General features: G+C 31.4%; 55 protein-coding genes, 1 rRNA gene and 2 riboswitches (1 of these 58 running past the window's edge). Of the genes, 21 read left to right on the plus strand and 35 right to left on the minus strand.

Going from position 1 to position 57671, the window contains the following annotated elements:
* Nucleotides 1–65 precede the first annotated feature (65 nt).
* A 5S ribosomal RNA gene (rrf, locus tag B4A23_RS09860) occupies nucleotides 66–173 on the plus strand.
* Nucleotides 174–401: 228 nt separating this feature from the next.
* Here the strand turns inward: rrf and B4A23_RS09865 are convergent.
* Together B4A23_RS09865 and B4A23_RS09870 are read right to left on the minus strand one after the other, a co-directional pair.
* Nucleotides 402–1106, minus strand: coding sequence for an AcvB/VirJ family lysyl-phosphatidylglycerol hydrolase (locus B4A23_RS09865; protein WP_291119505.1), 705 nt, complete (start codon nucleotides 1104–1106; stop codon nucleotides 402–404).
* Nucleotides 1096–3678: a flippase-like domain-containing protein gene (locus B4A23_RS09870; RefSeq protein ID WP_291119508.1), complete on the minus strand. Its 2583-nt coding sequence runs from the start codon at nucleotides 3676–3678 to the stop codon at nucleotides 1096–1098. Before B4A23_RS09870 ends, B4A23_RS09865 begins: the two co-directional genes overlap by 11 nt.
* A 100-nt stretch (nucleotides 3679–3778) precedes the next feature.
* Between B4A23_RS09870 and B4A23_RS09875 the strand changes: the two genes are divergently transcribed.
* Nucleotides 3779–4303 (plus strand): GNAT family N-acetyltransferase, encoded by a 525-nt coding sequence (locus B4A23_RS09875; protein WP_291119511.1) that lies wholly within the window; start codon nucleotides 3779–3781, stop codon nucleotides 4301–4303.
* A gap of 212 nt (nucleotides 4304–4515) precedes the next feature.
* The gene (locus tag B4A23_RS09880; RefSeq protein WP_291119514.1) at nucleotides 4516–5859 is read left to right on the plus strand and encodes an ammonium transporter; all 1344 of its coding nucleotides are present in this window, start codon (nucleotides 4516–4518) and stop codon (nucleotides 5857–5859) included.
* Nucleotides 5860–5915: 56 nt separating this feature from the next.
* Here the strand turns inward: B4A23_RS09880 and B4A23_RS09885 are convergent, their stop codons facing one another.
* A complete protein-coding gene (locus B4A23_RS09885; RefSeq protein ID WP_291119517.1) occupies nucleotides 5916–7943 on the minus strand; it encodes a M3 family metallopeptidase in 2028 nt (675 codons plus the stop codon).
* A 140-nt stretch (nucleotides 7944–8083) separates the two neighbouring features.
* On the opposite strand from B4A23_RS09885, the gene B4A23_RS09890 reads away from it, so the two are divergent.
* The 3 genes from B4A23_RS09890 (at nucleotide 8084) to B4A23_RS09900 (ending at nucleotide 11180) form a co-directional block, all read left to right on the plus strand.
* Nucleotides 8084–9010 (plus strand): 2-hydroxyacid dehydrogenase, encoded by a 927-nt coding sequence (locus B4A23_RS09890; protein WP_291119520.1) that lies wholly within the window; start codon nucleotides 8084–8086, stop codon nucleotides 9008–9010.
* A 101-nt stretch (nucleotides 9011–9111) separates the two neighbouring features.
* A complete protein-coding gene (locus tag B4A23_RS09895) occupies nucleotides 9112–10005 on the plus strand; it encodes a helix-turn-helix domain-containing protein (protein ID WP_038337196.1) in 894 nt (297 codons plus the stop codon).
* 176 nt (nucleotides 10006–10181) lie between these two features.
* Nucleotides 10182–11180: a beta-ketoacyl-ACP synthase III gene (locus B4A23_RS09900; RefSeq protein WP_115001184.1), complete on the plus strand. Its 999-nt coding sequence runs from the start codon at nucleotides 10182–10184 to the stop codon at nucleotides 11178–11180.
* A gap of 57 nt (nucleotides 11181–11237) precedes the next feature.
* Here B4A23_RS09900 and B4A23_RS09905 read toward each other — a convergent pair whose 3' ends face one another.
* Nucleotides 11238–11654, minus strand: a complete 417-nt coding sequence (locus B4A23_RS09905; protein ID WP_291074655.1) for a DUF2007 domain-containing protein — start codon at nucleotides 11652–11654, stop codon at nucleotides 11238–11240.
* 80 nt (nucleotides 11655–11734) lie between these two features.
* Here B4A23_RS09905 and B4A23_RS09910 point away from each other — a divergent pair, with 80 nt between their 5' ends.
* On the plus strand, nucleotides 11735–12481 hold the full coding sequence (locus B4A23_RS09910; RefSeq protein ID WP_291074654.1) for a dienelactone hydrolase family protein: 747 nt from the start codon (nucleotides 11735–11737) through the stop codon (nucleotides 12479–12481).
* Between the two features lie 115 nt (nucleotides 12482–12596).
* Here the strand turns inward: B4A23_RS09910 and B4A23_RS09915 are convergent, their stop codons facing one another.
* The 5 genes from B4A23_RS09915 to B4A23_RS09935 all read right to left on the minus strand — a co-directional run bounded on the left by B4A23_RS09915 (nucleotide 12597) and on the right by B4A23_RS09935 (nucleotide 15970).
* Nucleotides 12597–13511, minus strand: coding sequence for an AEC family transporter (locus B4A23_RS09915; RefSeq protein WP_038337191.1), 915 nt, complete (start codon nucleotides 13509–13511; stop codon nucleotides 12597–12599).
* Between the two features lie 80 nt (nucleotides 13512–13591).
* A complete protein-coding gene (locus B4A23_RS09920; RefSeq protein WP_291074653.1) occupies nucleotides 13592–14278 on the minus strand; it encodes a VOC family protein in 687 nt (228 codons plus the stop codon).
* Nucleotides 14279–14366: 88 nt separating this feature from the next.
* Nucleotides 14367–14897, minus strand: coding sequence for a DUF4269 domain-containing protein (locus B4A23_RS09925; protein ID WP_291119522.1), 531 nt, complete (start codon nucleotides 14895–14897; stop codon nucleotides 14367–14369).
* The gene (locus B4A23_RS09930; protein ID WP_291119525.1) at nucleotides 14894–15316 is read right to left on the minus strand and encodes a PaaI family thioesterase; all 423 of its coding nucleotides are present in this window, start codon (nucleotides 15314–15316) and stop codon (nucleotides 14894–14896) included. The genes B4A23_RS09925 and B4A23_RS09930 overlap by 4 nt, the downstream gene beginning before the upstream one ends.
* A 48-nt stretch (nucleotides 15317–15364) precedes the next feature.
* A complete protein-coding gene (locus B4A23_RS09935; RefSeq protein WP_291074650.1) occupies nucleotides 15365–15970 on the minus strand; it encodes a hypothetical protein in 606 nt (201 codons plus the stop codon).
* A gap of 48 nt (nucleotides 15971–16018) precedes the next feature.
* Nucleotides 16019–16113: riboswitch (SAM-I-IV-variant riboswitch) on the minus strand.
* Nucleotides 16114–16831: 718 nt separating this feature from the next.
* On the opposite strand from B4A23_RS09935, the gene B4A23_RS09940 reads away from it, so the two are divergent.
* A complete protein-coding gene (locus B4A23_RS09940) occupies nucleotides 16832–17626 on the plus strand; it encodes an alpha/beta fold hydrolase (protein ID WP_180904741.1) in 795 nt (264 codons plus the stop codon).
* A 42-nt stretch (nucleotides 17627–17668) separates the two neighbouring features.
* On the opposite strand, the gene B4A23_RS09945 is transcribed toward B4A23_RS09940, so the two are convergent.
* Entirely contained in the window at nucleotides 17669–18565 is an 897-nt protein-coding gene (locus B4A23_RS09945; protein WP_291119528.1) for a DUF4145 domain-containing protein, read from the minus strand.
* 412 nt (nucleotides 18566–18977) lie between these two features.
* Here B4A23_RS09945 and B4A23_RS09950 point away from each other — a divergent pair, with 412 nt between their 5' ends.
* The 4 genes from B4A23_RS09950 (at nucleotide 18978) to B4A23_RS09965 (ending at nucleotide 21947) form a co-directional block, all read left to right on the plus strand.
* Nucleotides 18978–19619 carry a DUF6266 family protein gene (locus B4A23_RS09950; RefSeq protein ID WP_291119531.1) on the plus strand — a complete coding sequence of 214 codons (642 nt, stop codon included), beginning with the start codon at nucleotides 18978–18980 and terminating at the stop codon, nucleotides 19617–19619.
* 558 nt (nucleotides 19620–20177) lie between these two features.
* Nucleotides 20178–20384, plus strand: a complete 207-nt coding sequence (locus tag B4A23_RS09955; protein WP_291119956.1) for a helix-turn-helix domain-containing protein — start codon at nucleotides 20178–20180, stop codon at nucleotides 20382–20384.
* Nucleotides 20385–20464: 80 nt separating this feature from the next.
* Nucleotides 20465–21298: a hypothetical protein gene (locus B4A23_RS09960; protein WP_291119534.1), complete on the plus strand. Its 834-nt coding sequence runs from the start codon at nucleotides 20465–20467 to the stop codon at nucleotides 21296–21298.
* Between the two features lie 202 nt (nucleotides 21299–21500).
* Entirely contained in the window at nucleotides 21501–21947 is a 447-nt protein-coding gene (locus tag B4A23_RS09965) for a hypothetical protein (RefSeq protein ID WP_180904738.1), read from the plus strand.
* Nucleotides 21948–22104: 157 nt separating this feature from the next.
* Here B4A23_RS09965 and B4A23_RS09970 read toward each other — a convergent pair whose 3' ends face one another.
* Nucleotides 22105–24054, minus strand: coding sequence for an oleate hydratase (locus B4A23_RS09970; RefSeq protein ID WP_180904737.1), 1950 nt, complete (start codon nucleotides 24052–24054; stop codon nucleotides 22105–22107).
* 93 nt (nucleotides 24055–24147) lie between these two features.
* On the minus strand, nucleotides 24148–25023 hold the full coding sequence (locus B4A23_RS09975; protein WP_291119538.1) for an AraC family transcriptional regulator: 876 nt from the start codon (nucleotides 25021–25023) through the stop codon (nucleotides 24148–24150).
* 294 nt (nucleotides 25024–25317) lie between these two features.
* Between B4A23_RS09975 and B4A23_RS09980 the strand changes: the two genes are divergently transcribed.
* The 5 genes from B4A23_RS09980 (at nucleotide 25318) to B4A23_RS10000 (ending at nucleotide 29221) form a co-directional block, all read left to right on the plus strand.
* A complete protein-coding gene (locus B4A23_RS09980; protein WP_135835084.1) occupies nucleotides 25318–26508 on the plus strand; it encodes an MFS transporter in 1191 nt (396 codons plus the stop codon).
* Between the two features lie 9 nt (nucleotides 26509–26517).
* Entirely contained in the window at nucleotides 26518–26955 is a 438-nt protein-coding gene (locus tag B4A23_RS09985; RefSeq protein ID WP_180904735.1) for a hypothetical protein, read from the plus strand.
* 254 nt (nucleotides 26956–27209) lie between these two features.
* Complete coding sequence (locus B4A23_RS09990; RefSeq protein ID WP_291119542.1) at nucleotides 27210–27488, plus strand: hypothetical protein; 279 nt, start codon at nucleotides 27210–27212, stop codon at nucleotides 27486–27488.
* Nucleotides 27478–28701, plus strand: a complete 1224-nt coding sequence (locus B4A23_RS09995) for a cadherin-like domain-containing protein (protein ID WP_291119544.1) — start codon at nucleotides 27478–27480, stop codon at nucleotides 28699–28701. The genes B4A23_RS09990 and B4A23_RS09995 overlap by 11 nt, the downstream gene beginning before the upstream one ends.
* Nucleotides 28702–28708: 7 nt before the next feature.
* Entirely contained in the window at nucleotides 28709–29221 is a 513-nt protein-coding gene (locus B4A23_RS10000; RefSeq protein ID WP_286501256.1) for a hypothetical protein, read from the plus strand.
* 154 nt (nucleotides 29222–29375) lie between these two features.
* On the opposite strand, the gene aceA is transcribed toward B4A23_RS10000, so the two are convergent.
* Together aceA and aceB are read right to left on the minus strand one after the other, a co-directional pair.
* A complete protein-coding gene (gene aceA / locus B4A23_RS10005) occupies nucleotides 29376–30653 on the minus strand; it encodes an isocitrate lyase (protein ID WP_349679964.1) in 1278 nt (425 codons plus the stop codon).
* A 77-nt stretch (nucleotides 30654–30730) separates the two neighbouring features.
* A complete protein-coding gene (aceB, locus tag B4A23_RS10010; protein WP_291119549.1) occupies nucleotides 30731–32317 on the minus strand; it encodes a malate synthase A in 1587 nt (528 codons plus the stop codon).
* Nucleotides 32318–32434: 117 nt separating this feature from the next.
* On the opposite strand from aceB, the gene B4A23_RS10015 reads away from it, so the two are divergent.
* Nucleotides 32435–33922 (plus strand): helix-turn-helix domain-containing protein, encoded by a 1488-nt coding sequence (locus B4A23_RS10015; protein WP_291119552.1) that lies wholly within the window; start codon nucleotides 32435–32437, stop codon nucleotides 33920–33922.
* A gap of 51 nt (nucleotides 33923–33973) precedes the next feature.
* Here the strand turns inward: B4A23_RS10015 and B4A23_RS10020 are convergent, their stop codons facing one another.
* From B4A23_RS10020 to udk, 14 genes are all read right to left on the minus strand, one after another.
* The gene (locus tag B4A23_RS10020; RefSeq protein WP_180904729.1) at nucleotides 33974–34225 is read right to left on the minus strand and encodes a hypothetical protein; all 252 of its coding nucleotides are present in this window, start codon (nucleotides 34223–34225) and stop codon (nucleotides 33974–33976) included.
* A 42-nt stretch (nucleotides 34226–34267) separates the two neighbouring features.
* Nucleotides 34268–34367: riboswitch (SAM-I-IV-variant riboswitch) on the minus strand.
* Nucleotides 34368–34435: 68 nt separating this feature from the next.
* A complete protein-coding gene (locus B4A23_RS10025; protein ID WP_291119556.1) occupies nucleotides 34436–36325 on the minus strand; it encodes an ABC-F family ATP-binding cassette domain-containing protein in 1890 nt (629 codons plus the stop codon).
* Between the two features lie 34 nt (nucleotides 36326–36359).
* On the minus strand, nucleotides 36360–37541 hold the full coding sequence (locus tag B4A23_RS10030; RefSeq protein WP_291119559.1) for an ABC transporter permease: 1182 nt from the start codon (nucleotides 37539–37541) through the stop codon (nucleotides 36360–36362).
* A 6-nt stretch (nucleotides 37542–37547) separates the two neighbouring features.
* On the minus strand, nucleotides 37548–38540 hold the full coding sequence (locus B4A23_RS10035; protein ID WP_280050129.1) for an HlyD family secretion protein: 993 nt from the start codon (nucleotides 38538–38540) through the stop codon (nucleotides 37548–37550).
* 4 nt (nucleotides 38541–38544) lie between these two features.
* Nucleotides 38545–39927, minus strand: a complete 1383-nt coding sequence (locus B4A23_RS10040) for a TolC family protein (RefSeq protein ID WP_291119561.1) — start codon at nucleotides 39925–39927, stop codon at nucleotides 38545–38547.
* A 146-nt stretch (nucleotides 39928–40073) separates the two neighbouring features.
* Nucleotides 40074–40748 (minus strand): hypothetical protein, encoded by a 675-nt coding sequence (locus B4A23_RS10045; RefSeq protein ID WP_291119563.1) that lies wholly within the window; start codon nucleotides 40746–40748, stop codon nucleotides 40074–40076.
* A gap of 60 nt (nucleotides 40749–40808) precedes the next feature.
* On the minus strand, nucleotides 40809–42608 hold the full coding sequence (locus B4A23_RS10050; RefSeq protein ID WP_291119566.1) for an ABC transporter ATP-binding protein: 1800 nt from the start codon (nucleotides 42606–42608) through the stop codon (nucleotides 40809–40811).
* Nucleotides 42609–42611: 3 nt separating this feature from the next.
* Nucleotides 42612–44789, minus strand: a complete 2178-nt coding sequence (locus tag B4A23_RS10055; protein WP_291119569.1) for an FUSC family membrane protein — start codon at nucleotides 44787–44789, stop codon at nucleotides 42612–42614.
* A 62-nt stretch (nucleotides 44790–44851) separates the two neighbouring features.
* Nucleotides 44852–46018: an RsmD family RNA methyltransferase gene (locus B4A23_RS10060; RefSeq protein WP_291119572.1), complete on the minus strand. Its 1167-nt coding sequence runs from the start codon at nucleotides 46016–46018 to the stop codon at nucleotides 44852–44854.
* Between the two features lie 4 nt (nucleotides 46019–46022).
* On the minus strand, nucleotides 46023–46436 hold the full coding sequence (locus B4A23_RS10065) for an RDD family protein (protein ID WP_291119575.1): 414 nt from the start codon (nucleotides 46434–46436) through the stop codon (nucleotides 46023–46025).
* Complete coding sequence (locus B4A23_RS10070; protein ID WP_291119578.1) at nucleotides 46426–46743, minus strand: hypothetical protein; 318 nt, start codon at nucleotides 46741–46743, stop codon at nucleotides 46426–46428. The genes B4A23_RS10065 and B4A23_RS10070 overlap by 11 nt, the downstream gene beginning before the upstream one ends.
* Before the next feature lie 7 nt (nucleotides 46744–46750).
* Nucleotides 46751–48025, minus strand: coding sequence for a methylmalonyl-CoA mutase family protein (locus tag B4A23_RS10075; RefSeq protein WP_291119581.1), 1275 nt, complete (start codon nucleotides 48023–48025; stop codon nucleotides 46751–46753).
* Nucleotides 48018–48407, minus strand: a complete 390-nt coding sequence (locus B4A23_RS10080; protein WP_291119585.1) for an FtsB family cell division protein — start codon at nucleotides 48405–48407, stop codon at nucleotides 48018–48020. Before B4A23_RS10080 ends, B4A23_RS10075 begins: the two co-directional genes overlap by 8 nt.
* On the minus strand, nucleotides 48407–49075 hold the full coding sequence (udk, locus tag B4A23_RS10085; protein WP_280062662.1) for a uridine kinase: 669 nt from the start codon (nucleotides 49073–49075) through the stop codon (nucleotides 48407–48409). The genes B4A23_RS10080 and udk overlap by 1 nt, the downstream gene beginning before the upstream one ends.
* Nucleotides 49076–49414: 339 nt before the next feature.
* On the opposite strand from udk, the gene B4A23_RS10090 reads away from it, so the two are divergent.
* Complete coding sequence (locus B4A23_RS10090; RefSeq protein ID WP_084106959.1) at nucleotides 49415–50020, plus strand: DUF4126 domain-containing protein; 606 nt, start codon at nucleotides 49415–49417, stop codon at nucleotides 50018–50020.
* 52 nt (nucleotides 50021–50072) lie between these two features.
* Here the strand turns inward: B4A23_RS10090 and B4A23_RS10095 are convergent, their stop codons facing one another.
* The 6 genes from B4A23_RS10095 to B4A23_RS10120 all read right to left on the minus strand — a co-directional run bounded on the left by B4A23_RS10095 (nucleotide 50073) and on the right by B4A23_RS10120 (nucleotide 55800).
* A complete protein-coding gene (locus B4A23_RS10095; protein ID WP_286485614.1) occupies nucleotides 50073–50942 on the minus strand; it encodes an acyl-CoA thioesterase in 870 nt (289 codons plus the stop codon).
* Nucleotides 50943–50950: 8 nt separating this feature from the next.
* A complete protein-coding gene (locus tag B4A23_RS10100) occupies nucleotides 50951–51916 on the minus strand; it encodes an NAD(P)H-dependent flavin oxidoreductase (RefSeq protein WP_291119589.1) in 966 nt (321 codons plus the stop codon).
* Nucleotides 51917–52238: 322 nt separating this feature from the next.
* Nucleotides 52239–52835 carry an RNA polymerase sigma factor gene (locus B4A23_RS10105; RefSeq protein WP_286501237.1) on the minus strand — a complete coding sequence of 199 codons (597 nt, stop codon included), beginning with the start codon at nucleotides 52833–52835 and terminating at the stop codon, nucleotides 52239–52241.
* Between the two features lie 219 nt (nucleotides 52836–53054).
* Entirely contained in the window at nucleotides 53055–54059 is a 1005-nt protein-coding gene (gene gap, locus B4A23_RS10110) for a type I glyceraldehyde-3-phosphate dehydrogenase (RefSeq protein WP_180906387.1), read from the minus strand.
* Nucleotides 54060–54090: 31 nt separating this feature from the next.
* Nucleotides 54091–55074: a 6-phosphofructokinase gene (gene pfkA, locus B4A23_RS10115; protein ID WP_280049289.1), complete on the minus strand. Its 984-nt coding sequence runs from the start codon at nucleotides 55072–55074 to the stop codon at nucleotides 54091–54093.
* Between the two features lie 72 nt (nucleotides 55075–55146).
* Nucleotides 55147–55800 carry a DUF4294 domain-containing protein gene (locus tag B4A23_RS10120; RefSeq protein ID WP_115001112.1) on the minus strand — a complete coding sequence of 218 codons (654 nt, stop codon included), beginning with the start codon at nucleotides 55798–55800 and terminating at the stop codon, nucleotides 55147–55149.
* A gap of 61 nt (nucleotides 55801–55861) precedes the next feature.
* On the opposite strand from B4A23_RS10120, the gene B4A23_RS10125 reads away from it, so the two are divergent.
* A complete protein-coding gene (locus B4A23_RS10125) occupies nucleotides 55862–56953 on the plus strand; it encodes a M42 family metallopeptidase (protein ID WP_219034484.1) in 1092 nt (363 codons plus the stop codon).
* Nucleotides 56954–57003: 50 nt separating this feature from the next.
* On the opposite strand, the gene B4A23_RS10130 is transcribed toward B4A23_RS10125, so the two are convergent.
* Nucleotides 57004–57381 (minus strand): VOC family protein, encoded by a 378-nt coding sequence (locus B4A23_RS10130; protein ID WP_291119594.1) that lies wholly within the window; start codon nucleotides 57379–57381, stop codon nucleotides 57004–57006.
* A 124-nt stretch (nucleotides 57382–57505) separates the two neighbouring features.
* Here B4A23_RS10130 and B4A23_RS10135 point away from each other — a divergent pair, with 124 nt between their 5' ends.
* Nucleotides 57506–57671 carry the beginning of an OsmC family protein gene (locus tag B4A23_RS10135; RefSeq protein ID WP_038336062.1) on the plus strand. It continues 251 nt past the right edge of the window, so only the first 166 of its 417 coding nucleotides appear in the window; its start codon is at nucleotides 57506–57508; its stop codon lies beyond the right edge, outside the window.

A 57671-nucleotide genomic window follows, 5' to 3' on the forward strand; every position in this document is an offset into this window, starting at 1 on the left:
TTATTTTCTTGAGGCTTTTTTATCGAATCATTAGGATGTAAACCTAATTAAAAATACAAAAATATTAGGGTGATTATTACGAAAGGGCTCACCTCTTCCCATTCCGAACAGAGAAGTTAAGCCTTTCAGTGCCGATGGTACTGCTATTGCGGGAGAGTAGGTCATCGCCAGTTTTTATTCAAACCTCAAGATTTATTTCTTGAGGTTTTTTATGTTTTAAATTTTTAGTTAACTAGAAAGTATTATGATAATTTTTAAATCATTCAACTAAATATCAGGATTAAGTTTCATTCTTATTCTACGATTAACAAATTAAAAGAGAGCTTGAAGATTTTAAATCAAAAAAATTCCGAACATTTTAAGATGTAATTATGTTAAATGAATATTTTCTTATTTAATGATTAATTACTTAGTTGCTTGATAATAGTCTCAGTTACTTTTTGATAATTTCGGTTAAAGTGATGATTACCACCCAAAGAAATTATATTTTTATTGGTTAAAGTAATTTTATTAAAGGGATAATTTTTTCCATAATCACTTAAAATAATAGATAAATGTAAGTTAGGTAGTTTATTAATTTCTGGAATTGTATTCCATTTTCCGCTTACATTTTCAAAAATTAAATTTTTGTAATGAATCTCAAGATCAGCAGTTTCATACGGATCTAAAAGAATAAGTTGATGAATTCTGTCTTTAGTTTTTGTAGGAAACTGATTGATAATAAATGGAATTGCATCAGCGCCAAAAGAATAGCCAATAAATACAACTTCTTGATTTTTGTGATGTTTGAACTTTTCTTCTAAAAATTGACTTAATATTTCTGCCGTTTTTTTAGGATCTCTCTCGTTCCAAAAATAAACTTTAGAATTTAATGCATAAATATCATAACCTTTCTGATAAAGATTTTTACAAATTGATTTTGAAAAAGGTCCTAATCCAGCATCTCCACTTAAATAAAACAAGATAGGTTTAGTTTCATTTTTATTCTCCCATATTTTAAGCGGTAAAGGATCTTTGATATCTATATCATCTCCTTTTGTACGTATGATATACAAACCAATTGTAGTGATAATCAATCCAAATAATATGAAATATTTAGTTTTCATCTTGAGGTTTCATAACTTTATTTAACGCTTGTGGAAGTTGAAGAAGTTCCACTTCATTAGCATAAATGATGTATTTATTTATCCAATAATTGGCGTATTTTTCTTTGAAATCGCGCATTGTTTGATATTGTTTAAACGTCCCAATTCGTTGATAAGCAAATTTCATTAGTTGTTCTGCAATATTATTTGGTTTATCTAAACCAGCTAATGGAGTTAAACCAATGTTGATGTATTTCTTTTGCTTTTCTTTGGCGTGATTAATTAATGCAATTATTACTGCATCCATACTACCATTTGGCGAATCGACAGTTCTTCGAAACAAATCGTAAGTCATTTCATCTTTTGCATAATCTGGTATCACATTCAGAAATGTTACTACTTTATTTTCTTCATTTCTCAGCGTAATAATAGTCTGATTTTGTAAAATTTCACGTTCAAATTTTCCTTCAGCAAATACAATTTCTTTTTTATCAAATTCCTTTAACCACTCATTTGAAACAAATTCAATTTCATTTAAAAATTCTTCTGTCAAAGGGGGTAGAATAACCTCTGTTTTAAAACCTTTTTTCTCTAAAGTATTCAATGCATTTCGCATCGATTTACGTTCTTTTCCTTGAAGATTAAAGGAATCAACCTCAATAATTCCTTCTTGTCCAATTAATAAATGTTGTTTTTTAAACTTTTTGAAATCAATTAAATCATTTTCCGAAACTCGATAATAAGCAGTTTTCAAACCTTTTGTTTTACAATAATTTTCGAATTCTGAAATTAAATCTGATTTATACTTTGCATCACAAACAACATTATCCAAAACAATAGCAAAATTTAAACCGATTTTATACGCGACAAAACCATCAATGGTTGAAGAAAAATAAAGTGTTTTATCATCTATTAATTTAAAATAATCTAATGCTGAATTTCCATATTTTTCGACAATTTCTTCTGCTTCTTCATAATCCTGAATATCTTTTGTGTTATAATTTTTAGCTCTAAAAAATGCTAGAATCAATAATATCCAAGAACTAAATCCAAAAAAGATATTGATGTCTTTGAAATCTTTGGCAAAGGTTGTTCTCGGAACTAAATTGTTTTCGCTGAATAATAAGAAGTTTTGAAATGTATAATAAAAAGCTTGATTCCAAGAGAAATCTACACCAAAATGTCGTTTATCAATGAAATAAAAACTTAAAACATTGAAAATAAAAATCGCAAAAAATGCCAATAAGAAAATCGAGAATCCTTGTCTTAATCGTTTCAAATTTGTTTTCAATGGGTATTGATTCCTGCTGTAAATTAATAGTACGATGGTCAAAAATGCGAATCCAGCTTCTTCGTAATCCAATGCTTTGAAAATATTTCCGAAAAAGGAAAGTATAGCAAATATTAAAGCAAAAATCCATGCAGATTTTAATCCTTTGATGAGATAAGATGATGTAATCAGTAAAGCGATTCCAACAAATAGAATCATCAATTTTGAAAGATGCATGAATTCGGTTGGTAAATATAATTTTTCGAAATGCAAACGTTCTGCAAGAGGAGGAGTGATGACTGAAATTATATTAATCATTCCTAATGTAAAAATCATAACAGCAGGAAAAATTCGCGCAAATAGTTTTCTTCCACGCCACATAAAACTTAAACATCCAAAACCTAAAGGCAGCCAAAATTCGAAAACGCGATACAATAAAGTTGTAGCTAAACCTTGGTTATGAGAATAACCGAATTGTGTTAAAATATACACCATCGTAAATTCTACAGCGCCCAAACCTCTCAAAAATGGCGAAATAATCATCAATAAAACAGAAATCGTATATGCCAAAGCTGCCGCATCAAAAGTGGGTTGAATGCCTAACGCTAACATTGCGATGTAGACATGTAAAATCCCAGTAATTTCGATGATTGTCGAAATTAGAATCGTGAGATTAATATTTTTTCTGTTCAAAGAAGCTTCAAAAATTGGATTGATTTCTTTCGTAATCTTTGGAAATTTATTTTCTATAATTTGATAGAATTTATTTTTGGTTTTGAATGAGTTATAAATGAAATAAACCAAAATTAAAATTATGCCCAAAATAACTAATGATATCCATGAGTCATTAAAGTATTTGTTGACGTAAATACTATAAATAATGATGGGAACGCCAATGATGAAAACCGTTAATAATCCAATAAAACCATAAATAGAACTTGCCTGAATGATTTTATTTGTTTCAAATTGTTGTTTTTTGATTTGTTTGGGTAAATAAGCCAAAGAACTAATTCCGCCCGCTGGTAAAAAAACACTGATAAAATTTCGTTTGAGAAATAAATTGACAGCGTCCCAAAATTTAAGAGGTAAACCAACTGCTTTGAAACTTGTGATATACATTGCAGCTTGTAGCGAAATATAGAGAAGCGTAATTCCGAAACCGATCAACAGCCAAATAGGTTTTGCGCTTTGGATACTCGGAATAATTTGCATCATTTCTTTGCGTTCGCTTCTAAAAAATACAAATGCGAGTAATAAAATAAGTATTGCTAAAACTTGTTGCCAAGGTATTTTTACATATTTTATAGATTTTGGAAATCTCATGTTGGGATAGTTAGTTTTATTACTTCAATTTATTAAAAAATTAAATATCAAAACTTATGATTTGCTTAAAAATCTCTTATATTGAAAATAAAAATAAGATATGGAGACTGGATTAAATTTACGTCAAGCTATTTTGAATGATGCAGATAGAATTTGGGAAATTTTGCAACAAGCGATTCAGAAAAGAAAGGAGGAAGGAAGTGATCAATGGCAAAATGGTTATCCAAATCTAGATGTTGTGAAAAATGATATCTCAAATGGTTTTGGTTATGTAATTGAAAATGATGATAATCTAATCATTGGTTACGTCGCAATTATTGATGAAATAGAACCAGCTTATACAGCAATTGAAGGAAAATGGCTGAATGATGATCCATATATCGTCATACATCGATTGGCTGTTGCACAAGATGTTAAGATGAAAGGTTTAGGAACTTGGACGATGGATGAGATTGAAAAAATAGCAATTACAAAGAAAATACAGAATATAAAAGTTGATACCAACTTTGATAATATTGGAATGTTGCGTGTTTTTGAAAAGTTAGGTTATCACTATTGTGGCGAAGTTTTTTTTAATGGAAGTCCAAGAAAAGCTTTTCAGAAAATTATTCAGGATTTAACATGATTGAAGATTTCAGATAGAATTTACAAAAACTAAATAATCAAATTGATAAAAAGATTCCAAAAAAGGAATCTTTTTTTATGAATTTACATAGGGTAATTATGTTTAAAATGTAAAATTAATATTTTAACCCCTAATTTTTATAGGGTGTGATTGAAAATAAATGATTTTATTTAAAAATAATCTAATTTTGATAGGGTTAAAATTAAAAACTTATGAAAGTTGGATTAAAATGGAAAGTAGCTTTTGCAATTATAACACTAGTTGCATTAGCTGGATTATTTTGGAAACCAGTTGTAGATATTCCAAATACAGGAGAATTCCTTAGTGAAGAAAATATTGTAAATTCAGATGTCGCCTGGATTTTAGCAGCTGCAGGATTGGTGTTATTGATGACGCCAGGTTTATCTTTTTTTTATGGTGGAATGGTGGGTAAACGAAATGTTATTTCTACCATGTTGCAAAGTTTTATTGCCTTAGGTGTGATTTCGATTTTGTGGGTTGTAGTTGGGTTTTCACTGTCTTTTGGTGAATCAATTGGTTTCACAATAAATGGAGAACATTACGGAATTATTGGTAATCCTTTAAGTTATCCATTTTTTAATCATGTCGGAGCATTTCCACACAAAGACATGGCATCTACAATTCCATTTGTTCTATTTGCATTGTTTCAAATGAAATTTGCAGTCATTACACCAGCGCTTGTAACTGGTTCTTTTGCCGAAAGAGTACGTTTTATTTCGTATTTATTGTTTATGATTTTATTTAGCTTAATCATTTACACACCGCTTTGTCATATGGTTTGGCATCCAGAAGGTTTATTGAATAAATATTTTGGAGTTAAAGATTTTGCTGGAGGAACTGTTGTTCATATGAGTGCAGGATTTGCAGCATTGGCAGGAGCTTTGGTGATAGGTAAACGTAAAAACAGAGAACACAAACCTGCAAATATTCCATTTGTTATGCTTGGAACAGGAATGTTATGGTTCGGATGGTTTGGTTTCAATGCTGGTTCAGCTTTGGGAGCAAATGCCACAGCAGCTTTAGCTTTCGGAACAACAACAATTGCTTCTGCTTCAGGAATGATGACATGGATACTTTTTGATAGAATTAATGGTCGTAGCGTTTCTGCTATGGGAGCTTGTATAGGGGCTGTAGTTGGATTAGTAGCAATCACTCCAGCTTGTGGGTTTGTTACAATTCCTGAAAGTATATTTTTTGGCTTTATAACTGCTATTGTCTCAAATGTAATGGTTCATTGGAAAGTATTAAAAAGAGTTGACGATACTCTAGATGTTTTTGCATGTCATGGAGTCGGGGGAATCATGGGAATGATTTTGACAGCTATTTTTGCACATGGAGAAAATGCGAGTTTGTTACATGGCGGGGTACACGTGTTTGCACATCATATGATTGCTTTGTTGCTCGTTTCGTTATTTACTTTTTTCGGTGCGATTGCTTTATTTTATATTACAGATAAAATGATTCACTTGCGCGTGAGTGATAGAGCGGAGTTCGAAGGGTTAGATTTGTCGCAACACGAGGAAAGTTTGCATTAATTAAACAATAGTATTATAAAAAAATCCGACTACTTTTAAGTAGTCGGATTTTCAGTTTATATTAATCCAGCACGCTTTAATAAAGCATCTGCTGTTGGTTTATGACCTCTAAACTCTTCGTACAGTTTCATCGGTTCTACTGTTCCACCAGATGATAAAAGTTTATAGAATTTTTGAGCTGTTGCTGGATTGAAAATTCCAGTTTCTTGGAAAAATGCAAAGGCATCTGCATCCAAAACTTCGGCCCATTTATATGAATAATAACCAGATGAATATCCACCTTGAAAAATATGTGAGAATGAAGTACTCATCATATTTTTATCAATTTCTGGATACAACTCTGTTTGTTTGAACGTTTCTTTTTCAAATTGTTGTAAATCATTAATTTCAGCCAAATCATTCGCATGATATGCCATATCCAATAATCCAAAACTCAATTGACGAACAGTTTGATAACCTTCCATAAAACTTGAAGAAGCTTTTACTTTTTCAATTAATTCTTGCGGAATAATTTCTCCTGTTTGATAATGTTTTGCAAATAATTTTAAAGCTTCTGGTTCGTAACAGAAGTTTTCGTAAAATTGAGAGGGTAATTCAACAAAATCCCAATAAACATTTGTTCCAGAAAGACTTTCGTACGTTGTATTTGGTAACATTCCGTGTAGCGCATGTCCAAATTCGTGGAACAATGTTGTTACTTCCTGAAATGTCAATAAAGATGGCGTGTCTTTCGTTGGTTTTGTAAAATTACAAACAATCGAAACGTGCGGACGTTTGGTATTTCCATTCACATTAGAAGCTTCTCTATAACTTGTCATCCAAGCACCAGGGCGTTTTCCTGCTCGCGGGAAAAAGTCTGCATACAATAAACTTAAGAACGCTCCATTTTTATCTAGAACTTCATAAGTTGTTACTTCATCGTTGTATTTATCTATGTTGTGAATTTCTTTAAACGTAATTCCATATAATTTTGTTGCTACATCAAAAGCTCCTTCAATCACATTTTCTAACTGAAAATAAGGTTTCAATTCTTCGTCAGAAAGACTGAATTTTTTCTGTTTTAATTTTTCAGCATAATACGCATGATCCCAACGTTGCAATATTTCAATCCCATCAATTTCTTTTGCAAATGCAGTTAATTCTTCAATTTCTTTTTCTGCAAACGGTTTTGCTTTCGTTAATAAATCATTCAAGAAATCTAAAACTGTCGTAGGTGTTTTTGCCATACGTTCTTCCAAAACATAATCAGCATGCGTTTTATAACCTAATATTTTAGAACGTTCGTGACGAAGTTTTACAATGCTTTTGACATTTTCTTCGTTGTTAAATTCATTATTTTGATAAGCTTTTATACCATTTGCTCTAAACAATTTTTCTCTTAATTCACGATTTTCTGCATATTGCATAAACGGAATATAGCTTGGGGCTTGCAACGTAATCAACCAACCTTCGTGATTTTTTTGTTCAGCATTAGCTTTCGCTTGATCAATCGCATATTGAGGTAAACCTTTCAAATCATTTTCATCAGTAATAATCAATTCGTATGCATTAGTTTCTGCCAATACATTTTGTCCAAATTGCAATGATAACATCGAAAGTTGTTTGTCAATTTCGCGTAATTTATTTTTGTCTTCTTCGTTTAGATTTGCACCATTTCTAGAAAAACCTTTGTATTTTTTTTCTAATAAATAAGCTTGTTCATCGGTTAAATTCAACGAATCCTTTTGATTATAAACGACTTTAATTCGTTCAAATAAATCTTGATTTAAGCGAACATCATTCCCAAATTCAGATAATAAAGGCGAAACTTCTTGTGCAATTTCTTGAATTTCATCATTCGTTTCAGCAGAATTAAGGTTGAAGAAAATAGAAGAAATTCGTCCTAATTTTTCACCAGAAAGTTCCATTGCTTCAATTGTATTTGCAAAAGTTGGCGCTTCAGGATTCGCAGTAATTGCATCTATTTCTGCTTTTGCTTCTTCAATTGCTTGGATAAAAGCAGGTTTGTAGTCTTCATTTTTGATTTTAGAAAAAGGAGCACTTTCAAAAGGTGTTTCAAATTTTTCTAATAACGGATTTGCCATTTATAGTGTATTTTTTTAGTTAAAATATATTTGTTTGAACTCTTTCAAATTCTAATCCAAATGTAAGAAATCTGACAAATCGTCAAATTTAATGTGTGATTAATTTAGAGTTATTTACATTTGTTTTAAAGTAATCAATTATGAGTGTAGCGTTAATATTCAATCAAAAACCAACAGAAGAGTGGCAAAGAAATTTACAAGAATTGTTGCCAGATACGAAAGTTGAAGTTTATCCAAATATCTCAAATCCAGATGATGTAGAATTTATTGCAACTTGGAAACCGCACAAAAATTATGTGGCTGAATTTCCAAATCTAAAAGTTGTACAATCTGTTGGAGCAGGAATTGACCATTTATTGCATACCAAAATTCCAGATTCAATAAAAGTGACACGTATTGTTGATCCTGCATTGAAGCAAGAAATGTTTGAACATGTTTTGGCTTGTGTTATGACTTCAATGAAAAATTTGTTGACGTATTATAAAGATCAAGTTCGTACAGAGTGGAAGCCTACTACTTATCAAAATATCAAGGAAACAACTATTACTATTTTAGGATTAGGTAAAATCGGAAAGTTAGTAGCGGAGCAATTTGTTGCTTTAGGTTTTCAAGTCAAAGGTTGGTCGAATTCGCCTAAAAATATAAATGGAGTAGAATCTTTTTCAGGAAAAGAAGGCTTGAATGCTGCGATTTCTAATACTAATTTTATTGTCAATATTTTGCCTTTGACAGATGATACAGAAGGTATTTTGAACAAAGACTTTTTTGCACAATGTTCAGCTCATACAGTTTTGGTTAATGTTGGTCGTGGAGCACATTTGTTCGAAAAGGATTTATTAATTGCAATCGAAGAAAAACAAATAAAAGAGGCGTATTTAGATGTTTTTATAGAAGAACCTTTACTTGAAAATCATCCTTTTTGGACGAATGAAAATGTTTATGTAACACCTCATATTGCGAGTGTTACAAATGCAACAACAGCTCTAAAACAAGTTGCAGATAACTACAATAAAATGAAAAATAACGAGACTTTATTGAATGAAGTTTCATTAGAAAGAGGATATTAGATATACCAAAATGACGTAAGATTTTGTTAAAAAGACGCATTTGTGTTTTTACTTGTCAAAAAAATCTTTTAACATTGTATTCGAAAAAATAAAAGCTAAAAATGAGTGATTATATTCAACTTTATTCAATTGATAATATTTTAAGAACTTACAAAGAAGAAGCAACCGATCGTCGGTTAGCAATCTTTGACGTAGGTCCTGAAAACAATTATTATTTTGTAAAACGAAAACCTTATAAGTTTACGTCGCTTGGGTTGATTTTAATTACTGCAGGAACATGTGAAATCACGGTGAATTTAGAACCAACGTTAATCAAACGTGATGATATTATTGTGGTTCTTCCAGGTCAGTTGTTCGAGATTATAGAGCATTCGGCTGATTTTGCCGTTCAAGCAATCTTCATTGATTCAGATTTGATTATTGAAGCTGGTTTTCACGTGAAATCCAATAATTTAGTAGAATTTTTGTCATCTAAATATCCTAAAATCATTTCTTTAGATAAAAAGATTGTACGTGATATGCGCTACAATTTGAACAAGATTAGTAAATATACTATCAAGAACGAAAATATCTTTGCAAAAGATTTGGTTTTACATCATTTTTCAGTCTTGATGTACGAGATGGGAAATTACTACAACCAAGCTGTAATGGCGAAAAGTACTACGAAAGAAGTCAGAAAGGAGGAATTAGCTAAACAGTTTTTGTATTTAGTTTCAACTCATTTTCGTCGTCAGCGTAATGTACAGTTTTATGCAGATGAAATGTTTATAAGTCGTAAGCATTTAACCAAAATCATCGTTGAAGTCTTTAATAAATCACCCAAACAAATCATTGCCGAAGCCATTGTGCTAGAAGCAAAGGTCTTGCTAAAGAACCCAAAATATAGTGTTTCTGATGTTGTGACAGAATTAAATTTTATAGACACCTCAGTTTTTAGTAAATTTTTCAAAAATTATGCAGGTGTTTCGCCTACAACTTTCATCGCTTCTAACTAATAATTGATGTAAATCAATGCAAATGTGAAAACTTTCTAAAAACGTCTTTTTGACATATTATTACGTTTATTTCGCTAACTAATTTGTTAAATTGGATAGACCTTTGTTGCTCAAATTTTAATTGATGCGTCTTTTAGTAGATAATCGATACATGAAATTTGAATGAAAAGAATTTTATGGTGGTAGATTTTACAAAAAAAATATTTGCACATATTTCAGCAATCGGTGGTTATGTGCCAGAGAATAAACGAACTAATTCCGATTTAGAAAAGATTACAGACACTTCTGATGAATGGATTGTAAAAAGAACGGGAATTAAAGAACGTCGTATTTTAGAGGAAGGTTTAGCGACTTCTGATATGGCGGTTAGTGCAATTCAGAATTTAATTGATACATACAAAAAAGACATCAAAGATGTTGATGCGTTGATTGTTGCGACTTCTACACCAGATATGTTGATGCCTGCTACAGCAAATATTGTATGCGAAAAGTTAGGAATAGAGAATGTTTGGGCATTTGATATGAATGCAGCTTGTTCTGGATTTTTATATGCGTTGGACATGGGCGCTTCGTTGATTGAAAGTAGACGTTACAAAAATGTTTTGGTCATTGGAGCTGATAAAATCAGTGCGTATGTAGACATCAAAGATCGTTCGACAAATATTTTGTTTGGAGACGGAGCAGGAGTGGTTTGGTTAGAGCCTACAAACGAAGAAGGAATTTTAGATGCTTTGTTACAAAGTAACGGAACTGGAAAAGAATTTTTGAATATAGAAGGAGGTGGTTCTTTGTATCCAGCGAGTTCACAGTTGTTGGTTGATGAAAAACGTTACATTAGACAAGATGGAAAAATTGTATTCAAAAATGCAATTCAATCGATGAGTGATACGTGTGTTAATGTTTTGAAACGCAACGATTTTTCTGTAGAAGATGTAAATTGGTTGGTTCCGCATCAAGCAAATAAACGAATTATTGACGCTGTTGGTAATGAAATTAATATTGAAGAAGGTAAAACTTTAATCAATATTGAGAATTACGGAAACACAATTGCAGCGACAATTCCGTTGTGTATTTGGGAAAATACATCAAAATTAAAGAAAGGAGATTTATTGATGTTGACAGCCTTTGGCGCAGGCTTCTCTTGGGGAGCAAGCTTATTGCGTTGGACAATTTAATCAATAAAATCATATATTTTTGTTCATAAAGAACGGCAATTTCTTGTCGTTCTTTTTTTATTGTAAACCATTAAATTCTTCACCGCACTTCTTGCATTTGAACACATTTTTATAGTAAATAGGGTAGACCCAAAATATGATAGAAGATAATAAAGAAAGTAAGCCTTTTCCACCTTTCATTGACTTGTAATTGCTGTAATACTCATTGCTTCCACATTTTGGACAAACAAGAATTTCATCCAAATCATTGGTGTAATTTGAAGCATCAATTTCTTCTAAAACTTTCATGGCGCGATCAGTATCTTCTTTCTTAATTTTTACTTTCACACCACCAATTGCATTCGATAAAAACTGATTCATCCCAACCGAATGTTCATCAAAAACAAAAGCATCAATTTGTTCACTTTCTAATTTTGAACGTAAAATATGTGCTTCAATAGGGTTTTCAAATGTTTTTAATGTAATAAGTTCCATGCTAATTGTGTTAAATATTCAATTCAATATCCGATATAAAATTAGTTCTTTTTATCTTAATGTCTTAAATTTTTTAGTAGATGAAAAATGTAATTCAATGTTTATTTTTAATTGTATTGATGATGAATACGACACATGCGCAAAACCTAAAACAAGTTGCTTATAAAGATGGTTCGCAAAAATTGAACGGTTTAATAACCGATAATATAACAAAGAAAAGTCCAGGAGTTTTGATTTTACCTGCTTGGAAAGGAGCTGATAACGAAGCAAAAAAAGCCGCAATAGATTTAGCAAAAGAAGGTTATATTGCGTTTGTTGCAGATATTTATGGAGAAGGAAACAATCCGAAAGATAATGCGGAAGCGGCTAAAATAGCAGGAAAATATAAGTCTGATCATGCAGCTTATCAAAAACGAATTGATTTGGCGTTGAAAGAGTTAATCAAAGCTGGTGCAGATCCAAGTAAAATTGCTGTAATTGGTTATTGTTTTGGAGGAACAGGCGCATTAGAAGCTGCTCGTGCACAATTAGCTGTTGTTGGCGTTGTTTCTATTCATGGTGGATTAGCAAAAGATTCGGCTCGAAAAAATATTCCTCTTAAAACAAAAGTTTTGATTGAACATCCTGCTGAAGATGAATCTGTAAAACCCGAAGATATTTCGAATTTAGTAATTGAAATGAACGAAGGAAAAACTGATTGGCAAATGATAACTTACGCAAATTCAAAACACACGTTTACCAATCCAGAATCACCTGATTACAATAAATTAATGGCAGATAGAGCTTGGCAACATACATTATTGTTTTTAGAAGAAGTATTGAAATAAAACCGTCAATTCGAGTGAGATTCTTTTTAGAGTTTTGTATCGAGAATAAGGTTTTAGAAGATAAAATTTATCTTAATTCTCGATACAATTTTAATAAAAACCGTAATATGTAAATCTACTGAATAAACAATTGTATCATTTCATACCAAAAAGCAGCTGTAAAAAAGCCTACAATAATACTGATTCCAATAATCAAATTGGTTAGTTTGGTGTTGAGTTTAAATTGTTCCGCAATAATACTCGATGTCACTAAAGTAGGCATAGCAGCTTCAAAAATAGAGATTTTAGCTACATCACCTTTTATTCCAATTACGATGGCTAAAAGCATTACAACTGCAGGTGCAATCATTAATTTGTAAACCATAGACATCGAAATTTGTGACCATAATTTTCTCCAACCATTAAACTTTAATTGCAATCCAACCGAAAATAAAGCCAATGGACCTACGGTTGCAGCTAATTTGTCGAAGAATGGTTCTGCAGGAGATAAGTCGATAAATTGAGATAAAATCAATGCACTAATACAACCTAAAAATGGAGGGAAAGTAAATAATCGTTTCAAGATAAATTTAGAATCTATTGCTCCAGATCCATTGCTTCCTCCTTTTAATGCAGAAACTATTCCGATGGTTGATAAGCACAAAAACATGGTTTGATCACAAATAATCGCAATACTTAAATATTTTTCTCCATAAAATGCTGAGATCAAAGGGAAACCAATAAAAGATGTATTGCTATAGCCGCTTGCCAATTCCAATGTTCTTCTCGAACGCTCCGAATAGCCTTTTGCTTTGCTGTAGAATTTCATGTAAAACAAACTTCCAACGGCAATAATGACAGTCGAAAAGATAGGGAATAGCATCTCTTGCGACCATTCTACTTTTGGTAAATACTTAAACGAGACTGCTGGTAAAGCCAAATATAAGATCCACGTATTGATCCCTTTATGTGCATCAGGATGTATAGATTTTGTTGCTTTAAACACCATTCCGGCGATTATGCAGACTGCGATTAATATAAAGTTTACCATTTTTAGATATTTGGAATGCAAAGTTACAATCCCATTTTTTTTTACCCTTAAGATATCACTTTTTATTCAATGCTTATTTTTTATAAAATGGCAAGATTAGATATATTTAATTTATTATTATTGAAAATTACTTTTGAATAACAATTTTCATTTTCCAAAATAGCTGTAAATGGAGTAGGAGTTATTGTATCAGTTGTAGGAAACCAAGTTGTTTTAATAAAGTAATTTGGTAATAATATTTTCCCTTCATCTGAGCCATTAGTACCAAAAGTTTCAAAATCTCCTTTCCAGAATTTAGATGTTGTTTTCTCTTCTAATACCAGATTGGTAGCTTCAATATCAGTTGTAGGTAAACCAATTTCAGAAATTCCTAAAATAGAATGTTGATCAAATTCTGCATCGTTCTCATAAGCTAAATTATAATGTGTAATCATCTCAGCAAGATTTCTACTTCCGTCATAGAAATAAAAAGATTGTGCATTCCAATTTTCGAAGTTTGCAATATGTTGATCAGTATTGGTGTTTAGGATTTTAGTTTTATTTTGTATCCAATCAAATGCCTTTTCGAATTGATTTTTACAAACTAAAAAACTGAAATGATAAATATATTCTTCGTCCGATTTTATAAAAGTTAATCTTGTCCAACCAACTTGTAAGCTAAACTGATTTTCGGTTTCTTCAATTAAATCAAAAGCTAAAATAGTCGTATAAAATGATTTCGTTTTTTCTAACTCATTTGTAAACAATTGTAATTCTCTTATTTTCATTCTGCGATTTTTTATAAAAGTAAATCAACAAAAAAGAAGAAAGTAACAAGTTGAATTGATTTAATTAATCGCGTTATAAGAAAACTGTTTAATCTACTTCATACTCCAATAAGGCGAGATATGGATTACCTTTTAACTCAAGAACTTTTGCAAAAGCAGGTTCAGTTTTGTAACCATTCTTTTTAAGTTCGATGATTTTGTTTTTGAATGACTCGTCAAATTTTTCAAGTAGTTTCGCCTCAATGAGCATATGTCGATAGGCATTTTGTTCGGTTGGAATCTTATTCTCTAAATAAATCTCAATTTCAAACGTATCAATTCTAAAATTACACGTCAAACAAATTTCGTTATTGTTTGTTAATTGATCGATTTTGAATTCAATATGATGAGAAAAATTCTTTGATAAATGATTTGCGGCCTTTTCAAAATTAGACGTTTCACCAATAATATCAATGTCACTATTTTCAATATTGATTTCAATGGGAATTGTACCTACTACAATAGGTTTGTATTCGTCAAGTTTTTCTAAAATTTGATGATTGCGCAACAAATGAAACACATTGTGTTGTATTTCATTTCCGTGTTCTAAATAATCAATGGTAAGAAAATTTTGCATCATTTTATTCTCATCATAGTTACCAAAGAAGTAGCAGCATGCGTTTCTTTGTTCGTTGTTTCGTCAACTACAAAAATCTCTGTGCGTATGGTACTAATTTTTTTTCCGCCTTTTATCACATAGGCTTTTGATAGTAAATAATCACCCAAAGCAGGTCGCAAATAATTCACCTTTAACTCAACTGTTATCACATAACAATCGTCGTCATAGTGAGAAACAGCAGCATAACCAGATGAAACATCAACTAAAGAAGCAATCATAGCACCATTAAACATTCCATGTTTACGTGTCATCATTTCTTGTTTCGGAATCTTAATCGAAACATAGTCTGTTTCGCATTCAATAAGTGATGCGTTATAAAATTTTAAGGTTTCCGAACGATTAAAACTTGCTTCTACTAATTCTCTTTTTTCTGGCGTCATATAAAATTGCTTTCAACAAATATAGAGATTTGTCGAAAGCAATTTCAGTTATGCAGTTACGTTATTCAAGTTTTCTTCTCTGATAATTGTATTTTGATGCGACAAAATTACTTTATCCAAACCGCGGTAATAATTCCCTTTGTCGACGGTAATCAATAAATTATTTTTCGGAATTTTATTGATAATCTTATCGTTCGGGAAATGTTGTTTCGAGTTTTTGAAGGTAATAAATACATCATCTTCAGTTAGATTTTTGACATCATCTTCCGAAATAATATCAATCAATTCATAAGGTAAATAAAGTTGATCGAAGATATAATGAAACGTTTTAAGACGCTTTCCGTTCAATTCTTTGCTATGTTGCAAAAAGTTTCTTAATCTATGTACAACAGCGTAGAAATTACCTACCAAAGGCGGTTTGGGAATATTACGCTCGAACAAGCAACCATCAATCAAACTAAGCGGAAGTTTGATATTCAATTCATCTGTTTTTACATTGTATAGATGACGATAATCCAAACCTCTTCTCTTGAATTCTTCGATAATATGATCTTTTAGCGCAGGAACTGTAATAGGCAATTGTTGGTTGATAAAATCGACCAGTTTTTCATCTGATATAGGAGCTAAATTAAGCTCAGAAATGTTTTGTGACATACAATAAATAGTTAAAATAAAACAATTATTGTATTTCGATAATAGGGGATTTTTCGTTGTTTTTGGATGAACTCCCGTATTGTTTTACCACCGTGGAGACTCCTCTCGGTTGGTATCGTTTTCTACGATTCGAAATACGATGTAAAACTACATAAAAAATTGAATATCTAGTAATCTATTCTAATAATTTTATTTTAAAACGATTATTTAGAATTTTATTCTAAATAGGGTTTTGTTTCAAGAATAAAGTTTTGAATAATTACTTGATTTGTTTTTTAATATTCTATTACATAGATAGATCGTAATAGAAGATTTTATATAGAAGTCAGTATTTCAAACATAGTATTTTCATCGTAGATGAAAACTATTGTATATCTATTCGTCTCTAGTTGTAAACTATAAACCTATGTCTCTATGTGGTTAAAACTTTTGTATTTTAAATTAGATGTGACCCTGAAACGAGTTCAGGGTGACAGAAGATGTTTCGACAAGCTCAACATGACAGTAAATGTCATTCAGAATGGAGCTTTAGCGGAATGAAGAATCTAAGCTTTCTCAACAAGAGATATTTCGAATTCGCTATTATAAATAGAGATTTAGAAAATTTTACAAATAATTAAGATAATTTTAATTGTTTGCCGAAAATTATTTTATACATTTGAATAACAAAGTAATTAAAAAATGAAGTTTACGTGCTTATATATGTCGATTCGCAAACAGGTTTGGAATATCCAGACGTGGGAAAGTCATGTATACTAAAAAGAGATTTTATTTTTTAATATATTTTATGTTTCCCCGTCAAGTTTCGATGGGGATTTTTTTTGAACAAAAACAACAATTACCCATATAAAATTAAAAACAATGCAAAGTTTACAACAATTAACGATCCCAGTTTGGCCCTTAGAGGACAACACAATCTTAAACAATGTTTCGGTAACATTTCAACTTTTTGGACTTCCATTAGGAACAGCTCCAGTCATTTTGATTAACCATTCCTTACACGGAGATTCAGATTGTACCTATCATTGGGATGGGGTCATGGGAAAAAACAAAGCAATTGATCTTAATGAGTATACGGTAATCTGTATAGATATTCCTGGAAATGGCGTTTCCCAAACCATAAAGTACGACTATATTCCACGCGATCACATTACAGCACGCGATGTAGCGGTGTTGTTTTGGTTGACGTTATTTGAATTGGAAGTAGACGAGATTTTTGCCATTATTGGTGCAGACTTAGGTGGAGGATTAGCGTGGGAAATGGCATGTTTGTTCCCGAATAAGGTGCTGAATATTATTCCGATAGCAGCAAGTCCTAAGACTACAGATTGGTTGGTAAAAGAGCCAACTGCCAAAAGCGAATACCTGAAATCTATTTTCTATTCTATAGATATATCACGCAATAGAGGTGATATATTGCAAGTTTCACAATACATCAAATCGAAGATACATGTGATTTATGTGAAGGACGGAAACTTGTTCAATAAAGCAGAATTGAAACGTTATTACGCCAAACTGCAAGAGTTTAACAAACATGTGCAGTTTCATGAAATAGAACAAATAGAAAACAACGAATTATTGAAAGCCAATATCGATGAGGTAGAAAAAATAGTAGACGGCATCCTCGAAAAAGAGTTTATCAATAATGTCGCATAACCCAAAAAGCTCCTGTGAAGGAGCTTTTTTTAAATATAAGTTTTAAGAAATAAAGTTAAAATAATTAGATGGTAATTTAGTTATTTTATATGACGAAGTATCTTCATTATATATTAAAAAATCTACTGAACCATTATTTATGTTTTCTATTAATTTTTTTTCTAGTTCTGCTAATTTATTTTTTTGAATAACTCTTTTAGATTTACCTAAAATATTATTTAGTTTCAATTCTTTATTAGTCATTTCTTTTTCAATTTTATTCTGAATTAATTTAATAAAATCATCATATTCATCAATGACAGTTTCAATTTTATCTTTAAGGATTTTGTCATTTATAAATAAATTTGTTAATAAATGGTTGATTATATCAAGCAATATTTGTAGGTGTTCTTTTTTAGGAGTTTCAATTTCGTGTAAAGCATCATTTCCAAGAAATCTGATTGAATGTAATCTTTTTGATTCACTAATAGTTAAATGCCCTTTTTGATTCAATAAATCTATTCTTTCTTCCAAACTTCCTTTTTTTATTTTTAAAAAATTACATATAGCTTCTATTGTAGCTCTTAATCCTCCTGCTGTTAGTATTAAAGCATTTACTTTAAAAGCGTTTATAGTTTCGATATATATTTCTTTTATTTTGTTAGGTAGATATCTTTTATAAGAAATTTCAGAACCATTTTTTAAATAAGGGGGATATATAAATTCATCTTCAAAATATTCAATTTCATTATAATCGTTTTCATAATGCATTTCTGAATCACCATATAAATGTAGAAATGAAATTGTTTCACAACCTTCACATTGTGTAATAAAATATTTATTAGACCATTGAAAGTATCCATCTTCCGAGTTGCCATTTTTTATAACTTTATGTAAATATGTGTGATTTCTGTCTCCTTTACAATTACGACAAAATAGTTTTTTAGAATTATTATTCATAGTTTTTATTTTGTTTATCAAAATTTATCTACTCAAATATATCAAAAAATCACAATCAAACCCATTATTGTAAAACTACAATTTCACAAATTTCTTCCCAGTTTCATTCGTGTTTTCTTCGACCGTTCTTCGACGAGAATGCCGTTTTTCCGAAGATTCGTCGAACAATGGTCGAACGATGGTCGAACAAGCTAAAAATTGACTAAAAATACGAATCTTATCTACCTATGATGAATAGAGGTTTAGCGAGATTTTTATTTTGCTACAATACTATTATTGAATAAAAAGCAACCGGACAAAAGTGGACAAATGTGGACAGAAGCGGACAAATGTGGACACAAAATTGGGTTTTTGTAAATGGTGTTGTTTCTGTTGCTAACTTTATGAATATTAACAATAAAAACTTCCAGTTATGGCAGAAATTAAAAAAGGAATCCTTGGTGGATTCTCAGGAAAAGTGGGAACTGTAGTAGGCGTTAATTGGCGCGGTAAGGACATTATTCGCAGTTTACCAAAAAAATCGAAAAGGCGACCTACTGATTTGCAGCTGATGCAACAGATCAAATTCAAAAAAGTGATTGGTTTCTTGCAACCAATTCGTCCTATTCTTAATCTGTATTTTGGGAATAGAGTTGGGCTAAAATCGCGCTACAACATTGCAACGTCTTATACGCTGAGCAATGCATTGGAAATGGTGAATGATTTGCCTGTTATTGTATTGGAGCGTGTATTGGTATCAAAAGGTGATTTGGTTGGCTTTTTTCAACCTACGATAGATACGGCTGGTGGGGATACTTTCCAAATGAATTGGGAAGATAATTCTGGAAAAGGTAATGCGCTACCAACAGATCTTGTGAATGTTGTTTGCTATTGCGAAGAACTAAATTCGTTCGAAGTGTTTCAAAATATTGAGACTCGTAATTCTATGATTATAGATATTGCTTTACCAACGTATTACAATGGCAAAAAGGTTAACTTTTGGGCGTTTCTGAATAGTGAAACGAAGACAATGGCGAGTACTAGTATCTATCTTGGCGAGCATACAGTTGTGTAAGTTTAGTTGTGAAATGCAGTTCGTTGATTGGAGTAATTTTTCGGTACAATACTCTGATTAACGGCGTAGAAAAGTGAAGAGAAATTGTATCGAAAATAGAGTTTTATAGATGTTGTTCAAATTTATTTTAACAACATAGAGACATAGTTTTGACAATGATGACTTGTAAAGATTAGTTGAAAATACAAATAGATAAGCAACTAATTTCAACGCAAAATCATTTGGTTCTATGTCTCTATGTGGTTATTTTTTTGGAAAGTGGATATATATTATCTTTTGAACTTTATGCTTGGTGTAAAACTCTGACAGAACCTTACTTATATTAATGGTTTTAATCCTAAAACTGTCCAATTATCCACTGGTTTATTATCTAACACAATCGATTTGAGTACTCTACGAGAGGAAAAGAGATAGTTTGGTTATGCGTAGAGGAATGTTTATTGTTTTGTAAATATTTGGTTATTATATGTTTATGTTGTAAATTGGTTAGTCCTAACCCTAACTAAATATATGAAAAATGATTTATTTTCACAAAATGATGGAGAGGCATTAAAGGATATGAAACTCCTACTACTAGAATTCCAAAAAACTTTTCTACTGTTAGAAGAAAGTCAGAAATTCTATGATAATGCAGACCTAAAAAGTTTGCTTAACGTGAGTGACAAAACGTTGTATCGGATGAGGAAAGCGAATAAGATTCCTTATATTAAGTTTGGAAATAAATTCTATTATCCAAAACAGTTTTTTAACCAAATGGCTCTTTGATAAGAGCTTTTTTTGTGGGGGTAGTTTTTGTATTTTGGTATATTGTTTATTAGTTTTGTAGATAAAATTTAGATAAAATTATGAACGAAACTGTAACAGTTGACGAAGCTATTTCAAAAGGACATAGAATGATTACTTATCCTGTTTTAGCAATTACCATTGGGATTTTTGGAATTACATTTTATTTAGGTAGCCAAAAATTTATTCCTACTTGGGGATTTCCTGTTGGTTTTATCTTTGCAATGGTTGTTAGTTGGTTATGGTGGAGTTTTATGATTACGAAATGGAGAATTTGGGCTTTTGAGAATGTTAGAAATATTCATGAACTAAAGAAACGAGCAATTCAAGAAAAATTAATTTGCTCAGACAATAGTATTTTCGGAAAGACAGAAATTCGTACTACAAAAGACGTAGAAAAATTAAATACGCTGTCAAATAAATTCAATCAAGAAGATGTTTTTCAAGATGATTTGACGATTTCTAACGAAACAATTATTTATTATGCAAAAGGTAAAAATTTTGTTGAGATGGCGATTATGTGTATCTCTTTTGGTTTTGGTGTCTATTTGCTTCTAATAGATCATAGTTATACTGTTGGTTCTATTTTTTCTATTGCAGGTGCGTTTTGTGCTTACAAGAACTATAAAGAGGCAACTAACAAAGAACCTCAAATCATAATTAATGACAAAGGAATTAAAACAATATCAACAGATTTTTATAGTTGGGACGATATTTATAATGAAGAAGCCATTAGCAAAAGTTCAGGAAAACATACGAGTTATTACTTAAGTTATTATCACCCAGATGGTGCAGAACGTTTGTTAATTGACGATTATAATACGGATATAAGAAGTTTGAATAAATTACTGATTTTATATCGTGGTAGAAGTAAGAAAACAATATCAAACCGATAACATTCGTAATAATTTTACAAATTATAGCTAGTAATATCCCAAAAAGCTCTTTGATAAGAGCTTTTTTTATGAGGTGTTGGGAGTGGTTGAGATAGTGTGTATATTGGGGTATTGTTGAATGAAATGCAGAAATGACAACTTTTTTGTAAAACTGATTTTGTTTATTTTTGTAAAGAAATATTGTTAAGTTTAATTTTGTAAAATGACCCTGACTGATAGTATTGGAAAAATTATAACCGAAATAAAATATTGCTATAACCCAGAAAATGAGTATGGATTACAGGAGTTTGAGTCTTTTATAAAAATTGATAATGATAAAGTAATTCAAATTCCTTACTTTCCAACAGAAGAATGGAATGAAAGTAAAACTTTAAAAAAGTTTGAATTAGCAAGGAAAGTTGAATCTAAAGCAATAGAATTAATTTTAAATTTAAAAATCATTAATTATCATTTTAAATATTTCGAAAATGAACTTGATGAAATGGAGAAAGCAATAATTGAGCTTGAAAATGGACTATATATTACTGAGAAAAATGGACCATTTGGATTAACTGATGTTGATTTGCATATTATGAATACAACAGAATTTCTAAAATTAAAGGAAAATATTGAATCAAAATTTGAAATAAAACCTTTAATAATTCAATAATAATATCACTATAGCTAATTATTTATTAATAAAAGCTGGTATAGTTTTTAAATAGAAAAAAATATAGTAATACTCAAAAAGCTTCTAAATCACTAAAGATTTAGAAGCTTTTATTGGTTTTATAGTATTGGTATTCAGGATTGAATTGAGGGTGATTTTAACCTCTAAAATGTCCTACCCATTCTTTGAATTTACCAAATTGTTCTAATAGAAAAGATTCTTTTTCTTCTTCCTCTTGTGATGAATCTGATCCAATAGGTAGAATATGTTCAAAATAAGTTCCTTTTAAAACTTTATTCAATAAACCTTCACCCATAAATGGTTTATCATCGTTCAACGTTTTAGTTGCTTTTAATAAATGACGAATGTCGTATTGTAATGGATTAATGTCTGGAACTTGCTTATTTAAATTAAGTAATTCATAAACTGCAATACGTGCGGTACGAACAGAACTTTCCATTGTGAAAACTACATCGTTATTGGTTTCTACAAATTGACCAACTAAACCTAGATTCTTACACTCAGCTGGAACTACTTGTGGGCGATCTCCTTTTGCTCTAGGCATAAACATAGATGTGATGTAAGGCATATAAGCAGAACGAGTGATTGTATTCTCTATAACGTCGTCTATTTGGTCTTCAATTCCTAAATGATAACATAATTCTGTTAGGATTTCGTTTCCTGTACAAGTAGGCATTGTTTTCTTGATGTAGTTTCCTTCTTTATCCATAAATAATGCATAAACCCAAAGAACTAAAATATCATCTGGTTGTGTAGGAAAATGTGGTTGACGATTACACGTAAAACTCATTAACCAATTAGAATCTGTAATGGTAATAATTCCGCCTGTAACCGTTTGACCTGAATATGGATCATTAACAGAATATTCTTTTAGTTTTTCTACTAACGCAGAAGGTTTACAAGTTAAAGTAACAGATTCCCATGAAGATTTTTCAATATTCCCACAAAATTTTTCTGGACGACCAAAAATAGGAGATTTGGCAGAAAGGTTTTTCCATAGTTTCCATCCTGCACTTTGACCACTTGTATTATTATCTATCGCTAAGACTGGAGCTGTTGTATTATCTCCATACGCAGTATCTTCTGTCATGGAACCAGTAGTTACAATAACATAATCATTTGGTGTGACAGGAATAATTACATCTTGTCCATCTTGTTCTGTTATAATTCCTTTGACTACTTTTCCTTCTGTATTAATTAATAAATCTAAATCTTTAACTAGTGTATTTAACTGAATTTTTACTCCTTTTTCTTTTAACCATTTACCTAATGGCGTAACAAAAGTGTCGTATTGATTGTATTTAGGAAATACCAATGAAGAAAGATCATTTAAACCATCAATCGCATGTAAAAAGCGATGCATATATAATTTGAACTCTAGTAAACTATGCCAATTTTCAAAGGCAAACATTGTACGCCAAAATGTCCAGAAATTACTTTCTAAGAAAGATTGATTAAAATAATCTTCAATCGTTATGTCGTCCAATTCTTCTTTTTTCTTCAACAAAAGTTTGATAATAGCTAATTGATCTTTCTTATTCAAACCAAATTTACTAAAGTCTTTTACTTTCCCTTTTTCATGAATTAAACGTGCAATAGAATAATTAGAATCATTATCATTTACTAATCTATATTCGTCTAAAACACTATAAGGTTCTGGTAACTCTAATGCAGGAATGTCTTGGAAAATATCCCATAAATTCTCGTAGGTACAATCCATTTCTCGACCTCCTCGAATTATGTAACCATCTTTTGCATTTCCAGCTCCATCTAACGAACCTCCTTCGACCTGAAGTTGTTCTATAAATGTGATGTTCTCTGGAGTGAAATGTCCGTCTCGAATAAAATAATAAGCAGTAGCTAAACCTGCAATACCACTTCCTACAATATATACCTTACTGTCCTTATAAGATTTTGTAGGAATTCCTTTATTGCGTTGGTAATTTCCTATTTGATCAGAGAAAGGATAAGATTTTTCTGGAGTGTTTCTTGGTGTTTCTTTACTCGCATCTGGTTGATGATCAATATTTCCGTAGATAGTAGAATGATTTAAAACGTTGTCAAATTTTGAAGTAACTTTATTCATAATTATTTATTTTAAGATTCTAGAATAAAATTACGCTTTATTATTTTTCTAAAGTATCCCGAAATTCGTCATTTGTATCCCAAATTTCTTTTTTTATATATGTTGTTGTTTTCTATATTGTTGAGGTGAAATAGAAGTGTATTTTTTAAAAAACCGACCAAAAGATGAAGAAGAGTTGAAACCTAGATCTAATGCTATTTGGACAATTGTTTTCTCTGAATAGCCAAGTAAAACATATGCTTCTTTTAATAAATATTCGTCAATAATAACATGTGGAGTTTTCTTAGTTGCTTTTTTTACAAGGTGAATCAAATATTTATTTGTAATAAATAATTGATCTGCATAAAACTGTACGTCTTTGTGAGCGATAACATTTTCTTGTACAAGTTGTGTAAACTTACAAAATAGAGTGTTGATTTCGCGAGAATGATTTTTATTTTCTTTTGAATATTGTTCAGCAATTATAGAGGCAGATTCAAGTAGTAAAGTGAAAATAATCGATCGAATAATATCTTCTAAGAACAAAACATTTCTTTCTCGTTGCTCTTGAAGATAATTGATTAGCATAAAAAGATTATTCGCTTCTTTTTTATTTGCCTTACAAACTGTAAAGTTTTGATGTGTAAACAAATTAAGTTTATCAATAAAGAAAGGATTAGAAATGTTTTTAAGGAGAAAATTTTTCTCAAAAAATAACAATTTCATTCTGAAATTAGAGCTGGTATCTAAAATTTTCAAAACAGTAGATGGAGCAGAAATTAAGAATTCATTTTGAGTAATACAATATTTCTGAGAATCTATCTCAACTTCTATTGAGCCAGATAAACAAATACAAAATGCATAAAAGTCGATTCGAAATGATCTTTCAGGAAACGCAAAAATTGGATTTCCTGATGAGATATAATATAGTTTATTACAATTTACGCCATAAAAAGACAAGGTCTCTTTTAGATTTTCATAGTTTTTCATGCTTGAAAATAATAGTTGGTTAGATCGTTTTTTAGGGTAGTAGAATTGATAAAGCTAAAATAAGAATTGTTTAGTAAGTAATTAAATACAATAAGGTATTTTAACTGTATTCTAATGTAGAAGTTATTTTCACATCATCTTAGTAGTTCAGAAATAGGAAATTTAATTAATATAATCAGTGAACTATCGAGTAACAATGTTGAATGATTTAAGCGTTTTTTTGTAACAAGTAATACTTTTCTAATTGTGTAGTTTGTTTCGGTTGAGATAAATTACCTTTGCAAAAAATCCGTTATGTTTTCTGCCATCAAGAAAAAATTAAATTCAGATCCCGTTTATAATCTCCATTTTATTTTAATGTGTTTGAGTTCGTTGTTGTTTTCAGCGAGTTTCAATATGATGATTCCCGAGTTACCAGCTTATTTAAGTAGTATGGGAGGAGCAGAATACAAAGGATTTATTATTGCATTATTTACACTGACTGCGGGAATTTCGAGACCTTTTAGTGGGAAATTAACAGATAAAGTGGGACGTGTGCCTATCATGGCAGTTGGTTCTATTGTCTGTTTTGTATGCGGAATTTTGTATCCTGTTTTAACAACCGTTTCAGGCTTTTTATTTTTGAGATTAGTACACGGCTTTTCGACAGGTTTTAAACCTACTGCAACAGCAGCTTACATTGCGGATATTATTCCGCGCGAACGTTGGGGCGAAGCATTGGGCTTGCACGGAATTTGTTTCAGTATCGGAATGGCAATTGGACCTGCATTGGGAAGTACAATTACATTATATTCATCGATTAATGTGATGTTTTTTACGTCTTCGTTTTTTGCATTATTGTCAATATTGATTTTATTCAATATGAAAGAAACCTTACAAAACAAACAGAAGTTTTCGTTCGGATTACTAAAGATTTCGAAACAAGATGTTTTTGCAAAAGAAGCTTTACCAGCGGCGTTGATTACGTTTCTTTCTTATGTCGCTTATGGTTCTATATTGACGTTAATTCCAGATTGGACCGAACATTTAGGTTTTCAAAATAAAGGTGTTTTCTTTATTGTATTTACAATATCATCGATGATGGTTCGTTTCTTTGCAGGTAAGATATCTGACCAAAAAGGGCGTGTGTTGGTGATAAAATTAGGATTGGTTTTATTGATTGTTGCATTGGTACTTTTAGCTTCTATTGATGCAAAAATAGGGTTGATTTTAGGTGGTTTGATGTATGGAATTTCAACCGGAATTCTTTCTCCTGCACTAAATGCTTGGACGATAGATTTTAGTAAACCTGATGAACGTGGAAAAGCTATGGCAACTATGTATATCGCGATGGAAGCGGGGATAGGACTTGGAGCATTGTGTGCAGGTTGGTATTTTCAGGATTATTTGGATCGCATTCCGATGGTGATTTATGTTTCGGCATTTATCTGTCTTTTGGGAACCATTTACATGCTGAAATTTAAGAATAAGCCTCAAACAATTTAATTGAAAGAAATGAAAGCAGAATTATATCAATTTATAGCACAACAAATCGAAGATAAAATAACGTATTTGAATGGTTTGATTGACGATTTACGCGCCTCTAACAATGATACCAAAAGTAGTATGGGCGATAAATATGAAACATCGCGCGAAATGATGCAACAGGAAATTACTCGAATTCAAAACCAATTGAATGAAGTCTTGATTCAGCAAGACATCTTTTCTAAAATAAAAATTGTGGAGAACAAAACCATTGGTTTAGGAAGTTATGTTGAAACTACGATGGGAAATTTCTGTATGGCATGTAGTTTTGGAGAAATTATTTTCGAGAATAAAAAGATATTTATTCTATCAACTCAAACCCCTTTGGCTAAAATCTTGGTTGGAAAATCGGAAAAAGATTCGTTCGAAATGAATGGAAAGTCGTTTCAGATTACGAAAGTTGATTGATGAATTTTATATTTAACTTACCCAAAAATCTCAAATTCTTTATCTCTTTAATGATACATTTAGGGTGATTGTGGAATTTATTTTTTAAGAGTAAATCATTCTTACATAGGTTTATTGATAATTTTAGAATGCTTTTAAATTAGCATTATTTAGAAAAATAATTAATATAGAAGGATCGATTTATCCTTATTTGAATAAATTTGCGTTTCTTTCGAACTTACTACTACCTGATAATTGATGATAGATTGAATTTTATGAAAATTAAATGGTTAGTAAGTTTAGGTTTTACCTTAGCTTTCTTTGGGACTACTTATGCCCAAGTTGGAATACCTGCTTCAAATGGAAGTTCCACCAAACCCACTCCTTGTGGTATTTGCGTCCCAAGTGGTTGGACATTAATAACAGGCACACCAGATATCTCTACAGCGACAATTGTAGCAGGAACAGATACCGCTGGTGGAGGAGCAGCATGGAGTAAGTCCCCGCTTCCTTTGCCTCCCAATAATCATACAAGCTGGATCTATGCCACTTAAATTTTATCCTGGTTTTAATGCAAGTACTTCATCGTATGAATCGGTAAATATTTCTGTGACGTTGAATGCGTTAAATACATTACCTGTAGGTGAAAATTTTGTAGAATCTGGAAGGTTAAAAGATCAACCAGTTACAATTGATGTAGCTAGCAAAGCTGTAGAATATGATGATAAACAATCTATACAGAAGAACACAATTGACTTGGATGTTAATACGCCAGGGATACAAAGTACATATACAGATGCTAAAGGAACGTGGACTGCTGATGTTAATGGCTTTGTTACTTTTATGCCTTCTTTAGGTTTTGAAGGACAAGCAACAATAGAATATACTATACAAGATAATTATACTTTAAACGGTGTAGCTTCACCTGGGACATCGCTTCCTAAAACAATTAAAATTAATATTCCGCCTTGTACAACTACTGTAAAAGGATCAGATTTTAGTGTCGCAAATGGAGGTGCTCAAACTTTTACAATGCCTGCAACAGATTATGGTTTTCAATTTGATATTTACACATTAGATAATTCATTTATGTTAACTATTAACGGTACTGATTTAGCAAATGAAGAAATAGATTTTCAGGTAAGTGGATCGAAACAAAATGTTGAGTTCTTAGATGGAAGTAGACACGGAGTAACTTCAGGTGTTGAACAGATTTACGATATTATTGGAGATAAAAATTTCCCAATTATTCGAGTGAAGATCTCGGAGCTTGGAGTGTTAACATTATTAGCTAGAAAATCTAATGCTGATAAGAAGTTGTATGAGATGAGATTCTTTGGTAAAATATCTGGTAGTACAACAATTAATGCAGCATTTAATTCAATCACATGGAATACAAATATAGATAATACAGTTAAAGCTACACAGAAAGTAATTGGAGCTACTAGTATGTCTGGTTATGGAAGTGGATTAAAAAAAGTAGTTTGTCCGTGTACTAAAGCGCCGCAAACAGGAACACCTACTGGAACTACTAAAGTAGGAATATCTACGAATACAATTGTTAGTCCTAATTGGCCATCCGAAATTCCTAATGGAGCACTTGTTTTGGATTCTAATACGAAGGGAATGGTGATTACTCGTGTGAAAAATGTTGTTACAGATATAAAGGCACCTATAGAAGGAATGATTGCTTATGATGAGACAGATAAATGTGTCAAATTATATAATGGAGATAATTGGGATTGTTTAAATAATGCATGTAACTAATATAATGATGAATAAAATAATTTTTACTTCATTACTTTCTACCTTACTTTTTACAAGTGTTAATGCTCAAATGATAATTGCTGAAGAAGGAAATTATCCGACATCAGTAATAACAGAATCTACACTTTTGCAGTTTGAAGATAATAATTCAAAAGGGATTATTCTTCCAGCAAATGATAGTGCGCCTCAAAACCCTTCAAATGGAACTTTTGTATTTGATATGAGCGATATAAAAGTTAAAATGTATGAAAATGGACAATGGGTTAACCTAACTGATAGAGGTAATTACCCATATGGTTATAATGATTATGATATTGGGGAAGGTGTAATCATTGGAGCTGAAACCTCTACAGCAGATGGAGTTTTGGTTTTAGAGTCTCCAGATAAAGCGCTTGTTTTACCACGAGTAAATAATTTATCTACAGATGTTGTAAACCCTTATCCTGGTATGATGTGTTACGACTTAGCGTCTAAAACGGTGGCTATTTTTGATGGAGTACAATGGAGTTATTGGAACTAATAACTAAATTATATTATTAACTAAACATTTAAAAAATTCGAAGGAAGAAATTTCTTCGAATTTTTTTTATTCATCTGAAAATCTGTTTGGTAGATATAATGAAATAAAAAAAGGACGTAGTTGCGGTACGTCCTTTTTAATTGAAAAGTATGTATTAGAATTGTGCGGCTTCCGTACTTTCGGCCATAGCCGTAGTAGACGAAATGCCTTGTTGCACTGTGTTTTGTACGTAATCGAAATATTGTGTTCCTACAAAAGATTGGTGTTTTACAGCTGCAAAACCTTCTTCTTGTAACGCAAACTCTCTTTCTTGTAATGCCGAGTATCCCGCCATTCCTTTAGCTTTGTAAGCACGTGATAACTCGAACATAGAGGTATTCATCGCATGGAAACCTGCTAAAGTGATGAATTGGAATTTGTATCCCATTTCAGCTAAATCTTCGCGAAATGTTTCCATCTGAGTTTCTGTTAAATGTTTTGCCCAATTAAATGAAGGCGAACAATTATAAGCTAACATCTGATTTGGATATTTTTCTCGAATCGCTTGTGCAAATTCTCTTGCCATTCCAAGATCTGGGTTAGATGTTTCCATCCAAATTAAATCAGCATAAGGCGCATAGCTTAAACCTCGATTAATTCCTTGTTCCAAACCATTTCTTACATTGTAAAAACCTTCAGAAGTTCTACTTCCTTGTATAATAAAAGGTTGATCTCTTTCATCGATATCCGAAGTAATCAAATTCGCAGCTTCTGCATCAGTTCTTGCAACCAATAGAGTAGGAACGCCGCAAACATCTGCCGCTAAACGAGCTGCAACCAATTTGTTAATTGCTTCTTGTGTTGGAACTAAAACTTTTCCTCCAAGATGACCACATTTTTTGGCTGATGATAATTGATCTTCGAAATGAACGCCAGCAGCACCAGCTTCTATCATTTGTTTCATCAATTCATAAGCATTCAAGTTTCCTCCAAATCCAGCTTCTGCATCGGCAACAATTGGTACCATATAATCAATGTTTCCCTGTTCGGTAACAGATTGTATTTCATCGCGACGACGCAACGCATTGTTAATACGTTTTATAACCATGGGAACCGAATTGGCTGGATACAATGATTGATCTGGGTACATTTCTGCCGAAAGATTTGCATCTGCAGCAACTTGCCATCCCGAAAGATAAATTGCATCCAAACCAGCTTGCACTTCTTGTATGGCTTGATTACCATTCAAAGCACCTAAACCCGCCATAAATGGCTTCGAATTTAAGCCTTCCCAAAGTTTCTTAGCACCTAATCTTGCTAAAGTGTAATCGATGTCCAAAGAACCTCTTAATCGAATTACATCTTCTGCTGAATAAGGACGAACAATGTCTGTCCAGCGTGGATTAGTTTCCCAATCCTGCCGAATCTTCTGAATTCTTTCTTGGTTGCTCATAATTGTGTTTTTTGTGTTTTGTTTATGAATGTGTGTTGTGTGTGTATTTCTTTTTGTGTGTGTCTGGTTATAAGGGCTTAATCAATATACTTATAGGCTTCTAATGTTAAAAATTCGGTAAACTTGTGTGATAAAACTAATTCGTCAAAGATTGAAATAGCTTCTTCAAATCTTCCATTCAAATAGTTTTCCTCACCAACTAATTCTTTTATTTTTTGAACCTCTTCGGCTCTTAATTTTTTGTATTTGTCACTGTTAAATTCGCATCCGTTTTCTAACGTAATCGACTGGCTTAACCATTGCCAAATCTGCGTACGAGAGATTTCTGCTGTTGCTGCGTCTTCCATTAAGTTATATAAAGCTGCGGCTCCTTTTCCAGATAACCAACTTTCGATATATAAAATTCCGACATTAATATTGTCTCGAATTCCTTGTTCTGTAACTGTTCCTTTTGGCAATTCTAACAAAGCCTCGGCAGTTGTTACAACATCTTCTCGCTTATTGTCAATTTGATTAGCTTGTGGCATATATTCGTCAAAAATATCTTTTGCGACTTTTACCAAAGCAGGATGCGCAACCCACGTCCCATCGTGTCCATTTTTTACTTCGCGAAGTTTATCATTCTTCACTTTTTCAAAGGCAATTTCATTGGCTTTTTCATCATTCTTAATCGGAATTTGAGCGGCCATTCCACCAATTGCATGTATGTTTCGTTTATGACAACGTTGAATAACTGCTTGCGAATATGCAGCCATAAAAGGCGAAGTCATCGTAACTTGTGAACGATCTGGAACAATAAAATTTTGGTGTTTCTTAAATTTTTTGATATAAGAAAATATATAATCCCAACGACCGCAGTTAAGGCCTGCGATGTGGTCTTTTAATTCGTAAATAATTTCATCTAACTGAAAAGAAGCTGTTATAGTTTCGATCAAAACTGTAGCTTTAATCGTAGCTTGTGGAATGTTTAAATAATTTTGTGCGAAAACAAAAACATCGTTCCACCAGCGTGTTTCTAGGTGATGTTCTAATTTAGGAAGATAGAAATAAGGCCCACTTTGCTTGGAAAGTAACGTGTGTGCATTATGGAAAAAATATAAACCAAAGTCAAATAGTGAGCCTGATATTTCTTGTTTATCTATTATGATATTCTTTTCATTCAAATGTAAACCTCTCGGTCTTACAAGCAAGACAGCAGTTTTTTCGTTTAAATGATACTTTTTTCCATTATTTTCGAATGAAATAGTACCATTTACTGCATCTCTTAAATTTTGTTGTCCTTGAAGATTGTTATCCCATGTTGGAGAATTACTATCTTCAAAATCGGCCATAAATGTTTTAGCGCAAGAGTTTAACGCATTAATTACCATTTTACGGTCAACTGGACCAGTTATTTCAACGCGTCTGTCTTGTAAATCAGCTGGAATTGGAGCTGCTGTCCAATCACCATTTCTGATTTCCTTTGTTTCTGACAAAAAAGTTGGAAAATTCCCCAAATCAAAAAAGATTTGTCTTTCTTGTCGATTCGCTAAAAGTTCTAAACGTCTTTCATTGAAATTTTTGTGTAAAGCTGTTAAAAATTTAACCGCTTCGGTTGTCAAAACATCTGGATAACTATCCAGCTTATTCTGCGATAATTTTAATTCACTTGTAATAGTATCCATTTTTTGTGTTTTTGTTGTAATTTTGGTTTTGGTTATTCGAGCGGAATTTTACTTCCAGCGAACGTTCGCTAAATTATAAAAATTCGTTTACATTTACCAAATATTTTTGAAAAAATTATGCAAGAAGAATACATTAAATTAATTTTTGGGTTAAAACTAAAACAAGTTAGAACGGCTAAGGATTTGTCATTGTTTAAGTTATCTAAGTTGACTGGACTTTCGAAATCGTATTTGAATGAGATCGAAAAAGGTAAAAAATATCCAAAAACTGATAAAATTGTTGCTCTTGCCGAAGCGTTGGAAATTCCTTACGATGAGATAGTTTCATTAAAATTGGATAAAAATTTGGCGCCAGTCGCTGAGATTTTACAATCAAATTTATTACAAGAAATTCCTTTGGAACTCTTCGGAATAGAAGAAAGAGATTTAATTGAGATCATTTCTAACGCCCCAATGAAGGTAAATGCGTTTATTTCTACGTTGATTGAAATAGGTAATAATTACAATCTTACACGCGAAAGTTTTTTCTTGGCTTCGTTGAGGTCTTTTCAGGAAGCAAATGATAATTATTTTCCTGAAATTGAGAAATCGGCAAAGAGTTTTTTACAAGAATATTTGATTGAATCAGAAGATTTTGTGAAAAATGAAACGATGGAGGAAATTCTGAAAGAAGAATATAATTATACCATTCTTTATGAAGATTTCACTTCTTTAGGAGGGAAGGATTTAGCGAAATTGCGTTCTATTTTTATCAAAGATAAAAAACTTTTGTATATCAATATCAATTCTGACAATGATCAAAAACGATTTATTTTAGCGAAAGAATTAGGCTATAATTACCTTGATTTGAAGGAACGTTTGTATACATTTTCGTGGGCAAGTTTTGATAATTTTGATCAATTGTTAAACAATTTTTATGCATCTTATTTTGCTGGAGCGTTGTTGTTACCAGAAGAAAAATTGTTGAAGGATATGCAGAATTTGTTTGCTATAGAGCATCATGATTTGTCTAAATTTCAAGAAATTCTTGGAAAATATACCGAATCTCCTGAGACGGTTTATCAACGAATGACAAATTTGTTACCCAAACATTTTAATATTCGTGATTTGTTTTTCTTGCGTTTGTCAGCAAAAGTTGGCTCAAATTCATATAAATTAACGAAAGAACTTCACCTTAATCAACAACAATCGCCACAAGCAAATGAAACGGATGAGCATTATTGTCGTCGTTGGGTTTCGTTAAATGTTTTGAAAGAATTGGAAAAACATCAAGATGATCATCATGAGATTTCTGCACAAATTTCGTTGTATCCGTTCAATAATAATCAAAAATATTATGTGATTTCTTCAGGAACGAAAGATCCATTCAATCCAAATTATTTAAGAAGCGTAACGATAGGTGTGTTGTATAAATCAGCACAACGTAAAGTTAAATTTATGAATGACCCATCAATTCCAGTAAAAGAAGTTGCGGTTACATGCGAAAATTGCGGGATGAAAGATTGTGCAGAACGTGTTGCAGAACCAATTCGTTTTGAAAAAGATATCCGAAATAAACGATTAAATGTTACGATTAATGATTTTATAAAAGAGCAGAGTAAGTAATATTGTCTACCATAAAATATAAAGGAAAACTTGTTTCAAGTTTTCCTTTTTTTATGTTTGATCTAAATATTCTAATCTATTTTCAATTAATACTACATAATGTTGAAGCGAAAATGTGTTTCCTCTTTCTATGGTTGCGCAATCAAAATTACGGTATTGTAATTCGTCAAATAATGTTTTGACATAACATCTTCTGGCAGAATTCCAGGAACTGTTTCCTACATTTTGATTAAAGCGATCGACTAATTCGTTGTCAGTTAATTCACGGAATAATACGACAAATTCATTTTTTAGATTTTCCATTGTTTCAATTTTTAATGATAAAAACAACAGGATAGAGTGGAGAATAACCTTTTATTTTGGCGTTTGCCCTCATTCTATACCACCGTAGCGCGGTTTTGGCTCGGTTGGTGTTCTGATTTTTCAGAAACTCCTGATGATTGATAGAGTAAATATAGAAATAAATTTTTAAAACAAAAAAAGGAACTCAAAAAAAGTTCCTTTTCAATATTTTTATTCGCTTAATTCTAACCAACGAAATTCTTTTTCTTCTAATTCGTCTACAATTTTTTGTAGTTCATCTCCAATAGTTACGATTTTGTCATAACCTAAATTTGGGTCGGAAAGTAAATTTGTTAATTCTTCTTTTTTAGCTTCAAGAATTGGTAAAGATTTATTAATTTCCTCTAATTCTCGCTGTTCTTTAAACGATAATTTTTTTGGTTTAGCTTCTTTTATTTTTTCTTTTGATTCTACTTTTTCCTGAATCACGATTTCTTTTTCCTCCTTTTTATCCTCAGTTACGGGCTTATTCTTATTCTCGATGTGATATTCTGTATATGTTCCCATATAACGAGAAATTTTTCCTTCTCCTTCAAAAATCATCAATTCATCGACCACTTTATCCATAAAATATCTATCGTGGGAAACAACTAATAAACAACCTTGATATTCTTCTAAGAAACTTTCAAGAACCGTTAAAGTAGGTAAATCTAAATCGTTTGTTGGCTCATCAAGAATCAAAAAGTTAGGATTTTTATACAAAATTGCTAATAATTGCAGACGTTTTTTCTCACCACCACTTAACTTTGAGATAAAAGTATGTTGTTGTTCTGGCGTGAATAAAAACATTTCTAAGAACTGTTCTGCACGCATTTCTTTTCCATTAGAAAGAGGGAAAAAATCTGCAATATCTTTCACAAACTCAATGACACGTTCGTCGCCTTTAAATTCAATTCCATCTTGTTTAAAGTGTCCGATATTTAAGGTTTCTCCACGTTCAATTGTTCCAGAATCCATAGTTTCGATTCCTTCTAACATTTTCAAGAAAGTGGTTTTTCCAACACCATTTTTTCCGACTAAACCAATTTTTCCACCACGAGCGAATATATAAGAGAAATCATCTAAAATTTTCTTTTGACCAAATGCTTTCGAAACATGTTCCATTTCGATGATTTTTTGACCCAAACGCGTCATCACCATCTCTAATTTTACTTGTTGATCGACAATTTTATGTTTAGCCACTTTTTCAGTATCATAAAACGCATCAATACGAGATTTAGACTTTGTTGTACGTGCTTGCGGTTGACGACGCATCCATTCAATCTCTTTACGATAAAGGTTTTTCGCTTTGTCAATTGTCGCATTTTGATTTTCGATACGCAATGCTTTATTCGTAATATAAGTTTCGTAATTTCCCGAATGTACATACAATGTTTTGTCCTCCATTTCGAGAATTTTGGTACAAATTGCATCTAAGAAATAACGATCGTGCGTAACCAAAATCAATGTTTTGTTTTCTTTGTTCAAGAAATATTCAAGCCATTCTACCATTTCAATATCCAAATGGTTGGTAGGCTCATCTAAAATCAAAAGAACATATCCAGTTTCGAAACTTAAATCAATCAAAAATTTTGCTAAAGAAATACGTTTGCGCTGACCACCAGAAAGTTTTCCAATTTTTTGATCCAAGAAATCAATCTTCAATTTAGATAAAATTTCTTTGATTGTTGGTTCAACTTTCCAAGCATCCAAAACGTCCATTTTTCCCATTAAATCAATTAAATCAGGATTTGTTGGATCATTTTCGATCATGTTTTCATATTGACGAACAATATCTAAAACTTCATTCGAATGATTGAAAATATATTCTTCACTTTTTAAATTTTCGTCAAAGTCATCACTTTGATCTAACATCAAAATTTTAACACCTTTATTTGGACGAACTTCGCCAGAATCAGCCGTTTCTAATCCAGCTAAAATTTTAAGTAAAGTAGATTTTCCACTTCCGTTTTTTGCGACGAATGCGATTTGGTCTCCTTCATTTACATGAAAATTTACATCTTCAAATAAAGTTCGGATTCCATATGATTTGGTTAGATTTTCAACTGTAAGAAAATTCATGGTTTATTATCTGTTTTGTAAGTTAAAAAAGATGCTAAATCTTTTCTGTTTCGATTTGTTTCATCGATTGTTTAGCTTTTCTTATTTTAACGATTAGAATGGCCAAAGATAAGACAAAGCAAATACTTCCTATTACAATTAGATTATTTAAATGTGGTTGAATTAACGCAGGATCGCCTTTTTCGATGAAAAGTATTCGGAATATTTTCAAATAATGTGTTAATGGAATGCAATCTGCAATTGCTTGAATCCATTTTGGCATTTGACTTAAAGGCCATGTAAATCCACTTAAAATAAAACTTGGTGTTGCGACAACCATCAAAACTTCGGTTGCTTTTAGTTGGCTTGGAAGAAGAATACTGACTAAAAAACCCAAAAAACAAACGGCTAAAATAAATGCAAGAGAAGACGTAAAGAATGGCCAAAATTCGGTTTCTAATTTCATGTCATAAAACATTCCGAACCAATAATACAGCATATATATAAATACTGACATAAATAAATAAGGAAAAGTTTTGACGAATAAAATGGTAAATGGATTGGATGATTTTGAGATCAATTCATTAAATGTCCTATTCTCAAATTCTGAAGCAAATGAAAGTGCTAAACCTAATAATAAAACCTGTTGTAATACGGTTAATAAAACACCTGGAAGCATAAAATATAAGTAGTTTCCACTTCTGATATTTTGGCGAATCATCGTTGATTTGAATGGTTCGTAGCTTTGTGTAGCAATATATTCAGGAACGCTTTGTTTTCTAGCTGTTTCTATTGAAATTCCGGCTTTCATTGTTGTTAGAACTGTCGTAATTGCGATTGCTGCTGTATTAGAAGTTAACGTGTTTGAAGCATCTACAAAATAAGCGATTTCGGGTATTTTTTTTTGCTGTACATCAGACTGAAAGTTTCGAGGAATAACAACCACAACTTCAGCTCCGATTGCTAAAGCTTTATTCTTAGAATCAAATGTTGAAGGTAAAACTTCAGCAACTTTAACCGATTCATTTTCATCTAACATCTGAATAATTTTCTGACTTGTCGTCGTATGATCTTCATCTACAACAATAATTGGTAAATCGGTTACATTCCCTTTTTTATAAACATTTCCGATCAGAACACCATACATAATAGGCGCTCCCAAGAATAAAATTGGTAAAACAGGATTCTTGAAGAAAAGTTTGAATTCTCGTATAATTAAATGAAAAATCGTTTTCATCAGAATTTATTTAGCGTTAAGATCTAAAACTACATTTGCTTTTGTCAACAGTTGAGCAGCTTGTTTATAGTCAACAGGAACAACTTTCACTTCATATTGCGATTGTTGTTGATCAATATCAGGATAAGCAGTCGAAATATTTGCATATGAATTAAGTACTTTTATCGAAACAATTTTACCTTTCAAAACCATATTATTTTTATAAGGAACTTTTAAATTGACGATTTGATTTTTTTGCAATTGTCCGATTTTATTCTCAGGAATTGTAAATCTAAAAAATGTAGTTTCTTCCAAAATCCCGTTTGCAATAGAATATCCAGCCAAAGCTAATTCTCCAACTTTTAGATTAATTGTTTCAACCGTCATGTCTTGTGGTGCTTTGATGTGTCTTTCCGCCTCAGCAACATCTACTTCTTGCAAAGCTCCCAAAGCACGCTCTTTTTGTCCCAAAGCCATTTGTTGTTGCTCTACACGCGCACCATTTTCGGCATCAGCTAATTCCGCTTTTGCAGCTAAATATTGGTTTTTAGCGCCTTGATATTTAGCATAAACTTCATCATAACTTTGTTGTGGGACAAGACTATCTCGAAGCATATTTTTTAATCGATGATTTGATTTTTCTGCATAATCTAATTGCTCTTTCAAGCCAGCAACTTTTGCGCGCAATTGTTTCAATTGATTATCTGTAGCACCTTTTTTCGCCATTTCATATTGAGCTTCGGCAGAATTTACTGCACCTTCTGCTTGACTTTTCTTCGCATCAACTTCTGGTAATTGTAAGATAAAAAGCGTTTGTCCTTTTTTTACTTCATCACCTTCGTGAACTAATATTTGATCTATTTTTCCTGGGATTTTTGTTACAACGCTAATTTGATCGCGCTCAATTTTACCTTGAAAAATAGTTTGCTCTTCTTTTTTATTTTCCTTGTCAGATGATTTACAATTTGTAAAAAGTATTAATCCGCTTAAAGCAAAAATATAGTATAGTGTATTTTTCATGATTTTAATTTGATAATTGATTAAATAATTCTCCAGAAGTTTGAAGTAATTCGTAGGTTTTAGAGCGTTGATCCAAGATTTGAGCATAATAACCTAAATTGGCTTTGTAATAATCATTTTCGGCAGCCAAACGCTCGGTTACATCTATTAATCCTTCTTGAAATTGTCTTGATGCGATTTCTAAATTATTTGTTGCAATGGTATTTTGTTGATTATTTACTTTCAATTTTTCAGTAGAAGTTTCGTAATCAATTTTGTTTTTACTTAATAATAAATTCAGTTTTTCTTGGGAATCTTTTAACTTGTTTTCATTTATTAAAATGTCAGTTTTCGCTTGTGCTAATTTATTTTTATGTTGTCCGCCATCCAACAATTCCCATTTTGCGCCAATACCAATCAAAATATTAGGAAACATCGAAAATTGGTTCATTTTCAAATTAACATCACCTAATATATCAACATCTTTTAATTTGAAACGACTTCCAAAAATTGACGTATAATTGGTGTTCGCGAATGCAAAAACTTGTGGTAAGTGTGAACCTTTTTCTTTTTGATATATAAATTCGTAAGCTTTCACAGAGTGTTCAAGTGCTTTCAACTCTTTTTTATTTTCTAAAGTATAACTTGAAGCAAGAATGTCAATTGGCGCTAGTTCGTATTGAATTTGTTGAAGATCTTGTTCAGACAGATGCGTTAAAGTTTCTAATTTTTTGTACAGTAATTGTCGATTACCATTCAGTTCTACTTGTCGAGCTTCTAATTCTAGCATTGCTAATTTTATTTTTTCACGATCGTATGGAATAGCTAAACCATTTTGAATTGCCTTTTGAACTTTAAGATGCTCTTTATCCAAGCGTTTTGCAGAATTTGAAATTAATTCTTCTACTTTGACCAATAACATCAATTGATCATAGGTTTGTAAGATATCTTTGGTTATAGTTTCTTTTTCGGCTTCTTTCAAATAATCTAAAGCAGTACTTTTTTCCTGAATAGCATTCAAAGCATTTGGAATTTGTAATCCCGAAAATATAATTTGAGTAGCGTTAATTCCGACAGTAAATAATCCTGCTGAGGTATTGAATTTTTGATTACCCGAAAACAATTCTGTGGACAAAATATCGATTGATTTGGTTGGAATATCGATGATTCCGTTCGAGTTTAGATAACCACCCAGTGCAATTGCAGATAAATTTGGTTGTCGTTTACCTTTTACTTCGTCATATTGGTAATTGTTTTTTTCGACTTCCAGTTGTTTATTTTTTAATTCATAACTTGACTCAATCGCTTTTTCAACAGGCAATCGAAGTTGCGGATCAATCAATTGTTGTGCAAATCCCGAAATAGAAGTCAATAATGGAATAAAAGATAAATATCGAATAATAAGCATCCTATAATTTTAGCATAAAATTAACAAAAAATATACCATGAATAAAAGTCAATATTAGAATATCATTAAAAATAAAAATCCTGAAACTTTTTAAGGGTTCAGGACTTCCAAAAGTTGCCAAAAAAATGGCGCATAGTTCAATGTATTTAATATTTATTATCAATAATATCCAACGTTTCGTTTAATGACTCTTTCATCATTTTCTCTAAATAATCCGTCGTACTTTTATTGATTGTTTCGTCTATATACTTAGTTCCACCAATTGTTTCGCTATATTTTAAAGCATTATTTTTAAGGTCTAGAATATTAATGTAGACATATGTTTTGGCGATGTATTTCTGTTTGTTGGCAGGATCATAATCAAGACCCGATTTTATATTAATCAAAACTAAATCATCTTGATTAATCGCTTTTTTTAAATCATTAAATTTAACTTGATTTACATTTTCCTTTGTGATTAATTCATTCGGAACTAAATTTTTATCAAATCTATCAATCATTTGATAAGTGTACTTGTTGTCGTTTAATATTTTTTCAGATTTATCACGAATTACTTTTACAATATCAAATTTAGAATTTATTTGTTTAAGCTGATTTTCAATTGATTTTGAATCAATATTTTGATCTAAATTTTGAGAATTATGATCAAAAAAACCAAGAGAATCTATATTAATCAGAACACCAACTTTATTTACAGGAACGTCTAAAGCACTTTCGTAAGTTACCGTATTAAGTGCTAATTCTTTTGGAGCTTCTTTTTTTTGCTCGCAAGATTGGGTAAAAAACAATACCCCAACTATTAAATAAACTAATTTTTTCATACGCTATCCTATTACCTCTTTAAAGATAGTGATTTATAATGTTTTATAATAGAATTATTCCTAATAATTTTCTTCTTCTTCATCGTCAAAAGTTTTGGCAATTTTTTCAATGTTTAAGCTTTTTGCCATTGCATCAAAAATCTCTTTATAAGTGCCGTTCATTTTGTATACATCTTCATGAATTCCGTGTTCTACAACTTCACCTTGTTTCATCACGTACGTATAATCGGCATCAATAATTTGAGAAATACTATGCGAAATAATGATAACTGTTCGATCTTTTTTGATGGCATCCAAACTATTTTTAATCTGTTCCGTCGCAATTGCATCCAAACTTGCAGTAGGTTCGTCCAAGAAAATAATCGGCGGATTTTTGAGAAACATACGTGCTATGGCAATACGTTGCTGTTGACCACCAGATAACAATAAGGCTTTGGATTGATAAGCTTCTGGCAAATCCATAATTTGTTCATGAATATAAGCACGTTTTGCGGAATCTTCTATTTCTTCGAAAGTTGCGTTTACATTTCCATAACGAATATTTTCTTCAATCGTTCCATTAAAAATGTGATTTTTTTGTAAAACCAATCCAATATTATCACGTAAAAATTGCGTATCATATTCTTCTAAATCAATTCCGTCAAGTAGAATTTTTCCAGAATCAGGTTGATAAAATTTATCCAATAGATTGATAACTGTACTTTTTCCCGCGCCAGACAAACCAACCAAAGCTGTAATTTTATTGGGCTGAATTGTCATGTTGATATTTTTCAAGGCTTTGTAACCATTTGGATAAGAAAAGTCAACATTTTGGATTTCGAATTTACCTTTTAAGTTTGTTGGAATATAATTTCCAGATGATTCTTTTTCGTCATCCGCTTTTAAAATTGCAAAGAAACTTTCGGAATATATCATCGCATCATTCATTTCATCATAAATACGATGCAGTTGACGAATAGGAGCCGAAACGTTGTTGAACAACAAAATATGGAACATAATTGCGCCAATTGTCATTTGTCCATCAAGAACCAAATATGAAGTTAAAATGATGATAATCACCATACTAAATTGCTCGATAAAGGATTTTAAACCATCAAAAAAGAAGCTTGTTTTACGTGTTTGCATTTGATTATTCGTCAATTCTTTTTGCAAATCAAGTTGTTTTTTACCTTCGATATCTTCTCGGTTAAATGATTTAATTACTGTAATTGAATCAATTATGCTGATAATTCCTTGCGATTTTTGTTCACGATAACCTCTTAAGTTACGTCGCCAACCACTCAGCTTTTTAGCTTGTTGTTGTGTAATAATGAAATAAATCGGAACGATACAAAGTCCAACCAATCCAACATAAAAATTAGCGTTGAACATCAAAATTAAAGCAACAATTGAATTGGCAAAAAGAGGTAAAATATCGATAAAAAAGTTTTGAACTAAACGTGTCAAGCTTTCAATTCCTCTGTCAATACGAGTTTGAAGTTTTCCTGCTTGATTATCTTGATTCGTATAAAATGCCATTCTGTAGGTCAAAATCTTTTCGATAATCGCTTGTGCTAAATCTTGCGAAACAAAAATTCGAAGCTTTTCTCCATAATATTTTTGACCAAATGTGATGAATGCATTCAAGATTTCTTTAGTCATCAAAACAATCGAAATAAACGAAATGATTTTCAGACCTTCTTTTAATCCTTTTCCAGCTTCAACCAAACCATTTATAGAATCTACGGTATATTGTAAAATAAGGGCGTTTACTTGTGAAGTAAAAGATCCAACTAAGGTTAGGAGCAAAGTTGCGACAACCAAAGAACGATAAGGTTTTACAAATGGACGTAGATTTTTAAACAGTTGGATGATTGTCATTTATTATTCTTTTAACGGTTGTTCTTTCACAAAAACGTGACCAACTTTTGTAAAATCGTAAGCAATCTCGTACAAATACTCTAACAAATCTTCAATCAGTTCAGAATCATTTTGCAAAGCCTCTGTTTCAATTTCCGTATAAACAACAGTTTTTTCTCTAAACTCTATTGTTTTTGGTAAATTTTCTGTTTCATATTCACCGTAAAGCCGAATATTTTGTAACAATAATTGCAAAATTTTCTTCATCAATCGAATATGTTCTGAAGTTAAAATGACCGAATTATTTTTCTTTAAAATTTTAACTAAACCAACTGAATATGAGACAAATGACTGATTGAAAATAGTAAATTTATTCAGTTCATTAGCATTTTCCTGTTTTCCTTTCGGTTCAGAAATGACACGCTGAAAAACTGAATTAATATTTGCCATTGCAATAAAAACATCTTTTCTAGCTAATTTATAATCAGTTGTAGAAACTTCGTTGTCGGCTAATTTTTTAAAAATCAAATAAATAAACTCATAATTTGCAATCAATGCTTTTTGAATATATTCGTTCATATTATTTTTTTCCCAAGTTGGTAAAATCAAATAACTCGAAATAAACGCCATAAATCCTCCAACAAGTGTGTCAATAAAACGTTCTTGAATTATATACAATGAATCTTTTTGCGAATAAAAACTAAATGAAATAAGAATATACGCGGTTAAGTAAAATGTACCGATTGCATATTTGTGACGAATAAAAGTGTAGGCCATTAACATGAAAATAAGCATTAAAGCAAATCGGATACTGTGTTGAGGAATTATCAATAATATTAAAACTCCGACTAATCCACCGCCAATTGTTCCTTTCAAACGCTGAAAGTTTCGTTTTTTTGTTACACTAAAACCAGGTTTTAAAATTACTAAAACTGTCATCAAAATCCAGTAACTATGATAAGTCATCGGAATAATAAATGTGACGCCATAAGCTAATAACATCACTATTGATGCACGAATTGCATGTCTAAAAATAGAAGATTTTAGATTCAGATGATCTTTCAACTTTCGTAAAGAATAATCAACTGTAGGTTCAAAATGTTCGGCATGATCTAGTGGATTTTTCTTTTTTTCTGTGAACGAATCATCATAAAAAAACTTATGAATAAACTCTATTTTATAAACAATTTGCTTTAGATTGATGTAAATTTTAGATAAAACGATTGGTTTTTGTCCTTCTGCATATAATTCTTTGATGGCATCATCAATCTTTTTTAACTCAACTTCAAAGTCAAAAGTAGATTGTTTAGGACGTTTGTTCGAGTTAATATGATAAGCAATCATTTTAAGTTCATGCGCTAATTTATTCATTAAATTATAGATTTTGCGCATTGCTTTTGTATCGCCATAAACTTCTCGAATTTTCACATAATCATATTGATTTGCTGTTACATTCTCAAATATATCCACCAAATCAGAGAAAATAAATACAATCGAACGCCCAATTGGTGTCTGGTCTTTTACCAATTTTTTGTTCGAAAAAACTAATTCACGAACTAAACTTTGTTTTTCATTAATTACAACATGTTCGTCGATTAATTTTTTGATAATATCATCATAATTTGAGTCTTTATCAAACATAGAAGCCTTGATTCGAATGTATTCAGAAATATGAATCATTGTATCAGCTAAGTTTTGCTGCGCCATACGATAAGGACGAAAGGTACTAATAGCTAGACTAAAAATAGTGTACCAAGCTGCTCCAGCCGTCACAAAAAGCGCAATATGAAGAGGACTTAACTCATGTCGTAAATCATTCATATTCATTACCATTGACATCATAATGACCATTCCAAGCGCACTTGTACGTTGTCCCCAAACGGTTAACATGTTAGAAAAGAAAACGATAACTGTTAAACAAATACCTAGAAATATTGGGTAACTATTAATCGTTTTGGTGAAATACGAAACAAGGAAAATCAAGAGTACGGAAAGCCACATCAGGTTTCGGCGTTCTTTAAATGGACCAGGTGTATCCGTCATGTGCGCTAAAACTGCACCAAGACTTATTGTTACACCGGCATATAAATCGCCAAACAAGCTGGCTACGATAGGTGGAATGATAATCGCTAAAGAAGTTTTTAAGCCATCTGAAAGCGCTTCTCCGTAGATAAAGTTTTCAATTTTATTGATGATTTTCAAGTGTAATTTTTTAAGGTTGAAAATTGTTGTATAAAATTAACACAACTTTTTTCGAAACCCAACTAAACTCGTGAAGTTTTTAGAATATGAAACCCATCAATGCTTTGTGTAAAAATTAAAGTTGTTATGCCGCCATCAATAATTTTGAATTTTTTCTTGATAACGTCTATTGGTTGATTATAATTTTTGACCAATAAATTCGCTTTAATCTTTAAAATTTCTTTTTTCGGATTTTTAATTTCTTCTTCAATCAGGTAAATTTTTCCAGGAAAATTTTCTAAAAGTTCATTCGAAGTATACAAATGTGTATTTTGATGAAGTTTGTGAAGATTGAATTTTTCGCTCAATAATTTGAAAGCACCAGTTTTTAGAATCGCAACATTTGGTTCGTAAATATAATGTTGAATTCCTCCAAAACTTGCATTTGCACTATATTCTTCTTCAAAATGAAAAGAAAATTCGGATTGATTATTTTCTAAATTAACAGCTTTTATCAAAGGATTTTTCGTTGAAGAATTTTTATCTAAAATAATTAGAAAATCTTTCACTTCATTTTTTAATGCAACAATGTGTATTTCGGAAATCGAATCAATTTGTTGTAGGGTAGAAGTGATGTCCAATAAAGGCGAAAGCTTGATGATAATTTTCTCCGTTTTTTCGAAAAAAGTTGGAATCCATTCTAAAATATTTGGTTCTAAATCTTCCAAAATAAATTTTCTTCCGCTCGAATTTCTTCTTGCTGGATCAAGATAAATCACATCAAATTTTAAAGTAGGATTTTCTTCAAAAAAAGATTGAAAAGTACCTGTGTAAGTTTCTAAATTTGATGCTAAAATTTTAGCATTATGTTGTACAATCTCACTTAATTCAGGATTTTGTTCGATGTGATATACTTTTTCAAAATTCTTTGCAAAAGCAATAGTATCAATCCCAAAACCTGCGGTTAAATCAATCAAATTTTTTCCTTTAACTAAAGTTGATTTATAATTTGCTGTAGCTTCCGAACTTGCTTGTTCCAAATTAATTGAAGGTGGGAAATAAATATTTTCTGTCGAATAAAATGTTGGAAATTTATGTTTTGAAACTTGAATTCCTTTTAATTGTTGTGCAATTTCAGCAGAAGAAATTTCATCAAACAACGATTTTTTCAAACCTATAGATTTGATGTCTTCATGTTCGATCGTTTTTAGATAATCTTGAAATTCTTTTGTTAAAATAGTTGGATTCAAATTGTTATTTTTTAATCATTTTAGTATTTGCTACAATATCACCTAAACGTTGACTTTCTTTGGAATTGTTTATAATTAAAATTCCAATTAATCCACCGAAAATAAAATAATCTATAGGATCGAAAAGATGACGAATAAAAGATTGCGAAAAACTAATTGGTTTTTCTGTTTTAGCATTTACAGGTTGCAAATTTAGGATTAAATGACCTAAAGTTCCATGTAAAATAACTTCAATCACAATAAAATAAATAAACCAAAAGATAAAAATAGGTAAAGTATTTATTCCGTTTACATTATAACTTCCGTCATTTACTAAAGTTCCAAACTTATAAATATAGAGCGCTGCAATGATTATAAATACTGCGTAATCAATAAATCCCGCTATAAGTCGTTGAAAAATGTATTTATTAGATTTCATAATTTTTAAGAAGTTTTATCAAAGCAAAATGAAGTTCATCTTGTTCAGAAGAAGTCACTTCGATATGCGATAAATTATTTTCTAAGGAAATATTAAAACCTTCTTCAATATCATTGTAATAAATAATATAATTCTTGATTTTACCTACAATCCAAAAATAATCTTCATTGCTATAAGAAGGAACTTGTCTTTTTTCTGGAACTATTTTTATAGAATTCCAAAAACACAAAACTTCAGTATCCATAACAGTTACTGAAGTTTCAATTATATTGTTGAGTTCTTTTAATGAAATTGGTCTCCAATTCATGTAAAAACTATTTTTTTTCCTCTTTTTCTGCCAAACGAGTTGGAACAATCGGAACAAAAAGTGCTTGTTTTACCACTTTTTCTTTTGGCGATTTTTCAATCACATCCGCAGGATTTCTAAACTTATTTACACCAATTAATTTAATGGTTTGCTCATCAAAATCTTTTTGCTCTTTTTTCGCGCTCGTGTAAACAAAATCTTGAATAGTTTCGTTTTGTAAAGCTTTTACAAAACCGCCTACATTTTGTATTGTTTTGAACAATTCTAACGCATTTTCAGCCATTTGATTTGTCAAACTTTCGATGTAGAAAGAACCAGCAGCGGGATCAGCAAATTGGTTTAAATAAGATTCTTTTTGCAACAATAATTGTTGTTTTGCGGCTAATTCTAATCCAAAATCAGACTCTTTATTTACTTCATCATACGATCCAACAAAAACAGCATCGCTTGAACCGAAAATAGCCGAAGAAGCTTCTATTGTAGAGCGAATAACGTTGTTGTAAATATCTAATTTAGATTTATTGCGATCTGATGTTGAAGTGAAAATAAATGCTTCACTTTCTTTGTTATATTGCTCCAAAATCATTTTCCATAAAAAGCGGAATGCTCTTAATTTTGCAACTTCGAAGAAATAATTACTTCCAACAGCGAATTTAAAATAGATTTTGTCCGCAATATCAGCTCCAAAATTTTCTAAATATTCTACAGCATGCGCAAGTGTTATCGCGATTTGTTGAACATGATTTGCACCAGCATTTTGATAAACATCTCCTTGAATTGAAATTACTTTTTCGAAATTTTTCAACGCTAAAGATTCTTTCACAACTTCTTTTGATGCTTTTTCTGAATCATTTTGCCAAAGTCCATTCTGAGCCAAATATCCATAAATATCTAAATCTAAATATTTCAGATTTGGAAGATTTTCAAGCGATTTTAAATCAGAAGTTCCATCATATTTAATGAATAAATCCAGATAATTAGGAAGTTCTAATGAAGGATTAACTTGATTTTGATCAATCAAATATCCGTACAAAAAGCTGTAATCTTGGTTTTTATTTTCTGTATATTTCGAAATAATTTTCCAATCTTTTGACGATTTTGGTAAAGGTTGCACAGCCGAATAATCGACATCATCCTTTGTATATAATGGTTTTACATTTATTTGATCGTTCGTTCCCCAAACCAAGGTTTCATTATATTCTAAACCTTTTAGCTCGACTTGAACTTTATTTTTCCATTCTTTTTCAGAAATAGAATCAAAATTTTCAAATAACTTACTCATTTTCTTTATTTTGTGGCTTCGTAACTTTTTCTTGCTGAATGATAAAAATATCTTCATCATCTTTTTTCAAGAAATGCTTTTCTCTTGCAATTCTTTCAATTTCAGCAGGATTACTATTTAGTTGATTTAATTTTTCAGATTCAGTATCCAAGTGTTCTTGGTAGTATTGTTCATCAACTTCTAATAATTTGATTTGTTTATCCAACTCGCGATGTACGAAAAAAGAATTTTGGTCGAAAAAAATCATCCAAACAGCAAACGCAACCGTTAGAACAAAGTAACGATTCCAAACAAATTTGAATACACGTGTATCCTTAATTTTTCTTTTCGGTACTTCTGGTGTAAGTTCTTCGTCAAAGATTTCTTCCGGTTTTTCTTTCATTATACAGTAGTTTTCGAGTTGAGTTTTTCTTTAATTACAGTTGATAAAACTTTGATTGCGACAGAATTTTTCTTTTTCATATTCGGAATAATAATGTCTGCATAATTTTTAGATGGTTCAATAAATTGCTGATGCATAGGTTTTAACGTTTTTTGGTAACGCGTTAAAACTTCATCCAAATCGCGTCCACGTTCTTGGATATCACGACGTACACGACGAATTAAACGCTCGTCAGAATCGGCATGAACAAAGATTTTTACATCAAATAAATCGCGTAAATCTGCATCAGTTAATACTAAAATTCCTTCTACAATAATAACCGATTGCGGATGCGTTAAAATCGTTTCTTCCTTACGACTATGCGTAATAAACGAGTAGACAGGTTGTTCGATTGATACTCCATTTTTCAATAAAGCGACATGTTCTTTTAGTAATTCGAAATCAATTGATCTTGGATGATCAAAATTGATTTTAGAACGTTCATCAAAAGATAATTCAGGATGATCTTTATAATAATTATCTTGAGAGATAACGATAACGCTTTCCGCATTAAGATCTCTTAAAATATTATTTACAACAGTTGTTTTTCCCGAACCTGTTCCTCCTGCAATTCCTATTACCAGCATTTTTGTTTTATTATTTTTTTTAATTTCGTTTGATGTTTCCATTGCAAGAGTCCTCGTAAAATTTCCTTAAAGATAAAATTTTCCTATCAGAAATTAAAATAAAAAGAAATCGATTCTTGCAAAATTTTAAATGTTGTCGTGAAGAAGTTTTGGTTGATTGATTTTGAGAAAAGAAATAATTATCAATGCATTTAAAAAATGATTGATTTATTATTCGATTATTTAGATGTAGCTCAAACATTTAGGTTTATTTACACAAAAAAAGTACTTTGCAGTACTTGGTTTCTCTTAATCGGATGCAAAGGAAAGAAAAAATTATAAAAACTTTATCTTTTTTATCATTATATTTATAAAATCAGAACTATTATAAAATACTAAACTATGAACGATTTAATCTCAATGTCTACTATTTTTTCGTTATTTCTCGGAATAGGATTAGCCGCTGCTGCTGGTTTTCGGATTTTTCTTCCCTTATTTGTACTGAGTTTAGCTGTTAAATTTGGAGGTAGTTTTATTAATCTCGACGAAAGTTGGATGTGGGTTGGGAGTACACCGGCTCTTATAACACTTGGTGTAGCGATGTTAGTAGAAATTGGAGCTTATTATATTCCAATTATTGATAATTTGTTGGATACGATTGCGGTTCCTTTAGCTGGAATTGCAGGAACAATAGCGGTTGGAATTACGATGCCAGAAATGAACGAAGTCGCAACTTGGGCTTTGGCGATTATAGCTGGAGGAGGAACAGCGGCTGCGATTAGCGGTACAACAGCGGCTGCAAGAGCTGTTTCGACCACGACAACTGCGGGAGCAGGAAATTTTTTGGTTAATACAGGAGAAACGTTTAGTTCTATTGTATTAAGTATTACGGCAATTGTATTGGCTCCTTTAGCATTTATTTTTGTACTAATTATTTTATATGTCTGTTATAGAGCATATAAAAGTGTCAGAAAAAAAGGTGATCAGTTATTGGCGGAAGAATTGTGAAAGAGTGAAGAATTATATTAAAAAAAGCTAACCAATTGGTTAGCTTTTTTCGTTATTTATCTTTGATGATTGGTCTGATTAAGCCTTCTTGCGCAACGCTACAAATTAGTTCACCAGAACGATTGAACAAATTTCCTCTTGTAAAACCTCTTGTGTCATTTGCACTTGGAGATTCGACATTAACTAATATCCAATCATGCAAATTTGGTTCTCTGTGAAACCAAATCGAATGATCTAAACTTGCCATTTGTGTATTTCCAAAATGAGCTTTAGAAGCATGTGGTTTTATCGCTGTTGATAACAAATTATAATCAGAGCTATACGCAATTAATTGCTGAATAATAGGTAAAGGTAAATCTTCTGGAACATCATTAAAAGTTAACCAAACATTACTGAAATTAGGATAATCTTTTTTATCAAAAGGATTTACAAATTCAACAGGTTTAAAATCTAATGGACGCTCTGCTAAGACAAATCGCATAATTGATTTTGGTAAAACCGAACCAAATTGTTCTGCTACATCATTCCAACTCATTAATTCTTCTGGAGGTGTTACAACAGGCATTTCTTCTTGATGTTCGTAACCTTCTTGCTTCAATTGAAATGAACAAGCCATTACAAAAATCGGCACGCTGTCTTGCTTTGCAGTAACAACACGCGTACTAAAACTTCCTCCATCACGAAGATTTGCTACTTCAAAATAGATAGGTTTTTCTAAATGTCCAGGTAAAATAAAGTAGGAGTGAAGGGAATGACAAAAACGATCTGCAGGAACAGTTTGATACGCCGCGTGCAAAGCTTGGCTTACAACTTGTCCTCCAAAAACATTTGGACTTCCCATAAAAGAACTTTTCCCTTCGAATAAATTTTCTTCTAGTTTTTTGAGAGAAATTAATTCGATGAGTTCTTGAGTAGTTTTCATTATTAAGTTTAAAATTTCAAATTATTTAATTTCTGCACATTTTGTTCTAATGCACATTTATATTCATTTTTCATTCGATTGATTAATTCTTCGGTTGAAATAATATCATGAATTCCAGAAACTCCGTGTCCAGCAGACCAAATGTCTTTCCATGCTTTATGTCCATCTCCTCCAATTAATTTCGAAAAATCTTCTTCTTTCTTTTCGTCTAAATCAATTCCAGAATGTATAATACTTGGCTTCAAGAAATTTGCATTTACACCAGAAATTCCATCTGTATAAATCACATCTTCGAAAGTAGAATCGACTAACATTGTTTTATAATCTTGATCAGCAGACGCTTCTTTTGTCGCAATAAAACGAGTTCCGATGTATGCAAAATCAGCACCCATATTTTCGGCTGCTAAGATATCATTTCCGTTGTTCATCGCGCCTGCTAAAATTAAACATCCATCATAAAAAGTACGAATGTCATCAATCAAAGCAAAAGGATTAGCCGTACCAGCATGTCCACCAGCACCAGAAGCTACAGCAATAATTCCGTCTACACCTGCTTCAGCAGCTTTTTCGGCATGACGTTTTTTGATCACATCATGAAAAACCAAGCCTCCATAACTATGAACTGCATCTACAACCTGTTTTACAGCGCCAAGTGACGTAATAATAAGTGGTACTTTATATTTTGCACATAAAGCTAAATCACCTTCGAGACGAGGATTTGTTTTGTTAACGATTAAATTCACTCCAAATGGAGCCGCTTTTTTACCTGTTTCTTCTTCAAATTGTTTTAATTGAGAAGTGATATCAATTAACATTTGTTCGAAATCTTCGGCAGTTCTTCCATTCAAAGAAGGAAAAGTTCCGCATACTCCATTTTTACAAGCTTCTACAACTAATTCAGTTCGAGAAACAAGAAACATAGGCGAAGTGATTAAAGGTAAATCTAAACTATTTTTAAATTCTTGTAGGGTCATACTAAAATTTTTTTGATGTGGTATAGGATGCAATATAGTTATAAATTGAGTTATGATTTTCAGAAAATATTAATTTATTTGCATAAAAAAATCCTGAAATGTTTAATATTTTCAGGATTTTTTATTTGATAAAAACAATGTTCGATTAATTTAAATTCAGGATTATTGTTTGCTTCACACTATTTAATTTCAAAGCTGAAATAGATTTCGAAAACATTAATAATTTTTCAATCGTTGATTGTTTTGGTTCAAATTTTTCTGAGTAAAATTCAATCATAAAAACTTATTTACTTTATAAACGCTAAATAGATAAGTTTATTTTTTAATCGATTGTTAAAATAATGTTATTATTTTCGATAACTTTTCTTAAGTTGATAATTGCATAGCGCATTCTTCCTAATGCTGTATTAATACTAACATTTGTTTCTTCCGCAATTTCTTTGAAACTTAATTCTTTGAAAATTCTCAGTTCTAAAACTTCTCTTTGATCACTTGGTAATAAAGTTACAAGGTATCTTAAATCATTTTCAATTTGCTTTTTAATGATTTTGGTTTCGGAGCATTCGTCAGAATTTCCAATAAAATCGAAAATATTATATTCGTCATCATATTTTCCTACAGTTTCTCTAACAGCAGGCATTTTCTTAATATTTCGAAAATAATCAATAGTTAAATTATGCGCAATACGCATTAACCAAGGTAAAAACTTTCCTTCTTCATTATATCCGCCACTTTTTAGTGTAAGAATAACTTTGATGAAAGTATCTTGGAAAATATCTTCAGTGATATCTTTGTCCAAAACTTTTGAGAAAATGAAACTATAGATTCTACTTTTATACTTCTCAATTAAAATTTCTAAAGCATATTCATTACCATCAACATAGTCTTTGATTAGCAATGAGTCTTCTTCGTAATTCATAAGGTAGATAATTTGGTTTAGTAAGTAGATTTTTTATCTATAGGCTTCTTGTTTTTTTTTATAAGTGATTCAAATATAGTTAAAGTTTGAATCAAAACAAGTGAATTAACATAAAAAGTCTTAAAAAAGAATAAAGTTTTCTTAAAATTTTAGAAATCTAAACCAAAAAAGGCTATTCACTTATTGAGAACAGCCTTTTTGTTAATTATTAATTAAGAATTAAATCTTTGCGATGTGTTGAACTAAATCAACTACTTTGTTTGAGTAACCAATTTCGTTGTCATACCAAGCAACTAACTTAACGAAAGTAGGGTTTAGCATGATACCAGCTTCTGCATCGAAAATAGATGTTCTTGTATCACCTACGAAATCTTGAGATACAACAGCATCTTCTGTGTATCCTACAATTCCTTTCATATCTCCTTCAGCAGCTTCGCGCATTACTTTTTTGATTTCGTCGTAGTTTGTTTCTTTTGCTAATTTAACTGTTAAATCAACTACAGAAACGTCAACTGTTGGTACACGGAAAGACATTCCTGTTAATTTTCCGTTCAATTCTGGAATTACTTTTCCAACTGCTTTTGCAGCACCTGTAGATGATGGAATGATGTTTACCATTGCGCTACGTCCACCTCTCCAATCTTTCATTGATGGTCCGTCAACTGTTTTTTGAGTTGCAGTAGTTGCGTGAACTGTAGTCATTAAAGCTTCTACAATTCCGAAATTTTCGTGAATTACTTTTGCTAATGGTGCTAAACAGTTTGTTGTACAAGAAGCGTTAGAAACGATTGTATCTTCTGCTGTTACAGATTCGTGGTTAACCCCCATTACAAACATAGGAGTATCATCTTTAGAAGGACCTGTTAAAACAACTTTTTTCGCTCCAGCTTCGATGTGTTTTCCTGCAGTTTCTTTTGTTAAGAATAAACCTGTTGCTTCGATTACGATATCAGCTCCAACTTCGTCCCATTTCAAGTTTGCTGGGTCTCTTTCTGCTGTAACGCGAATTGTTTGTCCATTAACAATTAAGTTTCCGTTTTCTACTTTAACTTCTCCGTTAAATTTTCCGTGAACTGAATCATACTTTAGCATATAAGCTAAATAATCAACGTCTACTAAATCGTTAATACCTACGATTTCAATATCGTTTCTCTCAATAGCAACCCCGAAAACAAGGCTACCAATTCTTCCGAATCCGTTGATTCCAATTTTAATTTTTGACATAGTATATATAATTTCCCTTTATATTAAATGTTTAAATCGCTAAAATATTAGCTACTTTGATTAACTCTTCGTCAATCTCATTGTGTTTTTTGATGGCTTCATCTATCGCTGTAAATACAACTTTATTAGAGCGAATTCCTGCCATAAGATTTGTTTTCCCTTCTAATAAACCTTCTACAGCAGCAATTCCTAAACGACTTGCTAAAACGCGATCGTGACAAGATGGAGAACCACCACGTTGTATGTGTCCTAAAACAGTTACACGAATATCATATTCAGGATGACGATTTTGAACTTGTTTTGCTAATTCAAAAACTCCACCTAATTTTTCACCTTCAGCAACTACAACGATGCTTGATTTTTTTCCAGATTTTTCTGAACGTTCCAAAGAAGAACATAATTCTTCGACACTATCGCGTTGTTCTGGAATCAAAATATCTTGTGCACCTGAAGCAATTCCACTATTTAAAGCAATAAAACCTGCATCACGTCCCATAACTTCTACAAAAAATACACGATCATGTGAAGTTGCTGTATCTCTTAATTTATCAATTGCATCAATGACAGTATTCAAAGCTGTATCGTATCCAATTGTAAAATCTGTTCCAAAAATATCATTGTCAATTGTTCCCGGAATTCCAATAAATGGAACACCAAACTCTTGATGAAAGATATTTGCTCCTGTAAAAGAACCATCTCCACCAATTACAACTAAAGCATCAATGTTATTTTGTTTTAGATGATTGTATGCTTTTTGACGACCTTCTGCAGTTTTGAATTCTAAAGAACGAGCTGTTTTAAGAATTGTACCACCTTGATTGATAATGTTTTTTACCGAACGAGGTCCAAGTTCAATCATATCATTGTTAATCAAACCTTCGTAACCTTGACGGATTCCTACTGATTTGATATCGTAGTACTTACATGCTCTTACAACGGCACGTAAGGCCGCATTCATTCCAGGCGCATCACCTCCAGAGGTTAATACACCAATTCTTTTTATATTGTTTCCCACGTTTTTCCCTTTATTAAATCAAATATAATAAAAAATCAGAATATTATTATAATTGGTAGTATGAAAGATAAATTAATCTTCGTCGACAGGTTTTAACGTTCCGTCTGCAAAATCTCGTTGAAGAATAACGGCAATATACAAATCTTCTCGCGTTCGCTTCGGATCATAAGTTTGTTTTAGATCAATATTAAATGCGCCACTTGCTGCTTGATAAAGAAAAGCATTCAATCCGCCACGTAATTCTTTTATAATATCGTATGTTGTTTTATCGGTTTCTTTATAGATTAATTTAGTAAGAATTTGTCCTCGAGAGCTTGACATATTTTTTAATTGATTCTCAAATTGATCAGCCAAATCCTTTTGACGAGATTTAATAAAACGTTTTTTGTCTCGTCTTTTATCCATAGTTTGAATCGTATCCGATACATAATTATATTCTCTAACAGCAGTTCTTACATATGGCCAAACATCTCGAACGCGCTTTCTTAACCATAAATAATACTTTTTTTCTAAATCAGTTTTTAAATGAACCGAATAACTATTCATTTCATTAAGATGTATTGTGTCTAAAGGATTAAAAGCAAATTCATCTAAATTAATTGAATCATTTTTAATTTCTTGTGCAGGATTTTTTCCTCCTAAATCTAACCCAAAAATTTGAGCATTGACATTAGATAATCCAACAAAAGTAAGTAGTAAAGTTATATGATAGATATAAAATTTCATATCAGAATTAGTTCAAAAATTGTTCCTAAAATTAGTACATTTGTTAGATAAATAAACTAAAATGAGTACAAATAATTTGTTTGATCAACAATCTTTGGATTTTTTGACAAAATATTTAAATACAGCATCGCCTACAGGTTTTGAAAGCGAAGGACAAAAAGTTTGGATGGATTATATCAAACCATATGTAGATGAAGTAAAAACAGATAATTACGGTTCTGCTTATGGTGTAATAAATCCTGAAGCGAAGTATAAAGTTGTGATTGAAGCGCATGCTGATGAGATTTCTTGGTTTGTAAATTATATTTCTGATGACGGATTGATTTATGTGATTCGTAACGGAGGATCAGATCATATGATTGCGCCTTCTAAAGTGGTTAATATTCATACCAAAAAAGGAATTGTAAAAGGAGTTTTTGGTTGGCCAGCTATTCATTTGCGTCAAGCAGGAAAAGACGAAGCACCGACTCCAGATAAAATTTGGATTGATACAGGTTGTACATCGAAAGAGGAAGTTTTAGAACTTGGAATTCATGTTGGTTGTGTGATTACTTATCCTGATGAATTTTTTACGTTGAATGACCGTTATTTTGTTTGTCGTGCGATAGACAATAGAATGGGAGGGTTTATGATTGCTGAGGTTGCACGTAAATTGGCAGAAAATAAAGATCAATTAGATTTTGGTTTATATGTTGTAAATGCGGTTCAGGAAGAAGTTGGATTGCGTGGAGCGGAAATGATTACGCAAACAATCAAACCAAATGTTGCGATTATTACGGACGTTACACACGATACTACAACTCCAATGATTACAAAATCGAAAGAAGGGGAGCAAAAATGTGGTGATGGCCCAGTTGTTTATTATGCGCCAGCGGTACAAAATAATGTACGCGAATTAATTATTGATGCAGCTGAGAAAAACAATATTCCTTTTCAGCGTGCGGCTAGTTCTCGTGTAACAGGAACGGATACAGATGCTTTTGCATACAGTAATGGTGGAGTACCTTCGGCTTTAATTTCGTTGCCGTTGCGTTATATGCACACAACTGTTGAAATGGTTCATCAAGCTGATGTAAAAAATGTTATCGAGTTGATTTACGAATCAGTGAAAACAATTAAAAACGAGCAAAGTTTTAAATATCATACTGTTTAAAATATAAAGTGATTAAAAAAGAAAAGGCTGTCGTAAGACAGCCTTTGTTGTTATTTCGCGTGTCTATCAACTTCAAAGATTCCAAAAACATTGTTATCAGTATCCAAAAAATAACCTTGCCAACACATTCCAGGAATTGCAAATTTTGGCATAGCTATTATTCCTCCGTTTTCAAGGATTTTTTGAGCTGTTTCATCAAAATTTTCTACTTCCATGGTACAAGTAAAAGCATTTGTACCGCAGTTTAGAGGAGGTGTTTCGGCAGGACGCTTAAACATTCCACCTTCCATTCCAGATGTATTGATACGATAATATTCGAGCGGTAAACCTTCTTGTTTTACAAAACTCCATCCGAAAACATTTTCATAAAAAGTCATGCATTTCTGCGGATCATTTGCTTGAATTTCAAAATATACAATGCTATTCATTTGTGGTAATTTTTCAATCATTGAATTTAAATTTAGTAAAAATTTGTTCAGAAAATCATTATTCAATCAAATATTAGAATAAATCTTTTGAGAATGATTATTTTTATACTTTAAAAGAAATAAGATGAAAATTGAATTAAATAGAGTAAATCAGGCTTCTCACTATGAAGCGACAGCACCAAGTTCTTCTGTAAAAGTAAATATTGATGGACCAGAATCGATTGGAGGAGAAGGAAAAGGAGTTCGCCCGATGGAGTTGGTTTTGATTGCTTTGGGAAGTTGTAGTGTTT

The sequence above is a fragment of the Empedobacter sp. UBA7248 genome (genome assembly GCF_002472945.1).
Lineage (GTDB): Bacteria > Bacteroidota > Bacteroidia > Flavobacteriales > Weeksellaceae > Empedobacter > Empedobacter falsenii_C.

What these genes read in the sequence shown, in the direction of transcription:
- B4A23_RS09865 (WP_291119505.1), bottom strand. Translation starts at nt 1,106, where the DNA reads ATGAAAACTAAATATTTCATATTATTTGGATTGATTATCACTACAATT.
- B4A23_RS09870 (WP_291119508.1), bottom strand. Translation starts at nt 3,678, where the DNA reads ATGAGATTTCCAAAATCTATAAAATATGTAAAAATACCTTGGCAACAA.
- B4A23_RS09875 (WP_291119511.1), top strand. Translation starts at nt 3,779, where the DNA reads ATGGAGACTGGATTAAATTTACGTCAAGCTATTTTGAATGATGCAGAT.
- B4A23_RS09880 (WP_291119514.1), top strand. Translation starts at nt 4,516, where the DNA reads ATGAAAGTTGGATTAAAATGGAAAGTAGCTTTTGCAATTATAACACTA.
- B4A23_RS09885 (WP_291119517.1), bottom strand. Translation starts at nt 7,943, where the DNA reads ATGGCAAATCCGTTATTAGAAAAATTTGAAACACCTTTTGAAAGTGCT.
- B4A23_RS09890 (WP_291119520.1), top strand. Translation starts at nt 8,084, where the DNA reads ATGAGTGTAGCGTTAATATTCAATCAAAAACCAACAGAAGAGTGGCAA.
- B4A23_RS09895 (WP_038337196.1), top strand. Translation starts at nt 9,112, where the DNA reads ATGAGTGATTATATTCAACTTTATTCAATTGATAATATTTTAAGAACT.
- B4A23_RS09900 (WP_115001184.1), top strand. Translation starts at nt 10,182, where the DNA reads ATGGTGGTAGATTTTACAAAAAAAATATTTGCACATATTTCAGCAATC.
- B4A23_RS09905 (WP_291074655.1), bottom strand. Translation starts at nt 11,654, where the DNA reads ATGGAACTTATTACATTAAAAACATTTGAAAACCCTATTGAAGCACAT.
- B4A23_RS09910 (WP_291074654.1), top strand. Translation starts at nt 11,735, where the DNA reads ATGAAAAATGTAATTCAATGTTTATTTTTAATTGTATTGATGATGAAT.
- B4A23_RS09915 (WP_038337191.1), bottom strand. Translation starts at nt 13,511, where the DNA reads ATGGTAAACTTTATATTAATCGCAGTCTGCATAATCGCCGGAATGGTG.
- B4A23_RS09920 (WP_291074653.1), bottom strand. Translation starts at nt 14,278, where the DNA reads ATGAAAATAAGAGAATTACAATTGTTTACAAATGAGTTAGAAAAAACG.
- B4A23_RS09925 (WP_291119522.1), bottom strand. Translation starts at nt 14,897, where the DNA reads ATGATGCAAAATTTTCTTACCATTGATTATTTAGAACACGGAAATGAA.
- B4A23_RS09930 (WP_291119525.1), bottom strand. Translation starts at nt 15,316, where the DNA reads ATGACGCCAGAAAAAAGAGAATTAGTAGAAGCAAGTTTTAATCGTTCG.
- B4A23_RS09935 (WP_291074650.1), bottom strand. Translation starts at nt 15,970, where the DNA reads ATGTCACAAAACATTTCTGAGCTTAATTTAGCTCCTATATCAGATGAA.
- B4A23_RS09940 (WP_180904741.1), top strand. Translation starts at nt 16,832, where the DNA reads ATGCAAAGTTTACAACAATTAACGATCCCAGTTTGGCCCTTAGAGGAC.
- B4A23_RS09945 (WP_291119528.1), bottom strand. Translation starts at nt 18,565, where the DNA reads ATGAATAATAATTCTAAAAAACTATTTTGTCGTAATTGTAAAGGAGAC.
- B4A23_RS09950 (WP_291119531.1), top strand. Translation starts at nt 18,978, where the DNA reads ATGGCAGAAATTAAAAAAGGAATCCTTGGTGGATTCTCAGGAAAAGTG.
- B4A23_RS09955 (WP_291119956.1), top strand. Translation starts at nt 20,178, where the DNA reads ATGAAACTCCTACTACTAGAATTCCAAAAAACTTTTCTACTGTTAGAA.
- B4A23_RS09960 (WP_291119534.1), top strand. Translation starts at nt 20,465, where the DNA reads ATGAACGAAACTGTAACAGTTGACGAAGCTATTTCAAAAGGACATAGA.
- B4A23_RS09965 (WP_180904738.1), top strand. Translation starts at nt 21,501, where the DNA reads ATGACCCTGACTGATAGTATTGGAAAAATTATAACCGAAATAAAATAT.
- B4A23_RS09970 (WP_180904737.1), bottom strand. Translation starts at nt 24,054, where the DNA reads ATGAATAAAGTTACTTCAAAATTTGACAACGTTTTAAATCATTCTACT.
- B4A23_RS09975 (WP_291119538.1), bottom strand. Translation starts at nt 25,023, where the DNA reads ATGAAAAACTATGAAAATCTAAAAGAGACCTTGTCTTTTTATGGCGTA.
- B4A23_RS09980 (WP_135835084.1), top strand. Translation starts at nt 25,318, where the DNA reads ATGTTTTCTGCCATCAAGAAAAAATTAAATTCAGATCCCGTTTATAAT.
- B4A23_RS09985 (WP_180904735.1), top strand. Translation starts at nt 26,518, where the DNA reads ATGAAAGCAGAATTATATCAATTTATAGCACAACAAATCGAAGATAAA.
- B4A23_RS09990 (WP_291119542.1), top strand. Translation starts at nt 27,210, where the DNA reads ATGAAAATTAAATGGTTAGTAAGTTTAGGTTTTACCTTAGCTTTCTTT.
- B4A23_RS09995 (WP_291119544.1), top strand. Translation starts at nt 27,478, where the DNA reads ATGCCACTTAAATTTTATCCTGGTTTTAATGCAAGTACTTCATCGTAT.
- B4A23_RS10000 (WP_286501256.1), top strand. Translation starts at nt 28,709, where the DNA reads ATGAATAAAATAATTTTTACTTCATTACTTTCTACCTTACTTTTTACA.
- aceA (WP_349679964.1), bottom strand. Translation starts at nt 30,653, where the DNA reads ATGAGCAACCAAGAAAGAATTCAGAAGATTCGGCAGGATTGGGAAACT.
- aceB (WP_291119549.1), bottom strand. Translation starts at nt 32,317, where the DNA reads ATGGATACTATTACAAGTGAATTAAAATTATCGCAGAATAAGCTGGAT.
- B4A23_RS10015 (WP_291119552.1), top strand. Translation starts at nt 32,435, where the DNA reads ATGCAAGAAGAATACATTAAATTAATTTTTGGGTTAAAACTAAAACAA.
- B4A23_RS10020 (WP_180904729.1), bottom strand. Translation starts at nt 34,225, where the DNA reads ATGGAAAATCTAAAAAATGAATTTGTCGTATTATTCCGTGAATTAACT.
- B4A23_RS10025 (WP_291119556.1), bottom strand. Translation starts at nt 36,325, where the DNA reads ATGAATTTTCTTACAGTTGAAAATCTAACCAAATCATATGGAATCCGA.
- B4A23_RS10030 (WP_291119559.1), bottom strand. Translation starts at nt 37,541, where the DNA reads ATGAAAACGATTTTTCATTTAATTATACGAGAATTCAAACTTTTCTTC.
- B4A23_RS10035 (WP_280050129.1), bottom strand. Translation starts at nt 38,540, where the DNA reads ATGAAAAATACACTATACTATATTTTTGCTTTAAGCGGATTAATACTT.
- B4A23_RS10040 (WP_291119561.1), bottom strand. Translation starts at nt 39,927, where the DNA reads ATGCTTATTATTCGATATTTATCTTTTATTCCATTATTGACTTCTATT.
- B4A23_RS10045 (WP_291119563.1), bottom strand. Translation starts at nt 40,748, where the DNA reads ATGAAAAAATTAGTTTATTTAATAGTTGGGGTATTGTTTTTTACCCAA.
- B4A23_RS10050 (WP_291119566.1), bottom strand. Translation starts at nt 42,608, where the DNA reads ATGACAATCATCCAACTGTTTAAAAATCTACGTCCATTTGTAAAACCT.
- B4A23_RS10065 (WP_291119575.1), bottom strand. Translation starts at nt 46,436, where the DNA reads ATGAAATCTAATAAATACATTTTTCAACGACTTATAGCGGGATTTATT.
- B4A23_RS10070 (WP_291119578.1), bottom strand. Translation starts at nt 46,743, where the DNA reads ATGAATTGGAGACCAATTTCATTAAAAGAACTCAACAATATAATTGAA.
- B4A23_RS10075 (WP_291119581.1), bottom strand. Translation starts at nt 48,025, where the DNA reads ATGAGTAAGTTATTTGAAAATTTTGATTCTATTTCTGAAAAAGAATGG.
- B4A23_RS10080 (WP_291119585.1), bottom strand. Translation starts at nt 48,407, where the DNA reads ATGAAAGAAAAACCGGAAGAAATCTTTGACGAAGAACTTACACCAGAA.
- udk (WP_280062662.1), bottom strand. Translation starts at nt 49,075, where the DNA reads ATGGAAACATCAAACGAAATTAAAAAAAATAATAAAACAAAAATGCTG.
- B4A23_RS10090 (WP_084106959.1), top strand. Translation starts at nt 49,415, where the DNA reads ATGAACGATTTAATCTCAATGTCTACTATTTTTTCGTTATTTCTCGGA.
- B4A23_RS10095 (WP_286485614.1), bottom strand. Translation starts at nt 50,942, where the DNA reads ATGAAAACTACTCAAGAACTCATCGAATTAATTTCTCTCAAAAAACTA.
- B4A23_RS10100 (WP_291119589.1), bottom strand. Translation starts at nt 51,916, where the DNA reads ATGACCCTACAAGAATTTAAAAATAGTTTAGATTTACCTTTAATCACT.
- B4A23_RS10105 (WP_286501237.1), bottom strand. Translation starts at nt 52,835, where the DNA reads ATGAATTACGAAGAAGACTCATTGCTAATCAAAGACTATGTTGATGGT.
- gap (WP_180906387.1), bottom strand. Translation starts at nt 54,059, where the DNA reads ATGTCAAAAATTAAAATTGGAATCAACGGATTCGGAAGAATTGGTAGC.
- B4A23_RS10120 (WP_115001112.1), bottom strand. Translation starts at nt 55,800, where the DNA reads ATGAAATTTTATATCTATCATATAACTTTACTACTTACTTTTGTTGGA.
- B4A23_RS10125 (WP_219034484.1), top strand. Translation starts at nt 55,862, where the DNA reads ATGAGTACAAATAATTTGTTTGATCAACAATCTTTGGATTTTTTGACA.
- B4A23_RS10130 (WP_291119594.1), bottom strand. Translation starts at nt 57,381, where the DNA reads ATGAATAGCATTGTATATTTTGAAATTCAAGCAAATGATCCGCAGAAA.